The organism is Ancylobacter polymorphus (assembly GCF_022836935.1).
Classification (GTDB): domain Bacteria; phylum Pseudomonadota; class Alphaproteobacteria; order Rhizobiales; family Xanthobacteraceae; genus Ancylobacter; species Ancylobacter polymorphus_A.
The window spans coordinates 3,268,709-3,324,696 of record NZ_CP083239.1 but is presented as its reverse complement, the minus strand read 5'-3'; the positions used below and the strand labels follow the sequence as shown (position 1 = coordinate 3,324,696).

At 68.5% G+C, this 55,988-nt stretch carries 50 protein-coding genes and 1 tRNA gene (1 of these 51 cut by a window edge); 8 read left to right on the top strand and 43 right to left on the bottom strand.

What is annotated here, in order from left to right:
- Nucleotides 1–75: 75 nt before the first annotated feature.
- Nucleotides 76–187 (top strand) — tRNA-Ser (locus K9D25_RS15650).
- Between the two features lie 189 nt (nt 188–376).
- Here the strand turns inward: K9D25_RS15650 and minE are convergent.
- From minE to minC, 3 genes are read right to left on the bottom strand one after another with little or no spacing between them, the layout of a single operon-like run.
- Complete coding sequence (minE, locus tag K9D25_RS15645; protein ID WP_244376554.1) at nt 377–649, bottom strand: cell division topological specificity factor MinE; 273 nt, start codon at nt 647–649, stop codon at nt 377–379.
- Entirely contained in the window at nt 646–1,458 is an 813-nt protein-coding gene (gene minD / locus K9D25_RS15640) for a septum site-determining protein MinD (protein ID WP_244376553.1), read from the bottom strand. Before minD ends, minE begins: the two co-directional genes overlap by 4 nt.
- A 14-nt stretch (nt 1,459–1,472) precedes the next feature.
- Nucleotides 1,473–2,177, bottom strand: a complete 705-nt coding sequence (gene minC, locus K9D25_RS15635; RefSeq protein ID WP_244376552.1) for a septum site-determining protein MinC — start codon at nt 2,175–2,177, stop codon at nt 1,473–1,475.
- Between the two features lie 646 nt (nt 2,178–2,823).
- Here minC and arsN2 point away from each other — a divergent pair.
- Nucleotides 2,824–3,651 (top strand): arsenic resistance N-acetyltransferase ArsN2, encoded by an 828-nt coding sequence (arsN2, locus tag K9D25_RS15630; protein ID WP_244376550.1) that lies wholly within the window; start codon nt 2,824–2,826, stop codon nt 3,649–3,651.
- Between the two features lie 35 nt (nt 3,652–3,686).
- On the opposite strand, the gene rbsK is transcribed toward arsN2, so the two are convergent.
- The 7 genes from rbsK to deoC all read right to left on the bottom strand — a co-directional run bounded on the left by rbsK (nt 3,687) and on the right by deoC (nt 11,204).
- Nucleotides 3,687–4,610 carry a ribokinase gene (rbsK, locus tag K9D25_RS15625; protein ID WP_244376549.1) on the bottom strand — a complete coding sequence of 308 codons (924 nt, stop codon included), beginning with the start codon at nt 4,608–4,610 and terminating at the stop codon, nt 3,687–3,689.
- Nucleotides 4,611–4,653: 43 nt separating this feature from the next.
- Nucleotides 4,654–5,730, bottom strand: a complete 1,077-nt coding sequence (locus K9D25_RS15620) for an aldose 1-epimerase family protein (protein ID WP_244376547.1) — start codon at nt 5,728–5,730, stop codon at nt 4,654–4,656.
- Nucleotides 5,727–6,722, bottom strand: coding sequence for an ABC transporter permease (locus K9D25_RS15615; protein ID WP_244376546.1), 996 nt, complete (start codon nt 6,720–6,722; stop codon nt 5,727–5,729). Before K9D25_RS15615 ends, K9D25_RS15620 begins: the two co-directional genes overlap by 4 nt.
- A 14-nt stretch (nt 6,723–6,736) precedes the next feature.
- Complete coding sequence (locus K9D25_RS15610) at nt 6,737–7,708, bottom strand: ABC transporter permease (protein WP_244376545.1); 972 nt, start codon at nt 7,706–7,708, stop codon at nt 6,737–6,739.
- Nucleotides 7,708–9,204, bottom strand: coding sequence for a sugar ABC transporter ATP-binding protein (locus K9D25_RS15605; RefSeq protein ID WP_244376544.1), 1,497 nt, complete (start codon nt 9,202–9,204; stop codon nt 7,708–7,710). The genes K9D25_RS15610 and K9D25_RS15605 overlap by 1 nt, the downstream gene beginning before the upstream one ends.
- 166 nt (nt 9,205–9,370) lie before the next feature.
- Nucleotides 9,371–10,417, bottom strand: a complete 1,047-nt coding sequence (locus tag K9D25_RS15600) for an autoinducer 2 ABC transporter substrate-binding protein (protein WP_244376542.1) — start codon at nt 10,415–10,417, stop codon at nt 9,371–9,373.
- Between the two features lie 85 nt (nt 10,418–10,502).
- A complete protein-coding gene (gene deoC / locus K9D25_RS15595) occupies nt 10,503–11,204 on the bottom strand; it encodes a deoxyribose-phosphate aldolase (RefSeq protein ID WP_244376541.1) in 702 nt (233 codons plus the stop codon).
- Between the two features lie 118 nt (nt 11,205–11,322).
- On the opposite strand from deoC, the gene K9D25_RS15590 reads away from it, so the two are divergent.
- Nucleotides 11,323–12,033: a DeoR/GlpR family DNA-binding transcription regulator gene (locus K9D25_RS15590; RefSeq protein ID WP_244376540.1), complete on the top strand. Its 711-nt coding sequence runs from the start codon at nt 11,323–11,325 to the stop codon at nt 12,031–12,033.
- An 8-nt stretch (nt 12,034–12,041) separates the two neighbouring features.
- Here K9D25_RS15590 and K9D25_RS15585 read toward each other — a convergent pair whose 3' ends face one another.
- The 13 genes from K9D25_RS15585 to K9D25_RS15525 all read right to left on the bottom strand — a co-directional run bounded on the left by K9D25_RS15585 (nt 12,042) and on the right by K9D25_RS15525 (nt 26,106).
- A complete protein-coding gene (locus tag K9D25_RS15585) occupies nt 12,042–12,878 on the bottom strand; it encodes a hypothetical protein (RefSeq protein ID WP_244376538.1) in 837 nt (278 codons plus the stop codon).
- Complete coding sequence (locus K9D25_RS15580) at nt 12,878–14,353, bottom strand: arylsulfatase B (protein ID WP_244376537.1); 1,476 nt, start codon at nt 14,351–14,353, stop codon at nt 12,878–12,880. Before K9D25_RS15580 ends, K9D25_RS15585 begins: the two co-directional genes overlap by 1 nt.
- A 23-nt stretch (nt 14,354–14,376) precedes the next feature.
- Nucleotides 14,377–15,375 (bottom strand): formylglycine-generating enzyme family protein, encoded by a 999-nt coding sequence (locus K9D25_RS15575; RefSeq protein WP_244376536.1) that lies wholly within the window; start codon nt 15,373–15,375, stop codon nt 14,377–14,379.
- Between the two features lie 75 nt (nt 15,376–15,450).
- A complete protein-coding gene (locus K9D25_RS15570; protein ID WP_244376535.1) occupies nt 15,451–16,503 on the bottom strand; it encodes an AraC family transcriptional regulator in 1,053 nt (350 codons plus the stop codon).
- Nucleotides 16,504–16,840: 337 nt separating this feature from the next.
- Nucleotides 16,841–17,920, bottom strand: coding sequence for an ABC transporter ATP-binding protein (locus K9D25_RS15565; protein ID WP_244376533.1), 1,080 nt, complete (start codon nt 17,918–17,920; stop codon nt 16,841–16,843).
- Entirely contained in the window at nt 17,917–18,717 is an 801-nt protein-coding gene (locus K9D25_RS15560) for an ABC transporter permease (RefSeq protein WP_244376532.1), read from the bottom strand. The genes K9D25_RS15565 and K9D25_RS15560 overlap by 4 nt, the downstream gene beginning before the upstream one ends.
- A gap of 5 nt (nt 18,718–18,722) precedes the next feature.
- The gene (locus tag K9D25_RS15555; RefSeq protein ID WP_432207886.1) at nt 18,723–19,589 is read right to left on the bottom strand and encodes an ABC transporter permease; all 867 of its coding nucleotides are present in this window, start codon (nt 19,587–19,589) and stop codon (nt 18,723–18,725) included.
- A gap of 147 nt (nt 19,590–19,736) precedes the next feature.
- Complete coding sequence (locus K9D25_RS15550; RefSeq protein ID WP_244376529.1) at nt 19,737–20,765, bottom strand: ABC transporter substrate-binding protein; 1,029 nt, start codon at nt 20,763–20,765, stop codon at nt 19,737–19,739.
- A gap of 86 nt (nt 20,766–20,851) precedes the next feature.
- Nucleotides 20,852–21,166: an NIPSNAP family protein gene (locus K9D25_RS15545; protein ID WP_244376528.1), complete on the bottom strand. Its 315-nt coding sequence runs from the start codon at nt 21,164–21,166 to the stop codon at nt 20,852–20,854.
- Nucleotides 21,167–21,175: 9 nt separating this feature from the next.
- Nucleotides 21,176–22,657, bottom strand: coding sequence for an aldehyde dehydrogenase (locus tag K9D25_RS15540; RefSeq protein WP_244376527.1), 1,482 nt, complete (start codon nt 22,655–22,657; stop codon nt 21,176–21,178).
- A gap of 10 nt (nt 22,658–22,667) precedes the next feature.
- Nucleotides 22,668–23,705 (bottom strand): LLM class flavin-dependent oxidoreductase, encoded by a 1,038-nt coding sequence (locus K9D25_RS15535; protein WP_244376526.1) that lies wholly within the window; start codon nt 23,703–23,705, stop codon nt 22,668–22,670.
- Nucleotides 23,706–23,723: 18 nt separating this feature from the next.
- Nucleotides 23,724–25,493 carry an alpha/beta fold hydrolase gene (locus K9D25_RS15530; RefSeq protein ID WP_244376524.1) on the bottom strand — a complete coding sequence of 590 codons (1,770 nt, stop codon included), beginning with the start codon at nt 25,491–25,493 and terminating at the stop codon, nt 23,724–23,726.
- A complete protein-coding gene (locus K9D25_RS15525) occupies nt 25,486–26,106 on the bottom strand; it encodes an amino acid synthesis family protein (protein WP_244376522.1) in 621 nt (206 codons plus the stop codon). Before K9D25_RS15525 ends, K9D25_RS15530 begins: the two co-directional genes overlap by 8 nt.
- A gap of 154 nt (nt 26,107–26,260) precedes the next feature.
- Between K9D25_RS15525 and K9D25_RS15520 the strand changes: the two genes are divergently transcribed.
- Nucleotides 26,261–26,956, top strand: coding sequence for a GntR family transcriptional regulator (locus tag K9D25_RS15520; protein WP_244376520.1), 696 nt, complete (start codon nt 26,261–26,263; stop codon nt 26,954–26,956).
- 94 nt (nt 26,957–27,050) lie between these two features.
- Nucleotides 27,051–28,463: an FAD-binding oxidoreductase gene (locus K9D25_RS15515; RefSeq protein ID WP_244376519.1), complete on the top strand. Its 1,413-nt coding sequence runs from the start codon at nt 27,051–27,053 to the stop codon at nt 28,461–28,463.
- Here the strand turns inward: K9D25_RS15515 and K9D25_RS15510 are convergent.
- The 18 genes from K9D25_RS15510 to ytfQ form a co-directional block, all read right to left on the bottom strand.
- Entirely contained in the window at nt 28,460–31,099 is a 2,640-nt protein-coding gene (locus K9D25_RS15510; protein WP_244376518.1) for an AAA family ATPase, read from the bottom strand. The two genes, K9D25_RS15515 and K9D25_RS15510, sit on opposite strands and share 4 nt — an antisense overlap.
- Entirely contained in the window at nt 31,096–32,220 is a 1,125-nt protein-coding gene (locus tag K9D25_RS15505; RefSeq protein ID WP_244376517.1) for a metallophosphoesterase family protein, read from the bottom strand. Before K9D25_RS15505 ends, K9D25_RS15510 begins: the two co-directional genes overlap by 4 nt.
- 114 nt (nt 32,221–32,334) lie before the next feature.
- The gene (gene mmsB / locus K9D25_RS15500; RefSeq protein ID WP_244376516.1) at nt 32,335–33,522 is read right to left on the bottom strand and encodes a multiple monosaccharide ABC transporter permease; all 1,188 of its coding nucleotides are present in this window, start codon (nt 33,520–33,522) and stop codon (nt 32,335–32,337) included.
- Complete coding sequence (mmsA, locus tag K9D25_RS15495) at nt 33,519–35,069, bottom strand: multiple monosaccharide ABC transporter ATP-binding protein (RefSeq protein WP_244376514.1); 1,551 nt, start codon at nt 35,067–35,069, stop codon at nt 33,519–33,521. Before mmsA ends, mmsB begins: the two co-directional genes overlap by 4 nt.
- A 65-nt stretch (nt 35,070–35,134) precedes the next feature.
- Nucleotides 35,135–36,205 (bottom strand): multiple monosaccharide ABC transporter substrate-binding protein, encoded by a 1,071-nt coding sequence (chvE, locus tag K9D25_RS15490; protein ID WP_244376512.1) that lies wholly within the window; start codon nt 36,203–36,205, stop codon nt 35,135–35,137.
- A 95-nt stretch (nt 36,206–36,300) separates the two neighbouring features.
- A complete protein-coding gene (locus K9D25_RS15485) occupies nt 36,301–36,966 on the bottom strand; it encodes a 2-dehydro-3-deoxy-6-phosphogalactonate aldolase (protein ID WP_244376511.1) in 666 nt (221 codons plus the stop codon).
- Nucleotides 36,963–37,889, bottom strand: a complete 927-nt coding sequence (locus tag K9D25_RS15480; protein ID WP_244376510.1) for a 2-dehydro-3-deoxygalactonokinase — start codon at nt 37,887–37,889, stop codon at nt 36,963–36,965. Before K9D25_RS15480 ends, K9D25_RS15485 begins: the two co-directional genes overlap by 4 nt.
- The gene (locus K9D25_RS15475) at nt 37,889–38,797 is read right to left on the bottom strand and encodes an SMP-30/gluconolactonase/LRE family protein (protein ID WP_244376508.1); all 909 of its coding nucleotides are present in this window, start codon (nt 38,795–38,797) and stop codon (nt 37,889–37,891) included. Before K9D25_RS15475 ends, K9D25_RS15480 begins: the two co-directional genes overlap by 1 nt.
- Nucleotides 38,784–40,586: an IlvD/Edd family dehydratase gene (locus tag K9D25_RS15470; RefSeq protein ID WP_244376506.1), complete on the bottom strand. Its 1,803-nt coding sequence runs from the start codon at nt 40,584–40,586 to the stop codon at nt 38,784–38,786. The genes K9D25_RS15475 and K9D25_RS15470 overlap by 14 nt, the downstream gene beginning before the upstream one ends.
- Nucleotides 40,587–40,603: 17 nt before the next feature.
- Nucleotides 40,604–41,530, bottom strand: a complete 927-nt coding sequence (locus tag K9D25_RS15465; protein WP_244376505.1) for a Gfo/Idh/MocA family protein — start codon at nt 41,528–41,530, stop codon at nt 40,604–40,606.
- Nucleotides 41,527–43,125, bottom strand: coding sequence for an aldehyde dehydrogenase (NADP(+)) (locus K9D25_RS15460; protein WP_432207952.1), 1,599 nt, complete (start codon nt 43,123–43,125; stop codon nt 41,527–41,529). The genes K9D25_RS15465 and K9D25_RS15460 overlap by 4 nt, the downstream gene beginning before the upstream one ends.
- A 5-nt stretch (nt 43,126–43,130) precedes the next feature.
- Nucleotides 43,131–44,063, bottom strand: a complete 933-nt coding sequence (locus K9D25_RS15455) for a dihydrodipicolinate synthase family protein (RefSeq protein ID WP_244376504.1) — start codon at nt 44,061–44,063, stop codon at nt 43,131–43,133.
- A gap of 8 nt (nt 44,064–44,071) precedes the next feature.
- Nucleotides 44,072–45,820 (bottom strand): IlvD/Edd family dehydratase, encoded by a 1,749-nt coding sequence (locus K9D25_RS15450; protein WP_244376502.1) that lies wholly within the window; start codon nt 45,818–45,820, stop codon nt 44,072–44,074.
- A gap of 12 nt (nt 45,821–45,832) precedes the next feature.
- Nucleotides 45,833–46,579 carry a FadR/GntR family transcriptional regulator gene (locus tag K9D25_RS15445; RefSeq protein WP_244376500.1) on the bottom strand — a complete coding sequence of 249 codons (747 nt, stop codon included), beginning with the start codon at nt 46,577–46,579 and terminating at the stop codon, nt 45,833–45,835.
- The gene (gene yjfF, locus K9D25_RS15440) at nt 46,576–47,568 is read right to left on the bottom strand and encodes a galactofuranose ABC transporter, permease protein YjfF (RefSeq protein ID WP_244376499.1); all 993 of its coding nucleotides are present in this window, start codon (nt 47,566–47,568) and stop codon (nt 46,576–46,578) included. The genes K9D25_RS15445 and yjfF overlap by 4 nt, the downstream gene beginning before the upstream one ends.
- Nucleotides 47,565–48,575: an ABC transporter permease gene (locus K9D25_RS15435; protein ID WP_244376497.1), complete on the bottom strand. Its 1,011-nt coding sequence runs from the start codon at nt 48,573–48,575 to the stop codon at nt 47,565–47,567. Before K9D25_RS15435 ends, yjfF begins: the two co-directional genes overlap by 4 nt.
- Before the next feature lie 10 nt (nt 48,576–48,585).
- Entirely contained in the window at nt 48,586–50,124 is a 1,539-nt protein-coding gene (locus tag K9D25_RS15430) for a sugar ABC transporter ATP-binding protein (RefSeq protein ID WP_244376496.1), read from the bottom strand.
- Nucleotides 50,125–50,224: 100 nt separating this feature from the next.
- A complete protein-coding gene (gene ytfQ / locus K9D25_RS15425; protein ID WP_244376495.1) occupies nt 50,225–51,190 on the bottom strand; it encodes a galactofuranose ABC transporter, galactofuranose-binding protein YtfQ in 966 nt (321 codons plus the stop codon).
- A gap of 289 nt (nt 51,191–51,479) precedes the next feature.
- Between ytfQ and K9D25_RS15420 the strand changes: the two genes are divergently transcribed.
- Together K9D25_RS15420 and K9D25_RS15415 are read left to right on the top strand one after the other, a co-directional pair.
- Nucleotides 51,480–53,675 (top strand): methyl-accepting chemotaxis protein, encoded by a 2,196-nt coding sequence (locus K9D25_RS15420; protein ID WP_244376493.1) that lies wholly within the window; start codon nt 51,480–51,482, stop codon nt 53,673–53,675.
- A gap of 101 nt (nt 53,676–53,776) precedes the next feature.
- Nucleotides 53,777–54,214 carry a hypothetical protein gene (locus K9D25_RS15415; RefSeq protein ID WP_244376492.1) on the top strand — a complete coding sequence of 146 codons (438 nt, stop codon included), beginning with the start codon at nt 53,777–53,779 and terminating at the stop codon, nt 54,212–54,214.
- Between the two features lie 63 nt (nt 54,215–54,277).
- Here the strand turns inward: K9D25_RS15415 and K9D25_RS15410 are convergent, their stop codons facing one another.
- Nucleotides 54,278–54,562, bottom strand: a complete 285-nt coding sequence (locus K9D25_RS15410) for a DUF1488 family protein (protein ID WP_244376491.1) — start codon at nt 54,560–54,562, stop codon at nt 54,278–54,280.
- 162 nt (nt 54,563–54,724) lie between these two features.
- Here K9D25_RS15410 and K9D25_RS15405 point away from each other — a divergent pair, with 162 nt between their 5' ends.
- On the top strand, nt 54,725–55,000 hold the full coding sequence (locus tag K9D25_RS15405) for a hypothetical protein (protein ID WP_244376490.1): 276 nt from the start codon (nt 54,725–54,727) through the stop codon (nt 54,998–55,000).
- Nucleotides 55,001–55,451: 451 nt separating this feature from the next.
- Here K9D25_RS15405 and K9D25_RS15400 read toward each other — a convergent pair whose 3' ends face one another.
- Nucleotides 55,452–55,988 carry the 3' portion of a YncE family protein gene (locus K9D25_RS15400; protein WP_244376489.1) on the bottom strand. It continues 438 nt past the right edge of the window, so only the last 537 of its 975 coding nucleotides appear in the window; its start codon lies beyond the right edge, outside the window — the gene reads right to left on this strand; its stop codon occupies nt 55,452–55,454.

The window sequence follows — 55,988 nt, the reverse complement described above, 5'->3', positions numbered from 1 at the left end:
ACTACATGCTGGACGAGCTGCGGGACGCGATGGCCGCTGCACATTCTCCCGAAGAAAATCCCGAAATCGCCGGAGGGAAGGACGATAAGCAATTGGGCGGACACAAGAAACCGGTTTCCGCCTCCCGGTCTTGAAAACCGCCGTGGGTGCAAGCCCACCGTGGGTTCGAATCCCACCCCTTCCGCCAATTTAATCGGCCCCTATCGACCCTGGCACAACCTTACGCCACTTCTGTCGGGCCGATCACTCCCCGGCTGTCGCAAACAGAAAGCCCGGAACCGTTTCCGGTGCCGGGCTCTGTCTCGGACTTTGCCTCTACCTGGCAGACCGGGTTGAGCGCCAAAATGCGCTCCCCGCTCTTTGCAGCCCTGCCGCGTCAGGCGGCGCGGCTGATCGCGAGATTGAGCTCGCCGCGCACCTCGACCTCGATTTCGAGGATCGACATCGGCGTCCCGCGCTCGAGGCGGACCTTCACATTGTCCTGCTCGCAGGGCACATGCCGGGCCACGACGGCGAGGATGTCCTCGCGCAGGCGAGAGAGAAGATCGTCCCCGCCCACCACCTGGCGCTCATGGGACAGCAGAATCTGCAGCCGTTCCCGCGCCTGAGGGGCGGTACCCTGCGAGAAAAGGCGCTTCCACAAGGTCATGCCGCCCTCCGCAGGAGCTTGCTGAACAGGCCGCCACGCGCACGCGGCGTTTCCATGGCGATGTTCTCGCCCTTCAGCCGCAGCGCCGCATCGTGATAGGCGCGGGCAGGGGCGCTGTTGGGATCATGGATGGAAACCGGCACGCCCATATTCGACGCCTTCAGCACGTCCGGGCTCTCCGGCACGATGCCGAGCAGCGGCAGGGACAGGATTTCCAGCACGTCCTCGGTCTTCAGCATGTCGCCACGCGCCGCGCGGACGGGGTCGTAGCGGGTGAGAAGCAGGCGCTTGTCCACCGTCTCGCCGCGCTCGGCCCGCAGCGTCTTGGCGTCGAGAATGCCGACGATGCGGTCGCTGTCACGCACCGAGGAGACTTCCGGGTTGGTGACGACGATGGCGATCTCGGCGTGACGCATGGCCAGCGTCGCGCCGCGCTCGATGCCGGCGGGGCTGTCGCAGATCACCCAGTCGAAATGCTGCGACAGCATGCCAATGACGCGGTCGACGCCTTCCTCGGTCAGCGCGTCCTTGTCGCGGGTCTGCGAGGCCGGCAGCAGGAACAGCGATTCCAGCCGCTTGTCCTTGATCAGCGCCTGCGGCAGGCGGGCATCGCCCTGGATGACGTTGACGAAATCGTACACGACCCGCCGCTCCGCCCCCATGATGAGGTCGAGATTGCGCAGCCCCACGTCGAAATCGACGACGACGACCTTATCGCCGGTGCGGGCCAGGGCCGCGCCGATGGCGGCGGTCGTCGTCGTCTTGCCGACCCCGCCCTTTCCCGACGTGACGGTGATGATCTTGGCCATGACTTGCTTCGCTCCTAAAGCGCGGTAATTCGCAGGGTCTCGTCTTCGGTCGACACGCGCACCGCCGTGCCGCGAAAGGCGTCGTCAATGTCTTCAGCCGTGCGGTAGATGCCGTCCACGGCGAGGAGTTCGGCTTCCAGCTTGCTGCAGAAGATCTGCGCCGAAGCGCCGAAGGTCGCGCCGGCAATCGCCCGGCCGGCCAGCGTGCCATAGACATGGATCGAGCCGCCGGCGATGATTTCCGCGCCGGCCCCGACGGAGCCGATGATGGTCACGTCGCCTTCGAGGCAGACGATGGACTGGCCGGAGCGCACGCGCCGCTCGACGATCAGATTCACCGGCTCGACCGGCTTGCGCGGCTCGGGCGCCGGCTCCGGCGCGGCAACATCGTTGATGGCGAGCGTGGCGTCGCGCCCGCCGCGCAGGATGGGCGGCATGGAGGCGTCGACGAGGCTGGGGCGCACGCCCTCCAACCCGACCAGACGGACGCCGCGCGTCGCGAGTTCGCTGATCCAGCCTTCGACCTCGGCCTTGCTCTGCGCCGTGCCGGCGAGATCGAGCACGACGGTGCGGCCGGTAAAAAAGCCGGGGGAACGCTGCAGCCAGACATCGAAATCGGCCAGCCAGGCCGACAGCGGCACGTCGGCCACCAGCGTCATCGCCATGAACGAGCGTCCACGGAAACGGATGGAGGGGCCTGTCTGACTGACTGCGTTCACCGGTCGAATCTCCCTAAGTGATGGATAGATTCAGTTAATTTTGGTTAACGAGTGGTTAATTCCGGCGTGTTTGGCGTGGAGGGCAGGCGCCTTGTCCCCGGGGACGCACGCGCGCCTGTGGCCCGCGCCGAACGGGCGTGCGTGCGGTGTTCGCAGCATCGCGTGCTCGCGGTATCAGGGGCTGGTGATGTTCAGCTTGTCGTAGATGCGCAGCGTGTGATTCTCCACCACGCCGTCGCCCGCCAGGCTCGACGTGCGCATGATCGGCCGTTCCACGGTGAGGCTCACTTGCTGGCGCCCGTGTGGCCGGGCTGTCTCCACCCAGGCACATCGATGATGTCCTTGATGGCGAGGCGAATGCCGTGCAGTGGCCCCTTGTCCTCGCCCGCGCCAGCGCGAGGGTGGCCTCGTCGGCCTGCCGTATCACCGCGTCTGTCATGGCGCGCACTCCGGCTGAGGGACGCCACTGCTAGGACCGGCCCCACTGGTGCGCAATGAGGACCGCAGTCACCAGGACCGGCGCCGGTCTGGGCCGGGCGGGGGGCATCGGCAACGCCGGCAAGCGGTGCGCCGACATTGCTTAATGTCGCCATGTCCGCCAGCATCGACACATGGATCAAGATCAGGCCCTGCGGGCTAGGCCGCCATGGATGTCATAGTCTATCACAACCGGGAATGCGGCACGTCGCGTAACACGCTGGCGCTGATCCGCCATGCCGGCATCGAGCCGCATGTGATCGAGTACCTGAAATCGCCGCCGGCCTCCGCCCTGCTGGTGCAACTGGCGGAGCGCATGGGCGGGAAGCTGCAGGCGCTGCTCCGCGAGCGGGGGACACCCTTCAGCGACCTCGGGCTGGACGCGCCTGACGTGGATGACGCCCGGCGGCTCGCGGCCATCGCCGCGCATCCGATCCTGCTCAACCGGCCGATCGTGGTGACGCCGCTTGGCGTGAAGCTGTGCCGCCCGTCGGAGACCGTGCTGGACCTGCTGCCCATCGTCCCGCGTGCCGATCTCGACAAGGACGATGGCCGTCCCTTCCTGCGCGACGAGCAGGTCGCCGCCGCCGAGCCACGCCTCGCCAAGGCGTTGCGGCAAGCCGGCCTGCCGACCGATGACCTGCGAACCTCCCCCGGCCGCTTCTTCAGCTACCGGACCCTTGGCGGCACGCTGGTCGGCTATGCCGGCTTCGAGTTGTACGGTGACGACGTGCTGCTGCGCTCGCTGCTGGTCACGCCCGCCGCGCGCGGCAGAGGGATAGGCAGCACCATCGCCCAGTTGCTGATGAGCCGCGCGTTCAACATGGGCGCACGGCGGGCGTGGCTGCTGACCGAGGGTGCCTCCGCCTTTTTCGAGCGCATCGGCTTCGCCGCCACGCCGCGCGAACAGGCGCCGGACGCCATCCGTCAGTCGCCGCAGGCGACTGCGCTTTGCCCCGCCTCAGCGCCGCTTCTCACACGTCGCATCGAGCTCTGAGGCTCATGCCGACGTTCGAAAGGGCCGGCAGCGCCTTACGCCTTGCGCGGAAAGCGGGTGCGGAAATCGGCGGCGGTGGCGTAGGAGCGCTGCGTGCCGCGCCGGGTGATCGAATCCGCCGCATAGGTCGCCGCCTCGCCCAGTGCCTCGAACACAGGCAGACCCTGGGTGTGAAAATGGGCGAAGGCACCGATGAATGCGTCCCCCGCGCCGGTCGTGTCGACCGGCTCCACCTTGACCGGCGCGACGCGGCGCACCTCGTCGCCCGACACCAGCAGCGCGCCGCGCCCGCCCATCGTCACCACCACCGTGCCGATGCCGCGCGCGGTGAGGGACTTCGCCGCCGCCTCCACCTGCGCCTCGCTCTCGACCGGCAGGCCGGTGAGGGTGGCAAGTTCGGTCTCGTTCGGGGTCAGGAAGGCGAGATCCGCCAGCCGGGCGACATCAAGGTCCGGCAGGGCCGGGGCCGGGACCAGCAGGGTCGGCACGCCCCACTCCTTCGCCCGTTTCACCGTGTGGTAGACCGTCTCGACCGGGATTTCGAGCTGCATCAGGATCAGCGCGCAGCCCTTGAGGAGATCAGCGGCGGAATCGACATCCGCCGGGGCGAGGTGGGCATTGGCGCCCTTGACGATGAGGATCGAGTTCTCGCCCGACGGCTCGACGAAGATCGGCGCCACGCCGGAGGGCGCGCCGGGCGTGCGCAGCACATGGGTGGTGTCGATGGCGTTGCGGGCGAAATTGGCGAGGGTGGCGTCGGCGAAGGCGTCTTCGCCGACCCTTGTCACCATCACCACGGGCGAGCCGAGCCGCGCGGCCGCAATGGCCTGGTTCGCGCCCTTGCCGCCATGGCCCATCTCGAAGCTCGGCGCCTCGACCGTCTCGCCACGCAGCGGCATGTGGTCGACATAGGTGATGAGGTCCATCATGTTGGACCCCACGACGGCGATCTTCGACATTTCAACCTCTCCCGCCGTCCCGCCGGGACGGCCCTTCATTCGTTCAGTCGCGAAAGCCCAGCGCGAGCGCGGCGCATTCGGCCGCGTCGAGATGACCAAGCTCGACGCTGTAGCGCGCCGTGCTCCCGGCCGGCAGGCGGATGACATTGCCCTTGGCCTTCTCCGCTGTGTAACCCTCCGGCTCGCAGGTCGCGGGGAGGGCGAAGGCGCAGACCGACTGGTCGTGTCCCGCCAGAATCCAGCGCACGGTCTTGGGAAAATCCGCCGGGCGATAGCGGGCGAGGAAGGCGTCGCCCTGCGGGCGGCGCAGCAGCATCGTCGTCGCGCCCTGCGCATCGGTGGCGAGACCGGTGAGATAGAACACCTGCTCCGGGTCGAAGCCGTCCGCCTGGCGGATAACACGGCTGCCGGAGGGGTCCGACGCCAGCGCCTCTATGCGGGCGAGATAGGTGCGGTTCGGCGCCACATGCGCCGGCACGGCGCGGCGCACCGCCGTATGGGTTGCATCGTAAGGCGCCTGCTGCAGAATCTCGCCGCCTTCGACGAAGGCGTAGTTCACATGCGCCATATACATGAGGTCCATGGCGTCGCCGGCGGAGAGGTTGGTCACCTCCATCGCCATGTCGAAACGGGCGTCAGCGGCGTGCAGCGTCACGCTCGGCCGGGCCATGTAATGGGCGCCGAAGCCCATCGCGTACTCATAGGCGCCGAACAGCCGCATCCACGGCCCGCGCGCATCCGTGCCTAACTCAATACCGGCGCTGTCCATCGGCGCGCAGGGCATCTCGCCATGGGCGGGATGCGTGTCGGTCGGGCCGGGCACGCCATTGCGCAGCAGGCCCGAATGAAAGGCGAAGCAGCCATAGGTTTCGGCGATGGTCCGCACCGGGCGCGGCGCCTTGAACATGCTGCGCATGGTCAGGTCGACACCGTCGAAGGCGGCTGACCAGATCATCTGCCCGAGATAGGGCAGCACGACCAGCGCGCCGCGTGCATTGGCGAGGCGGACGGCCTCCACACCAGTGGGGTAGCGGAACAGGCTGGCGGTGAGGCCATCATGCTCGACAGCGAGCCGTTCCGTGTCGCCGAAGCTGCGGCGGTCGAGATGGATGCGGGTCATGCGCGGTTCCTGAAAGCGTTCAACACCATGACGAGCAGCAGGAAGCCGCCCCAGATGAAGTCGATCAGATGGTTGGAAAAGCGCATCATCTGGAAGCCCGAGGCCAGCAGCATCAGCGCGATCACCGCGATGGAAATGCCGAGCACCGTGCCCTTGCCGCCGGCGGGATTGGTGCCGCCGAGCACGCAGATGAGCACCGCCTGCAAGAGGTAGGAGGTGCCGTAATCCGACTTCGCCGCATTGGTGCGGCCCGACAGCATGATGCCCGCCAGCGCCGCCAGCGTGCCGCTCAGCATGTAGGAGGCCAGCACCATGCGGTCGCTCTTCAGCCCCGCGAACACCGCCGCCCGCGGGTTGGTGCCGATGAGGAACAGGTTGAGGCCGAAGGAGGTGCGCGTCAGCATCACCGCGATCACCATAGCGACGGCCACGAAGATCAGCAGCGGAACCGCGACGCCGAACAGCTTGCCATTGCCGATCAGCCCCCAATAGGCGGGAAAGCCGACAATGGCCGGCCCGCCGGTGAGCACCATGCACAGGCCGGTGAACACCTGTCCGGTGCCGAGCGTGGCGAGGATGGGGGTGATCTTCGCCCGGGTGATCAGCAGCCCGTTCAGCGCGCCGGCGATCAGCCCGACGCCGAGCGCGAGCATCACCCCGGCCGCGACACGGGCGATCTCGCCGGCCGCGCCGGCCGTGGGATCGCCAGGGAACAGCTTGGTGAAGAACACGCCGGCGAGGATGCCGGCGAGATTGGCAATGCCGATCACCGACAGGTCGATGCCGCCGGTGAGCATGGCCAGCATCATGGCGATGGCGACAATGCCGAGTTCGGGGAAAATGAAGCTGATCGACTCGAAATTGTAGTAGCGCAGGAACTTTGTGGGTTCGAGCCAGCTCATCACTGCGAAGATGACGACCGTGATCAGAACGAGTTGCAGGATGTTGTTGTCGCGGTTGATGAAGCGCGAAAGGTCGAGACGCTTTTCCATGGTGCCCATTCCCCTCACGCCAGCGTCTTGCGGTCGCGCCAGGCGGTGAGCGCGGTGGCGATCACGATGACGCCGCCGACGACCACGCCCTGCCAGGTATTGTCCACCCGCATGATGATGAGGCTGTTCTTGATCAGGACCAGCAGGAACACGCCGAGCAGCGTGCCGAGCACCGAGCCGCGCCCGCCGAAGATGGAGGCGCCGCCCAGCACGACGGCGGCGATCACGTCGAGCTCATAGCCGACGAAATCGCGCGGATTGGCCAGCCAGATCATCGAGGCGTGCAGCAGGCCGGCGAAACCCGCCAGCGCGCCGGCGAGGCCATAGGCGACATAGACCGTGCGTCGGGTGTTGAAGCCGACGCGCTTGGCCGATTCCGCATCGTCGCCATAGGCGAAGATGGAGCGGCCGGTCATGGTGCGGCTGAGGAACCACCAGACCGCGCCGGCGATGGCGAGATAGACGAACACCATCACCGAGAGCTTGGCGCCGCCAATATCGAGGCTGGACCGGCCGAAGGCGATCAGCGCCGGCGGCATGCGGTCGATGTTGACGATCGAGGTGCCGACCAGCCCCAGCAGCAGACCACGCACCACCGAGGCCGATCCCAGCGTGACGATCAGCGGGATCATGCGGAAAGCGTGGATGAAGAAGGCGTTGGCGAGGCCGCAGATGAGCCCGATCAGCGTCGCGCCGATGAAGGGCAGCAGCACGCCCTCATGGCCATAGGCGTTCATCGCCAGCACGGTGAGATACATGGCGGCGGCGGCGAAGGCTGGGAACGACACGTCGATGCCGCCGGAGATCATCACCACCAGCACGCTGAGCGCCATGATGCCGATGATGACATTGGCGCGCAGCAGGTTGAACAGATTGTCCGCCTGCCAGAAAGCGGGATTGATCAGCCCGATCACCACCATGATCGCGGCGACGATGAGGAAAACCGCCGTTTCGGAGCGGCGCATCAGCTTGGCGAGGGTCATCATCAGCGCAGCGTCTTCAAGCGGGAATGGATGTCGTCCTCCTCAAGGCCGCGCGGGTCGAGATCGTCGAGGATCGCGCCGCGGTGCATGAGGAGGATGCGGTTGCAATTGTGCAGAAGCTCCGGCACGTCGTCCGAAATCATCAGCACCGCCAGCCCGTCCTTGACCGCGAGTTCGCGGATGCGCCGGTGGATTTCAGCCTTGGAGCCGACATCGACGCCGACGGTGGGGCCGTTCAGGATCAGCACACGCGGCCCGGTGAGCAGCCAGCGCCCGATGATGACGCGCTGCTGATTGCCGCCGGAGAGCTTGCCGACCTCCTTCTCCACATCGGTGGTGGCGATCTTCATGTCGGCGACGGTGCGCTCGGCCAGCGCGGTCATGGCGTCGTCGGAGAGGAACGGCCCGCGCGTCGCCCGCTCGATGGCGCTGGCCACCACATTGCGGGCGATGGACTGGCTCATGAACAGCCCTTCGGACAGGCGGTCCTCCGGCACATAGGCGATGCCGGCCTCCACCGCCTCCGGCACGCTGGCAAGGCGGAGTGGCGTGCCGTCGAGCAGCACCGTGCCGCGATGCTCCGGCTCCATGCCGAACAGAGCGAGGGCGAGTTCGGTGCGGCCCGAACCGAGCAGACCGGAGAGGCCGACAATCTCGCCGGCGCGCAGATCGAACGACACGTCACGCACCGCCTCGCCGACGCTGAGGTCGCGCACGCGCAGGCGCGGCTCGGCCGACGCATCGCCCGTCCAGCCATAGCGCTCATGGCCGAGATCCTGCCCCGTCATGGCGCGGGTGATGCGTGCCTCGGTGAAATCGGTCGTCGGGCCTTCCTCGACCTTGCGGCCATTGCGGAAGACGCAGATGCGGTCGGAAATTTCCAGCATCTCCCGCATCTTGTGGCTGACGAACAGCACGGCGATGCCCTTGGCGCGGATTTCACGCACCAGGGTGAAGAGCCGCTCCACCTCGCGCCCGGTGAGCGCCGTGGTCGGCTCGTCCATGATCAGCAGGCGCGTTTCGCTCATCAGCGCCCGGGCGATGGCGACGATCTGCCGGTCGGCGGTGGAGAGATCGCCCACCCGCGCGTCGAGGTCGATGGCGACATCGAGCCGGGCGAGCGCCTGCGCGCCGAGGCGGCGGCATTCGGCGGGGCTGACGAGCCGCCGCCCCTCGCTCAGCAGCCGGCCCATGGCGAGGTTCTCCGCCACGGTCAGGCTCGGGAACAGCGAGAAATCCTGATAGATGACCTGGACGCCGGCGGCGATGGCCGCGCGCGGCGAGAAGCCGGACACCGGCGCGCCGCCGATCAGCAGCGTGCCTTCGTCAAAGTCATAGACGCCGGAGACGATCTTGATCAGCGTCGACTTGCCCGAACCGTTCTCGCCGGCGAGGCAGAGGATTTCCGCCGGGGCGATGGCGAAGTCGATGCCGTCCAGCGCCTTCATGCCGGGAAAGCGCTTGGTGACGCCGCGCAGTTCGATCAGGGGTACGGCCATGGGATGCGCCCGTCGGGAAGGGAGGGCCGGCACAAAGTGCCGCCCGCCCATGCCTTTGTCAGCGAAATGAGGGGACCTTCGCAAGCCGGGGAGGGGCGCCCTTGCCCCGCCACGGCTCGCCCTGCGGGAGCGGCGCGGGACCTCAAAGCCCCCGCGCCAACCGCCGTCAGAACTTGTACTGGTCCATGTTTTCCTTGGTCACGCCGACCCAGCCCTGCCCGTAGAGCAGGTTCGGCGCGGCGCCGGCCGGGGTGGTGAGGTTCTCATAGCCCTTGAGGCCGAGATTGAGGCCAGCCTTGATCTGGTCCTTCTTACCCGAGAGCGCCATCACGGCGAGCTCGTTCATGGCGTAGCCAGCGACCGCCGGGTCCCAGAACTGGATGTACTGAATGTCGCCATCGGCGAGGTACTTGCCGGCGACGGAGGGCAGGCCGGTGCCGGAGAAGAACACCTTGCCCTTCAGCCCGCGCTCGGCGATCAGACGGCCGGCGCCGGCCGAGGTCGGCATCGGGCCGCCAATGATGCCGTTCACGTCGGGATAGGTGGTGAGGGCTTCCGACAGCCGGTTATAGTCGGTGTTGGCGTCGTCATAGGTCTCAAGACGCTGGGTGGCGAGCGCCATGTCCGGGAAGTGCTTCTTCTGGTACTCGATCGCGCCGTCGATCCACTCATTCTGCGACTGCGAGGTGAGGCTGCCCACGGTGGCGAGGTACTTGCCCTTGCCGCCCGTGTATTTGCCGAGCACTTCCATCAGCTGCGCGCCATAGGCCTTGTTGTCGAAGGCCTCCAGAATGTAGTCGGCGTTCTTGAGGTTCGAGGCCTCATGGGCGATGACCACGATGCCGCGGTCACGCGCCTTCTTCAGCACCGGCTCCACCGCTTCGACCGAGAAGGGAACGATGCAGATCGCATCGACGCCCTGGGCGATGAGGTTCTCGATGAGCTGTACCTGGGCGGCGGCGTCCGCCTGGCTCGGTCCGACCTGCCACACATCCATGCCGGTGTCGGTGCCGAACTGCTTCACCCCGTCGCGCATCCGGTCGAACCAGGCAATGCCGTCGACCTTCACCACGGTGGCGATGGAGAACTTCTTGCCGGTGGCAGCGGAAGTGATGTCCTTCGGCACCTGGCTGGTGTCCACCACGCCATCCGCAAAGGCGGGGGCAGCCAGCAGCGACAGGCTCGCCGCGAGGGTCAGTAGCGTCTTTCTCATGGATGTCCTCCCAGACATTCGTTGATTCTGATGGCGTTGGCGAAGGGCAGAGATGCCGCCCCGGTGGCAAATCGGCCGGAACGGCTCAGTAGCCGGCATTCGCGACAGGCGTGGCGCCCGCGACAATGGCGATGCTGGCGCTGGCGCCGATGCGGGTGGCGCCGGCGTCGACCATCGCCCAGGCGGTGGCGGCGTCCCGCACCCCACCCGACGCCTTCACGCCCATGTGCGGCCCGACGACCCGGCGCATCAGCCCGATGTCGGCGACGGTCGCGCCGCCGGTCGAAAAGCCGGTCGAGGTCTTGACGAAATCGGCGCCCACCTCCTGCGCGAGGCGGCAGGCCTCTTCCTTCTGGGCGTCGGTGAGCAGGCAGGTCTCCAGGATCACCTTGAGCACCGCGCCGCGGGTGGCTTCGCGGACACTGGCGAGATCGGCGCGGCAGCGCGCGAGATCGCCTTCGATCAGCGCGCCGATGTCGATCACCATGTCGATTTCCTGCGCCCCGGCGGCGATGGCCAACCGTGCCTCGGCCGCCTTGGCCTCGGCCCCGCCGGCTCCCAGCGGGAAGCCGACCACCACGCAGGTCTTCACCGGCGTGCCGGCGAGTTCATCGGCGACGAAGCCGGCATGCACCGCGTTCACGCACACCGAGGCGAAGCCATGGTCGCGCGCTTCCGCGCAATAGCGCGCAACTTCAGCGCGCGAGGCTTCCGCCTTGAGAAGGGTGTGGTCGATGATCCCGGCCAGGGCGCGGGAATCGCGCAGGGCTGGTGCGTTTGCTGCCATGTGACGTCTTCACCCGGTCAATTTTGTTATGATTATCACAAGATTTGTTGCGAACATTTCACGGCACACTTGACGAGTCAAGGCGGACCGCCAATGAAGGTGGGGGATGGGGAGCGACGTGAAGAAACCCGAGCGAATCCGGCGGTTGGACGAGCGGTTGCGCGCCGTGGGCGTGCTGCATCTGCGCGACGCCGCCCAGCATCTCGACGTGTCGGAGATGACGGTGCGCCGCGATCTCGCGAGCGCGCCGGAACTGTTCAGCTATCTCGGCGGCTATATCCTGCCCGCAGGCAGCGAGCGCGCCTCGACCTACCGGCTTGATGCGGAATTCGACGCCCATGCCGAGGCCAAGGAGGCGGCCGGCCGCGCGGCGGCGCGCCTTGTCGAGCCGGACGACACCATCTTCATCGATTGCGGCACGACCACGCCGCGCATGATCGACCATCTACCGATGACGGGCCGGCTCACCGTCATCACCTATGCCATGAACATCGCCACCCGGCTCGCCGGGCGGCCGAACACGAGCCTGATCCTGCTGGGCGGGCTGTTTCACGCCTCGTCGCAGAGCTTTTCCGGCGAGGAGGCCCTGCGCAGTCTGGAACGGCTCGGCATCAGCAAGGCGTTCATTTCCGCCGGCGGCGTCCATGCCCAGCATGGCGTCACCTGTTCCAACTTCCACGAGGTGCCCGTGAAGCAGGCGGCGCTGGCGCGGGCGGCGGTGGCCTATCTCGTCGTCGACTCCAGCAAGATCGACAAGATCAAGCCCGCCTTCTTCGCCCGGCGCGACCAGTTCGCCCGCCTCATCACCGAGGCGGACGCGCCGACCTGAAGCAGCCGCTAGAAGCGGTAGGTCACACCCATGATGGGTCCCTGCATCAGCACGTCATAGAGAAACGCGCCGTTCTGGTAGTCGACCGACAGCGCGCGATAGCCGGCGCGCAGGGCGAGATTCTCGTTCCACTGGTAGTTCACCGTGGCAATGGCCTGCCAGGTGAGCTTGGAGCCGACATCGAACCCACCGATATCGCCGACCAGCGTCAGGCTCCACGGCCCGCCAAGCTGGGCGAGCACGCGGGCGGCGATGACCGGATCGACCCAACTCTCGGCCTGGCTGTACTCAAGCCCCGAGGGCAACAGGCCGGGATCGACGGTGAGCCGGTTGTTGAGGTGCCAGTAGCGCAGGCCCGCGCCGGCATCGACATCCAGCGTGTCCGATTCGTAGAGGCGATAGAGCACGTCGCCCTGCAACGTCAGGCTGCGCGATCGGATTTCGAAGCCGGCGTTATAGGGGCCGGGCAGGGTGCCGGACGGCGTCACCTGCGTGAACATCAGATCGGCGAGAAAGCCCCAGCGCCCCACCCGCATTTCGCCCGAGCCCATGACCGCGCCATTGAGGTCCTGCAACACGTCGCGGAAGCTGAGGTCGATATTGGCGGCGGGCAAAGGCGGCAGGGTGGAACTGGTGCCGTGCAGCGCGCTGGCCCAGAGATACATGGTGGCGGAGAAGGTCGGCGCATCCGCGTCGACGACCGGCGCGGGCAGGCTCACCGCCGGCGAGGACGGTTCAAGATCGGCGGCACCGGCTGGCGCGCCGCCGACAAGGGCCAGCAACGCCGCGCCGAAGAACGGTGCGGCGGCGGAAGGGCCAAGGGCCCGCAGGCGGGGCTCGCGCATCAATCGTTCTCCAGACCCATCTCGTAGAGCGCCTCGCCGGGCTGCGCCAGCGGTGCGGAAAGCGTAGCCTTCAGCGCCGCGCTGTAGAAGAGCGGCGGTGCCATGGTGCGGGCGAAATCCACCACACGCTGCTGCAACTGAGCAACCTTATCCGGGTGAGCGGCGGCAAGATCGTTGCTCTCCGACGGGTCTTTGGCCAGGTCGAACAATTCGACCTTGGGCGGCAGCGCGACGTGCCATACCAGCTTCCAGTCGCCCTCGCGCACCGCGCCCTGGGTCGGATCGACATTGTAAAGCAGTTCCGCGCGTCCGGGCTGACCGGCGGCCAGCACCTGCCAGACATCGCCGCCATCGAGCGGCTTCGCCTTGCCGAGGCTGGCGCCGGCGAGCTTGGCGAGGGTGGGGAGCATGTCCACCACATGCATCACCCCTTCCGCCGCGCCCGGCGCGATCCGTCCGGGCCAGTTGGCGAGGGCGACGACACGGGTGCCGCCCTCATAGAGCGTGCCCTTGCCCGCGCGCAGCGGCGCGTTGCTGGGCGGAAGGTCGCCCGCAACCGCGCCCTCGCCGGCGAACATCTTGTCGCGCGTGCCGCCATTGTCGCTGTGGAACACGATCAGCGTGTTCTCGCGCATTCCCTGCGCGTCGAGTGCCGCCACCACCTTGCCGATCTGCTCGTCCATGGCGGTGATCATCGCCGCATAGGCCCGGCGCTGGGGGTCCGCGATGTCCGCATAGGCATCGAGATAGCGCTGCGGTGCTTGATAGGGCGTGTGCGGCGCGGTGAAGGCGAGATAGAGGAACAGCGGCGTCTTCGGATCATGGCCGGCGATCTGCCGGATCGCATCGGCGCCGAACAGCTCAGTGTCGTAGCCCTCTTCCTTCAGCAGCGTGTTGTCACGGTACCAGTCGGTGACGCCGTGCGCCTCGTGCTTGAAGTGGTCGATCTCGCCGACCAGCGGCCCGTAGAAGTAATCGAAACCGCGCTGGCGCGGCCAGTATTTGCGGTCGGCATGGCCGAGATGCCACTTGCCGACCAGCGCGGTGCGATAGCCCACCTCCTTCAGCGCCTGCGGCAGCAGGAACTCATCGGTGGCGAGGCCGTAGCTTGCTCCGGAGGGGATGACGCCCACCTGCAGCCCGTAGCGCAAGGGATAGCGCCCGGTCAGCAACGCCGCACGGGTCGGCGTGCACATGGGCTGGGTGTAGAACTGGCTCAGCGTCGCCCCCGTCGCGGCCAGCGCGTCGAGATTCGGGGTGCGGATATCGGAGCCCCGGAAGCCGACATCGGCGAAACCGAGATCGTCGGCGACGATGTAGAGAATATGCGGGCGCGGCGCCGCCTCCGCCCGCGCACCGGAGGAGAGCAGCGACAGGCCGGAAACGGCGGCGAGGAAGCCGGCGCTGCCGGCCAGCACATCGCGGCGGCTGGGCGCACCGGCCGGCGCGGCGGGGGGGAGGTCACGATCAGTCACGGCAGTTCCTCGGCTTCGGCGCGTCACAGGGGGCGGGCATCAGGGGCGACACGGCGGATGCAGCGGAAACCGATATGCACCGAGGCCGTATCAAGGGTCTGGGGTTGGCGGGCGGCCGGGCGGTAGCGCCGGCAATAGCTGGGCGCACACAGATGCGAACCGCCCTTGAGCACCTTGCGCGGCGCCAGCGCCCCCGCCTCGAGCGGATCGACGCTGTCCTCGCGCCGCGCGCCGCGCGGGTTGCGCGAGACGCAGCACGCCTTGGCGGAGGGGAGGGACGCGGCATGGCTGGAGGCGTACCAGTCGTCGGTCCACTCCCAGACATTGCCGATCATGTCGAAGACGCCAAAGCCATTGGCGGGATAGGCGCGGACCGGCGAGGTACCGGCATAGCCGTCCTCGGCACTGTTTTCCCGAGGGAACGCGCCCTGCCAGGTATTGGCGCGGTGGACGCCTCCCGGCACCAAGGTTTCGCCCCAGGCAAATTCCGCTCCCTCAAGCCCGCCGCGCGCGGCGAACTCCCATTCCGCCTCGCTCGGCAATTGCTTGCCGCACCAGCGCGCATAGGCGAGGGCGTCCTCATGCGCGACATGGACGACGGGATGATCCTCAAGGCCGTCGAGGGTGCTGCCAGGCCCTTGCGGGTGGCGCCAGTCCGCGCCGGGCACGAAGCGCCACCACTGCGTCCAGTCCTCATATGGCACCGTATGCTCAGGCGCGGTGAAGACGAGCGAGCCGGGCACGAGCAGGCGCGGATCGGCGTCGGGATAATCCGCCGGGCAGGGGTCCCTCTCCGCCAGCGTCCGGTAGCCGGTGGCGGCGACGAAGGCGGCGAACGCACGGTTGGTGACCGGGGTCGCGTCGATGAAGAAGCCGTCGACGCTGACTCGGTGGGCCGGCTCTTCCTCGGGATAATGCCGATCCGAGCCCATGGTGAACGTACCGGCGGGGATCCACACCATGCCGGGTGCCCTCAGCGCCCCGGCATCGGCAGGCCCCTCGGCCAGAACTGTCAGCTGCATCGCGGCTCCGCTGTCTTCCCGCCGGCACCTTCCTCGCGGGGCCAAGCCGGCGTCGCGATCCGGAAAGACCGCGGATCAGGAACCTAGCACCGCCCCGTCGGCCCCCTCAATTGCCATTTCGCGCCAGACGGACCGGCGCCAATGGAGCGGCGCGGTGCCTTCCCAGCGATGGAAGGCGCGGATGAAATGGGCGGGATCGCTGTAGCCCAGCTGCCGGGCGATGGACGCGACGGGGAGCCGACTCCCGGCGAGGCACTGCCGCGCCTGCGCCTGCCGCCACTGATCGACCAGAACCTCGAAACGCAGGCCGAGCGAGGCGAGACGCCGCTGCAGCGTGCGCGGCGACAGACCGAGGCTACGGGCGGCATCGATCAGCGACAGCGTGCCGGCAAGCGCCGAGGCGGTGATGATCCGTTCCAGCGCCGCGACCAGCGCGGCATCGTCGTGCCGCCGATACAGCACGACCGGCGTCGCGGCGCCGTCGAATTGCGTCCATGCGGCCCCGAACAGCGGGTTCGGGCGGTCGAGCCATGCCGCGTCGAAACCGATGACGAGCCCCTGGCCGTTGCCGAAGGAGACATCTGCGGCCAGTGCGTCCTCATAGGCGCGGACCGGCGCGCGCGCCTGGTGCGGCAGGCTCACGCGCAGCGGGCCGGCCTCGGCACCGGCCAGGGCGCGCAAGGCCCGGACCATGAAACCGGCGACCCCGTCATTGAGCACGGCGCTGTGGCCTGGATCGCTGTCTTCGAAACTGTGACGCCAGAACGCCCGTCCGCCGTCTTCATCAAGCTGGAGACGCACCCCGCCCTGAAGGGTCGGCATATGCCGGGCATGGGCGGCGAGGCTTTCGCGCAGCGTACGGCCGGAGAACAGCGCCCGCCCGGAGAGGCCCAATCGCGCCGGCTGCGCGCTGGCGGCGAGGGCGAGACCCAGCGTCGGTTCGCCCGCCCGCCGCGCGGCCTCGTGCAAAACGGTCGCGATCTGGCCGCGCGCGACGATATCCTCGCCATCAAGGGCGCCCGATATGCCGGCCCGGTCCAGCAGCGGCGCAAGTTCCAGGCCTTGCGCCTGCGCGGCCTGCGGCAGCATGTGCAGCAAAGACAGACGGATCGGGTGCCGGTCCCACATCAGCTCGGTTCCAACGCCCGTCTTTTACCGAAGATGGGCTCCAGTTCCGCCCCCCTCAGCGGCCGAAACTACCATCCCCCTTAGCCGCTTGCCTAGCGCCGCCGGAGGGAGGGCGCCGCACCGTCAGCGCACCGACAACCGCACGAGCCAGAGCTTGGTCTCGCGTGTCAACGGCGGCGCCTGGTAGGTATGAATCAATGGCTGGTGATGCAGATCGCACCCATAATAGACCCGGCCGAGCCCCTACTGCCGCAGAACATCACCTTGCCACCGCTCGACAAGGATCAGATGGTGGGCACCGGGAAGGTCAGCCCGCCACTGTCCACCCGACCAACGGTCATTGGCCGAACAGGCTGGCGTCCGACGCCTCCCAGTGCAGCCGCAGGTTGGTGCCATTCGTCACATCGTCGGCACGTGCCAGGCGCGCGGGCATGCGCATGTTGACGCTCGCGCCCCAACCCGTTGTCAGCACGAAGTGGTAGGTTTCGCCAATGAAGGTGGCATCGGACACAACCACGTCGATGCCGGGCCCATTCCCACCTCCGAGCGGCGACAGACGCAGCCGATCGGGCCGGATCATCAGGCCGCCGCGCTCCCCTGCCTTGACGGCCCCGTGCACCGCGACGCTCTCCAGCGCGCTGCCATCCGGCAGCGTGATGTCCGCGAACCCACCTTGGCTGCGGGTGATGGTACAGTCGAGAAAATTGGAATGGCCGATGAAATCGGCGACGAAGCGGGTTCGGGGCGTCTCATAAAGCTCACGGCCCTTGCCGAGTTGCTCGATTTTTCCGTGGTTGAACAGGGCGATGCGGTCGGAGAGGCTCAGCGCCTCCTCCTGGTCATGGGTGACATAGAGGATGGTCACCCCCGTCTGCCGGTGGATGCGGCGGATCTCGTCCTGGATTTCCTCGCGCAGCTTCTTGTCCAGTGCCGAGAGCGGCTCGTCCATCAGCAGCAGCGGCGGGTCGTAGGCCAGCGCCCGCGCCAGCGCCACGCGCTGCTGCTGGCCGCCGGAGAGCTGGGCGGGCATGCGGCCGGCGAAACTCTCCAGCCGCACCAGCGCCAGCATCTCCTCGACCTTGCGGGCGATTTCCGCCGCCGGGCGCCGGCGCACGCGCAGCGGAAAGGCGACGTTCTCCGCGACGGAGAGATGCGGGAACAGCGTGTAGCGCTGGAACACCATGCCGATATTGCGCTTGTTCGACGGCTCGGAAAGGATGCTGCGCCCCTCCAGCCGCACATCGCCGCGCGTCGGCTCGAAGAAGCCGGCGATCATGTAGAGCGTCGTGCTCTTGCCCGAGCCCGAGGGCCCAAGGAAGGTGACGAACTCGCCCCGCGCGATCTCCAGCGACACGTCGCTGACGGCGGTGACATTGCCGAATGTCTTGGAAATATTGGCTATTTCCAGAAAGCTCATGAGCGGTCGTCCTTGCGAAGGAGGGCGGCGGCCGCCATGAGGGCGGCGGTCAGGGCGATCAGCAGCGTCGAGACGGCGGCGATGACCGGGGAGAGGTCCTGCCGCAGCGTGCCGTAAATGCGCACCGGCAGCGTCTGCAGATCGGGGCTCGCCATGAAGATGGCGATCACTACCTCGTCCCAGGAGGCGAGGAAGGAGAAGATCGCCGCGCTGATCAGCCCGAGGCGGATGCCGGGGAGGGTGACACGGATCTTGGCTTCCAGCGGGCTGGCGCCGCAGACGATGGCGGCGGTTTCAATATCGCGGTCAAACCGTTCCAGCGCATTGGAAATAGCGATGATGGAGAAGGGCAGGGCGATGACGAGATGCGCGAGAACGAAACCCAGAAACGTGCCGTTCAGGTGCAGCCGCAGGAAGAAGGCGTAGAGGGCCACCGCCAGCACCACCACCGGCAGGATCATCGGGGTGAGAAACAGCGCCCGCAACGCCTGCCGGCCGCGAAACGTGCCGCGTGTCAGGCCGAAGGAGGCCATCAGGCCGATGCCGACCGACAGCACCGTCACCACGGCGGCGATCTTGAAGCTGGTGAGGAAGGAGGCGATCCATTCGGGATCGTCGAACAGCTCCTCATACCAGCGCAGCGTCCAGCCGGGGGGCGGGAATTGCAACCATTGCGAGGAGCCGAAGGACAGCGCGACGATCAGCAGGATCGGCAGCAGCAGATAGGCGCCGACCAGCAGGGCGATGAGGCTGAGGGCGACCCGCCAGGGGCCGAGACGGGCGAAATCCAGCAGCATGGCGCCTAGCCCCTCGCCTGGCCGAAGCCGAAAAAGCGCAGCTGCACCATATAGATGGCGAGCGTGATAACGAGGAGCACCAATGCCGCCGCCCCTGCCAGCCCCCAGTCGAGCAGCGACTGCACCAGTTGCGCGATCAGTTCCGCCAGCATCATGTTGGCGGTGCCGCCGAGCAGGGCCGGGGTGATGAAATAGCCAAGCGACATGACGAACACCATCAGCGCGCCGGCGGCGATGCCGGAGGCGGTGAGGGGGAGCATGACGCGGGTGAAAGCCTGAAAACGGCTGGCGCCGCAAAGGGATGCGGCCTGGAAGATGGCGGGGTCGATGGAGCGCAGCGTGGCGTGCAGCGGCAGGATCATGAAGGGCAGCATGATGTAGGTCATGCCGATGGTGACGCCGACAAGGTTGTTGATCAGCGGCAGCGGCTCGGAAATCAGGGCGAGATTCATCAGCGTGCGGTTGATGATGCCGGTGCGCTGGAGCAGCACCATCCAGGCATAGGTGCGGGCGAGCAGGTTGGTCCACATCGACAGGATGACGATGGCGAACAGCAGCCGCGACCAGAAGGACGGCGCGATCGCCAGGAACCAAGCCACTGGAAAACCGAGGAGAACCGTCACCACCGTGACGGTGAAGGCGACAAGGAAAGTGTTGCCGAGCACCTTGAGATAGGTCGTCGAGCCGAAGAAGGTGGCGTAGTTCTGCAGCCCCGGCGCGGGTTCCAGCACGCTGCGCAGCAGCAGGGCCAGCACCGGAATCACGAACACCAACACAACCAGAGCGAGCGCTGGCAGCACGGGCGCGAAGCCCCGTCCGCCCCGCCGGGCGGCTGGGGATTGGGGGGCCATCGGTACGTCGGTCACGGTCATGAGGGCTCGATCACGGCGGTTCGATGAGTGCAGTGAGGTGGACGATGAGGCCGAGGAGGACGGAAGGGTGCGTTCCTCCTCACCCGACGCCTTTCCGCGCTCCCTGTGACGGGGAGCGCGGATCGCATCCGGCGATGATCCGCCGGCTCACTCCGCCTGCCAGGCGTACCAGCGCTTGCCGATCTCGTCGCGATGGGCGGCCCAATAGCCCATGTCGAGATTGATCTGCGAGGCGGTGTGCTTGTCGGGCAGGTTGGCGGCCACGTCCTTCGGCATCAGCGCGGCGGACTTCACATTCACCGGCGCATACCCGCTCTCGGTGGCGAAGCTCGCCTGTCCCTCGGGGCTGGTCGCCTCGGCAATGAACTTCATCGCCGCTTCCTTGTTCTTCGACCCCTTCGGCACGACCAGCATGTCGGCGGCGGTCAGGTTCTGTTCCCAGGAAAGGTCGACCTTCTCCCCGCTCTGCTGCAGCGCGAAGATGCGCCCGTTCCAGAACTGGCCGATCGGCGCCTCGCCGGAGGCGAGCAGCTGCTGCGACTGCGCGCCGGTGCCCCACCAGACGATGTCCTTCTTGATGCTGTCGAGCTTCTTGAAGGCGCGGTCGAGGTCGAGCGGATAGAGCTTGTCGGCCGGCACACCATCCGCCAGCAGGGCAATTTCCAGCACGCCCGGCGCCGACCATTTGTAGAAGGTGCGCTTGCCGGGGAAGGTCTTGGTGTCGAACACATCCGCCCAGCTCTTCGGTGCCTTTCCCTTAAGGCTCGCCGGGTTGAAGCCGAGCACGAAGGAATAATAGAAGCTGCCCACCGCATGGTCGGTAACGAAGCGCGGGTCGATCTCGCCGCGCTTGACGATGGAAAAGTCGATCGGCTCGATCAGCCCGTCCTTGGCGGCGGCGGCGGCGAAATCGGCTTCCACATCCACCACGTCCCAGGAAACGTTGCCGCTCTCGACCATGGCTTTCAGCTTGCCATAATCGGTCGGGCCGTCCTGCTTGACGGTGATGCCGGTTTCCTTGGTGAAGGGCACGGCCCAGCTCTTCTTCTGGGCGTCCTGGGTGGTGCCGCCCCAGCTGGTAAAGACGATGGAACCCGACTGCGCCACCGCCGCACCGGCAAGGCCGGCGGCGAGGGCGAGGGCGGCAATTCCGAGGGCACGGGATGTGCGCGACATGGTGGTCCCCTTTGGTTGGCGTTCGGTGTGGAAGGCGGCGCCTTGGGCGCTCGTGTCGTCTTGCGTCGGGCGGCGGCGAAGCGCCGTCAGTCGAGCGGCGAGAACGCCGTCGGCAGCAGGATCTTGTTTTCCATGGTCTCGATCAGCGCCTGGATCTTCGGCAGGAAGGTGAGCCAGGCGGGATCGGCGTTCAGCCGCGCCCGGCGGGCGGCGCGGTCATCGAGGCTGGCATAGGCCCAGATGTGGACGATCTCGTTCAGCGGGCTGATCTCGCTGGTGAAATAGCCGACCAACTGGCCGAGATGGCTCTTCTGCAAGGCGATGCCTTCTTCCGCCACCAGCTTCACATAGGCGGGGACGGCGCCGGTCTTCAGCCGGTAGGTACGCATCTCGTAGAGCATGGCTTGGCCTCAGCGCATGACGAAGGGGTCGTCGATCGGCGCGTCGGAGGTGCGCAGCCAGACCGATTTGGTGCGGGTGTAGTCGCGGATCGATTCCGCCCCGCCCTCGCGCCCGAGGCCGGAGAGGCCATAGCCGCCGAAGGGCACGATGGGAGAAACGGCGCGGTAGGTGTTGACCCAGACGATGCCGGCGCGCAGACGGCGGATGAGCCGGTGGGCGCGGGTGAGATCGCGGGTGAACACACCGGCGGCGAGGCCGAACGGGCTGTCATTGGCTTTGGCGATGGCGTCCGCCTCGTTCGCGAAGCCGATGACGCTGAGCACCGGGCCGAACAGCTCTTCTGCCGCGCAGGGCAGCTCATTGCCGGCGCAGGCGAGGATGGTGGGAGCGTAGTAATTGCCGGAGGCGAACCCCTCCGCCCGCTGCCCGCCGGTCACCAGCGCGGCACCGGCTTTGAGGCTGGCGGCGACGACCTGTTCGATATGTGCGAGCTGGCGCGCGGTGGCGAGCGGGCCCATCTCGGTCGCCGGGTCCTGCGGGTCGCCGATGCGGATGCGGCGCGCCTTCTCGGTGAGGATGGCGAGCAGCTTGTCGCGCACGCTTTCCTCGACGAAGAGGCGCGAGCCGGCGACGCAGCTCTGGCCGGAGGCGGCGAAGATGCCGGCCACCACGGCATTGGCGGCGCTTTCCAGATCGGCATCGGCGAACACCAGCACCGGCGATTTGCCGCCGAGTTCCAGCGTCGTATAGGCGAGGTTTTCCGCCGTGTTGCGCACCACGTGGCGGGCGGTGGCCGGCCCGCCGGTGAAGGCGACGCGGGAGACGAGCGGATGGGCGGTCAGGGTGCGCCCGCATTCCTCGCCGAAGCCAGTGATTATGTTGACGACGCCGGGGGGAAAGCCGGCCTCGTGCACCAGCCGGGCGAAGGCGAGCAGCGGGGCGGGGCCTTCCTCCGACGCCTTCAGCACCACGGTGCAGCCCGCCGCCAGCGCCGGGCCGAGCTTCACCGCCGAGAGGAAAAGCTGCGAGTTCCACGGCACCACGGCCGCGACGACGCCGATGGGCTCGCGGCGCAGCCAGGCTTCCATATCCGGCTTGTCAACGGGCAGGTGGGCGCCTTCGACCTTGTCAGCGAGGCCGCCAAAATAGCGATAATATTCCGCGACATAACCGATCTGCGCCCGGGTCTCGCGGATGATCTTGCCGGTGTCGCGGGTCTCAAGCTCCGCCAGTTCCTGCGCATGGGCGGCGACGAGATCGCCGAGCTTCATCAAGAGCTTGCCGCGCTGGGTGGCGGTGAGGTTCGCCCATTCCGGCGCGTCGAAAGCGCGGTGGGCGGCTTCCACGGCGCGGTTCACGTCGGCGCTGGTGGCCGCCGGCATCACCGCCCAGGGCTGGCCGGTGGCGGGGTCATCGCTCTCGAAGCTGGCGCCGCCGGTGACGAAGGCGCCGTCGATATAAAGCCGGAAATCGTCGCGCAGCGCGGTCATCGCTTCATCCTCACGCAAAGGCCGGCATCACGTGGCGGATGAAGCGGTCCAGCGTCTTCGCCTTGCGCGCATGGCTGATGCCGGCGTCGATCCACAGCGAGAACTGGTCGAAGCCGAGCGCCTCATAGCCCTTCAGCCGGGCGATCACCTCGTCGGGCTCGCCGATGACGAGATTCTTGCGCACCACCTCCGGGGCGAAGTGCGGGGCGGCGGCGCGCTCCTCCGGGGTGAGCGGCGCCATGATCGCCTGATGGATCGGCCGCTTATTGGCGAACCAGGCGCCGAACAGCCCATACCAGGCGGAGAGATCGTCGGCGAGCTGGTCAGCCTCGGTGGGGGAATCAGCCACGAAGCAGTGCTGCAGCAGCATGATCTTCGGGCGCGGCACCTGCGGGTGATCCGCGACCGCCGTGTTGAACCGCTCCATCAGGCTCGCCACCTCGCCATCGCCCGAGGCGAGCGGCGTCACCTGCACATTGCAGCCATTGGCGACGGCGAAGGCGTGGCTGTTGGGGTCGCGCGCGGCGATCCAGATCGGCGGGCCGCCGTGCTGCACGGGCTTGGGCGACGCGGTGGAGGTGGGGAAGCTCCAGAACTGGCCTTCATGGGCGTAATCGCCCGCCCACAGCTTCTTCACCGCCGGCACCAGCTCGCGCATGCGCAGCCCCGCGCCCATGGCGTCGAGGCCGGGCAGCAGGCGCTCATATTCGAAGACATAGGCGCCGCGCGCGACGCCGAGATCGAGCCGGCCGTCGCAGGCGATATCCATCATCGCCGCCTCGCCGGCGAGCCGGATCGGGTGCCAGAACGGGGCGATGACATTGCCCGTGCCGAGGCGGATGGTCTTCGTCTTGGCCGCGAGATGGGCGAGCTGGATGAAGGGATTGGGGGCGATGGTGAAATCCATCGCGTGGTGCTCGCCGATCCACACCGTCTCGAAGCCCGCGCCCTCGGCGGTGAGCGCCAGTTCCTCCAGCTCGGCGAACAGCCTGGCATGGGGAATGGCGGGATCGGTGCGCTCCATATGGACGAAGAGGGAGAACTTCATGGCGGTGATCCCGGTGTCTCAGCCGTGCGGCGCGGGGGTGGCGAGGGGATGGACGACGCCCTGCGCGGCATCGCCGACATAGATGCCGAACGTGTCCTCGCGGCGCTCGCGCAGATAGCGCGCGAGCATGGAGCGCGTCGCCTCGTCCGGCAGGCGGGCGAGATCGACCGCGTCGAGCGGCACACGCACCGCGCCCGCCGACGCGGAGGGGGTGCCCTCGAAGCTGCCGCGGTAATAGAGCGACACGGTGGGAGGGGCGTCGCCCGTGCCGGGCGTCTCGAACACAGCAAACAGGAAGCCGAGCCGTCCCTCGACGCCGAGCCGGGCGAGCGCGCCGCGCAGGCTGCGCGGGTTGGCGGCCGGCTCCAGGCAGGAGCCGGTGGGCAGCGACAGGCCGCCCTTGCCGTCTTCCACCATCAGCAGCGCGCCGTCCGCTTCCAGAATGGCACCGACGCGAGCCGGCTCGTCGCGCCTGGCCAACGCCTGCAGGCCGAGCGAGACATCGACATAGGCGCCGCGGCAATAGCCGAGCGGGGCGACATCGCGCGCGCCGAAGCCGCGGACATGGCCGATGAGGATCACATGGTCGCCGGCTTCCACCACCTCGTGGCGCGTGCAGTCGAACCATGCCGCCGCGCCAGAAATGACCGGGCTGCCGGCCGGCCCGAGCTGCCAGGGCGCGCCGGCGAACTTGTCCGGCGATTTGGAGGCGAACAGCGCCGACACGTCCTTCTGCTCCACCGCCAGCACGGAGACGGCGAAGTGATCGGCGGCGGAGAACACCGGGAAGCTCGACGCGGTTTTCGCCAGGCAGACGAGGATCAGCGGCGGATCGAGCGAGACGGAGGAGAAGGAATTGGCGGTGAAGCCGCGCATCTCGCCCTCTTCCGTTCGCGTCGTCACCACGGTGACGCCGGTGAGGAAGGCGCCGAGCGCGCGGCGGAACGCTTTGGCGTCGAACGGCGCGGCCGGCGCGGCGAGGAAGGCGAGGAGCCGCGCGTTCACCTCGGCGGGATGGGTCAGCGTCATCATATGGCGCGCGCCAGCCAACACCACGGCGGCGCCGTGCGGGGCGAGCGCCGCCATCGCCCGCGACATGGCGGGGGTGGAATTGGGATCGCCCTCGGCGGTCATGAACAGCGCCGGCATGGCGAGGCCGGCGAGCCGGTCGCGATGGGCGTCGTCCGAGGCGGCGAACAGCGCATAGGTGCGGGCATAGCCGACGGGATCGCCGGACGCGAGCAGAGCGGAGACCTGCGCCGCGCTCGCCTCAAGCTCCAAAGGCACCGGCGCGCCGAACCAGCGCGCCACGGCGGCTTCATGCGAGGCGGCGCGGCCTTCCGCCTCCAGCGAGCCGGCGCGGGCGGTGACGACCGCGCGCTGTTCCGGCGTGCGGCAGAACACGGCGTTGAGCGCGGCGACGGCGCGCACCCGGGCGGGATGCGCCAGCGCCACCTCCAGCGCCACCAGCGCGCCCATGGAATGGCCGACCAGCACGGCGGAGGGCAGGCCCAGCCCGTCCAACAGCGCGACGACCTGATCGGCGTAATCGGAGAGGCGCGCATCCTCCGGCGGCAGGCTGGAGCCGCCATGGCCGGGCATGTCGAGCGCGACCACGTCGTAAAGCGCCGCCAGCGCGTCGATCTGCGGCGCCCACACTTCGCTCGCCATGCCGACGCCATGGATCAGCACGACGGCCGGGGCGCCGGCCACGCCCGCGCGGCGATAGGCGACCTGCGCGGGGGCGCCGTCGCGGCCGGCAGAGGCGAGGAGGCGCCGCTCAGCCATGGGAGCCGCTCGCCGGGGCGGCGTCGAGGCCCTGGGTGGAGCCGAGTTCCTTCAGGTCCTGATAGCGGTCGCCGATGCGGTGATGCGGGCGCCCGCCAATGGAGGCGCCGAGCGCGACGACGATTTCGTCCGGCGCCGGGGCATCATTGATGGCGAACTGGATGGTGAGGTAATGCGAGCGGCGCCCCTCATCCAGCTTGTCCATCAGCGGAATGGCGATGGAAGCGTTCGGCCCGCCGCGCGTATTGGTGAAGGCGAGATAGCTCTTGGCGCCGACCGCCTTGCGGTAGTGATTGCCGAAGCGCAGCGTGTGGATCAGCGCCGAGGCGTGCTCCACCTCGCCGGACGTGCCGACGATCGCCGCCTTGCCATAGGCTTCCACCGCCTCGCCCGAGCCGGCCATGCGCAGGATTTCCTCGGTCAGCAGCGCGCCGAGCTGGGGGGCGATGTCGTGAATCTCCGGCTTCAGGTCTTCGACAAAGCCGCGCCCCGCCCACGGATTGGTGAGCACCGCCGCCGCCGCATAGAGCCGCAGCGGCGAGGCGGCGGCGCGGCCGCCCTCGATGAAGGTGGTCTCGGCATAGGTGACGAGCTTGCGCAGCTGCAACGGCATGATCTGTCTCACGAAAGACGGGCTGAGCGGCGCCGTGCGGGCAGTCGTCCAGCGACGATGGCTTCAAGTTCCGTATGATGGTATACCATAAGACAATCGAGTCAATTGTCATCCCGCGCCGCTCGGGCGACAAGAGGCGGGAACGGAGACAGAGATGGTCGCGACAACCGAATCCACCGCTGCCGGCGAAGAGATGAAGGTCGAGCGCAGCGTGCCGACGCTGCGCAGCCTGACGCTGGAAAAGATGCGCGACGCCATTCTCGATTTCCGCTTCAAGCCCGGTGAGCGGCTGGTGGAGCGCCAGCTGTGCGAAAGGCTGGGGGTGAGCCGCAGCGTGGTGCGCGAGGTGCTGCGCCATCTCGAAGCCGAGGGGCTGGTGGAAACCATTCCGCATCAGGGCCCGGCCGTGACCAAGCCCGACCCGGCGCAGGCGGCGCAGATCTATGAAATCCGCGCGCTGCTGGAGAGCGAGGCGGCGCGGGCCTGCGCGCTCAACGCCCCGGAGGCGGCGATTGCCGAGCTTGGCGGAGTGATCGACGAGATCGACGCCGCCTTTCGCACCGGCAGCCCGCGCGAGGTGCTGCGGCGGACCACGGAATTCTACGAGAAGCTGTTTGTGGCCGCCGGCAAGGAAGTGGCGTGGGAGGTGGTGCGCTCGCTCAATGCCCGCATCAACCATCTGCGCTCCATGACCATCGCCCAGCAGGGCCGCCATGCCGACGCCATCGCCGAGATGCGGCGCCTCCATGGCGCGCTTATGCAGCGGGACGGGGAGGGCGCCTATGAGGCGAGCCGCGCCCATGTCGCCACGGTCGCCCGCCTCGCCGGCGCCATCCTCGCCCGCATCTGAGCGCGCCTCCCCCAACGCGACGGCTTGCCAGCCGTGCCGCGCGCCGGCTATCTCCCCCGGCCCGCGCGAGGGCAGGGGAAGAAGGGCGGCACGCATGGACCCGATCAACCGCGTACTCGGCAGCCTGCCGGCGGACCTCATCGTCACCGACCCGGATGTGGTCGCGCGCTATCTCACCGATTTCCGCCGCTTCCGCACCGGCGCCGCCCGCGCCGTGCTGCGCCCGCGCTCCACAGTGGAGGTGCAGGCCATCGTTGCGCTGTGCGCCGAACACCGGGTGCCGCTGGTGCCGCAGGGCGGCAACACCTCCTATTGCGCCGCCGCCACGCCCTCGTCCGACGGCGGGGAACTGGTGCTGAGCCTGGAGCGGCTGAACGCCGTGCGCGCGATTGACGCCGCCAATCTCTCGCTCACCGCCGAGGCCGGCTGCGTGCTGAGCGTGCTGCAGGAGGCCGCCGACGACGCCGGGCTGATGCTGCCGCTCGATCTCGGCTCGCGCCAGTCCTGCCAGCTCGGCGGCACGCTCTCCACCAATGCCGGCGGCATTTCCGTGCTGAAATACGGCATGGCCCGCGACCTCGTTCTGGGGCTGGAAGCGGTGCTGCCGGACGGGCAGATTCTCGACGTGCTGCAACCGCTCCGCAAGAACAACACCGGCTATGACGTGAAGCAGGTGCTGCTCGGCGCCGAGGGCACGCTCGGCATCATCACCGCCGCCTCGCTGAAGCTGGCGCGCAAGCCGGCGCAGACGGTGACCGCCTTCCTCGCCGTCGAGGAGATTGGCGCGCTGACCACGCTGCTGGCCCGGGCGCAGACGCTCACCGGCGAGAACATCACCTCGTTCGAATATGTCTCGCATCATTCGCTCGGCCTTCTGCTCACCGCCCAGCCGGGGCTGCGGCATCCGCTGGAGACGGCGGCGCCGCATTATGTGCTGATGGAGGCGCAGAGCTGTTCGCCGCTGCTGGGGCTTGAGGAGGCGATGGCCGCCTTTCTCGAAGAGGCAATGGGCGAGGGCTGGGTGAGCGACGGCACGCTGGCCAATGGCGGGCAGCAGCGCGACCAGCTCTGGTACTTACGCGAGCATATTCCCGAGGCGGAAGTCGCCAATGGCGGCTCGCTCAAGCACGATATTTCCGTGCCGACCTCGGCGCTGCCGGACTTTATCACGCGGGCCAGCGCGCTGGTGGAGGAACAGGGCGCCGGTGGGCGGCTGTCCATCTACGGCCATGTCGGCGACGGCAATGTGCATTTCAACGTCGTCGCCCCGGTGGGGGCGGAGCCGTCCGTTTACAAGCCGTGGTTCGAGCGCGAGGTGTCGCCGCGCCTCTACGACCTCGCCGTGGCGATGGGCGGGTCCTTCGGGGCGGAATACGGCATCGGCACCGTCAAGCTCGACCTGCTCGACCGCTATGGCGACAAGGCCAAGCTGAGCCTGATGCGGGCGCTGAAAGCCGCGCTCGACCCCGCCAACATCATGAACCCCGGCAAGGTGGTGCGGGGCTAGCTGGCGGTGCCCGCGCCGGGCTGCCAGTCGGTCATGGCAAGCACATGGCCGCCGAGCTTCTGGAAGGCGCGCTGGCGGCAGGAGAAGACGATGATCTGCTGGTCGCGCGACTGGCGGTGCAGCGCGTCGAACATGCGCTCGATGCGGTCATCGTCGGAATAGACCAGCGCGTCGTCGAGAATGACCGGCGCCGGCCGCCCGTCGCGGGCGAGCAGACGGGCGAAGGCGAGGCGGGTGAGCACGGAGAGCTGCTCGCGCATGCCCCCGCTCAGCCGTTCCACCTCCTCCTCATGCCCGTTGCGGCGCAGCGTCTGCGGGAGCAGCGTCCTGTCGTCGAAGGTGATGGCGGCATCGTCGAACAACAGCCCGAGCAGCGGCGAGAGTTCGGCCATGACCGGCCTCAGATAGAGATCGCGCGCCTGCGCCCGCGCCGCCTCCAGCGCGGTGGCGAGGCGCTGCAGCACCCGCACCTCGGCCTTGAAGCCTTCCGCGCGGGCGGTGGCGGCGGCGAGCGCCTCTTTCGCCTCGCCCCACATTTCCTCCACCGCCTCGTCCGCGCGGGTGCCGATCTGCGCATTGAGCCCGGCAAGGGTCTCGCGCAGCGTCGCCGCTTCCTTCGTCGCGGCTTCCTCCACCGAGCGGGCACGGCGCAGCGCCGCCTCGGCCGTGGCGAGATCGAACGCGCCGGCGCGGTGGCGCTGCATCTGCGCTTCGGCATCCGTGAACAGGCGTTGCAGCTCGTCGCGCCGGCGCGCCAGTGCGTCCGCGCGGGCCGGGCGCGCGTCCTCCGGGCCGAGCAGGGCCGCGATCTGCGCGTGCTCGGCCTTCAGTCCGGCAAGCGCCGTTTCCGCCTCGACGAACGCCTCGTCGGCGCGGGCGCGCAGCGGCTCGGCCGCCCGCAGCGCCTGCCGGGCGAGGGCGCGCCGCTCCTCCGCCGCCGCGAGGGCGGCGCGCAGCGCGGCGGGCTCGTCCTCGGTTTCGGGCAGCTCCGCGCCGAGCCCGGCGCCCGCGGCCACCTCCTCGCGCAGCCGTGCCAGCCCTTCCGGGGCGAGCAGGGCGAGGCGGGCCGGCCCCTCGCGCCGCTCGGTTTCGATCTGCTGCGCCCGCATCTGCCGGGCGCGGGCGGCGGCGAGGTCCTCGACCCCCAGAGCGGAAAGCAAGGCGCGGTGGCGCGCCTGCGCCTCTTTGAGCCGGCTATCGGTCGGCGCAGCGCGGTTGGAACGCAAAGTGAGCGTACCGAGGCCGGGCAGGGTGAGCCGCGCCTGCCCGTCATAGCCACGCTCCTCGCCCTCGCCCAGCGGCGTGCCGTCCATGAGCAGGGGGGCGGCGTCGGGCGCGTATTCGATGGTCACCGAGGGGCGTGCCGCCTCTTCCACCGCGCGGCGTTTGGCGATGTCAATCTCCAGCGCCTGCAACTCGTCGAGGCTGCCGGGCGGCAGCTTGGCGAGGGCTAGCGCGGCATCGGCGGCTTCCAGCGCCTGCCGTGCCGCTTCGGCGGCGGCGAGCCGCTCGGCCAATGCCGCCTGCCGCGCCCGTGCCTCGCGCGCCGTCGACGCCGCCTCGGCACGGGTGAGACGCTGGCGCGCCGCATCCTCCGCCGCTTCGGCTGCGACAAGCTCAGCCTGCACCCGTTGCAGCTCCGCCCCGGCGGACTGGCGCCGCGCCACCGCCGCCGCGCGCCGCTGCTCGGCCTCGGCCATCGCCGCCGCATGCGCCTGCGCCGTGGCGAGCACGTTGCGATAGGCGGTGAGTTCGCGCTCGGCGGCATCGCGGCGCTCGCGCGCCAGCCCGGCCTCGGCCTCGGCGGCGCGCAGCGCCTCGCCCTGCGCCTTGGCGGCGTCGAAGGCGGCCTGCGCGCTCTCCACCGCGCGGTGCCGCGCCTGCCGCTCCTCCTGCTGGTCCAGCTCGGCGAGCCGCTTGAGCGCCTGCGCGCGCCGGTCCAGCGCCTCACGCAGCGCCCGCACATCGGCGGCCAGCCGCTGCTCCTGCTCGATCAGGCCGTCGCGCGCGTCGAGCGCGGCGGCGTAGCGCCCACCGGCCTTGGGCCGGCCGGTGGCGGTGACGAGATCGGCCAGCGCCGCCTGCGTCGCCGCCATGATCTCCGCCATGCGCCGCCCGCCGGTGACGGCTTCGACCTCGCCCTGCACCGATTCCAGCAGGCTGGCGCGCACCTGCTTCTCGCTGTCCTCTTCCGATTTGCTGCGCTTCTCGATGCCGGTGAGGCCCTGCCGCACCCAGAGCAGCCCGGCCGGCCCGGCAGTGCCGCCCCGGATCAGCCCGGCGATGAAGGCCTCCGCCTCGTCCGCCTGCGCCAGCAACCGGCCGGAGGCGAGATCGGTGACGCGGGCGAAGCGGCCGCCATAATATTGCTTGGTGAGACGGAAGCGGCCCGCCTCGGTGGCGATGTCGGCCTCCACCAGCGGGCTGCCGCCGCTATAGGGCCGCAGCCGCTGCACATCGCCCGGCGTGCCGGAATGCGGCTGGAAGAACAGCGCGTGCAGCGCCTCGAAGCTGGTGGACTTGCCGAATTCGTTCACCGCGCACAGCACGTTGACGCCGTCGCCAATGTTCTCGATGGCGACTCCACGCTGGGCGAAGCGCTTCACATTGAACAGCCGCAGCGCGGAAATCTTCATGGTGCGCTCGCCTGTGCCAGGGAATAGAGCCGTGCCAGCGCGGCACGGGCCACGTCGCGTTCCTCGGCCGAGCGGGCGAGGTCGCCCGCTTCCGCCAGCAGCGCATCGGCCGCCGCGCGCAGCGCGCCGCCCCGGTCGATGCGGTCGAGGTCATCAGGCGCGCAGGCGGTGGCAAGGCCGGCGGCGTCGAGGTCTAGAAAGGCGAAGTCCGGCGCGGCGGCGGCGACCGCGCGCTGCAGCGCCGCCTGCCCTTCCAGCCCGGTGCGGCCGGTGGCGACGAGCCGGGCCAGCGTCTGCCGGCGCGCGCGTTCTTCCGGCAGCAGCGCTGCCAGCGCCGCTAGGGGGTCGTCGCCCTCCAGCAGATGCAGGTCGAGTTCGCGCCAGGCGAAGCTCGCGGTCGGGAGGGCCTGCACCTCCGGCAGCGCGTCGACACCGGCGAGACCGACCGCCAAGGCCGTGCCCGGCGCCGCGTGCTTGAAGCGGTCCGGCTCCGGCGTGCCGCTGTAGCGCGTGCGCGGGTCGACCTCCACCGCCCCGTGCCAGTCGCCGAGCGCGAGATAGGCGAGGCCGGCGCGGCGGGCACGGTCTGGGGCGATCACGTCGCCCGCCACCGCGTCCTCCGAAAACGAGCGGATGGCGCCATGGGCGAGACCGAGGCGCAGCGTGCCCTCCGGGGTCGGTTGGGCGTCCATCCACTCCGTGAGGTCGCGGCCGGGCCGGCGGGTGGTGCAGGGGGCGGGCAGCAGCACCACGCCCGGGGCGAGTTCGAGCGGCCGGGGCTCGGTGGCGAGGATCACATTATCAGGCGCTTCCGCCTTCAGCGCCGCCCAGAGCGGCGCCGCCTGCAGCGAATCATGATTGCCCGGCAGCAGCACCCACCGGAGCGGCGCGTGGTGGCGCATTTCCGCCAGCGCCTGCCGCCGCACCTCCGGCGCGGGGGTCTCGGTGTCGAAGCTGTCGCCGGCGAGCAGGATGGTGCCGGCGCCCTGTTCGCGCGCGTGCTGCGCCAGCCGGGCGATGACGCCATGGCGCGCCTCGCGCAGCCGGCCGGGCAGATCGCCGGCGAAATTGCCGAAGCGCTTGCCCAGATGCAGGTCGCTGGAATGCAGGAAGCGGAACATGGCGCGCCGGGTGTGACGAGGGATGCGGACAACCGGGGTCCCCCAGCGCGCCGCCCTTGTCAAGCGGCGGGACGGCGGCCCGGCCGCCCCTAAAGGCGACCGGGCGGTCTCCGCTCAGGCGCGGCGCTGGTTGTACACGTCGAGGCAGACGGCGCCGAGCAGCACCAGCCCCTTGATCACCTGCTGGTAGTCGATGCCGATGCCCAGAATCGACATGCCGTTGTTCATCACGCCCATGATCAGCGCGCCGATGACCGCCCCGCCGACACGGCCGACGCCGCCATAGGCCGAGGCGCCACCGATGAAGCAGGCGGCGATGACGTCGAGTTCGAAGCCGAGGCCGGCTTTCGGCGTCGCGGTGTTGAGCCGGGCGGCGAAGACGAGGCCGGCCAACGCCGCCAGCACGCCCATATTGACGAAGGTGAGGAAGGTCAGCCGCTCGGTCTTGATGCCGGAGAGCTTCGCCGCCTTCTCGTTGCCGCCGACGGCATAGATCTGCCGGCCAATGGTGGTGCGGGTGGTCACGAAGGCATAGAGCGCGATCAGCGCCGTCATGATGACCAGCACATTGGGCAGGCCGCGATGCGAGGCGATGAGATAGGCGAAATAGAGAATGACCGCGAACAGCAGCGCGTTCTTGGCCAGGAAGAAGCCATAGGGCTCGGTGTGGATGTGGTGGGCTTCCTGCCGGGCGCGGCCGCGGAAGTTCAGCCACACCATCGCCAGCGCCAGCATGGCGCCGATGGCGAGCGAGGTGGGGTAGAGGTTGCCGGCATCGGGGATGAGTTCCGGGATGAAGCCGGAGGACAGCTTCTGGAAGGTGGGCGGGAAGGGCCCGACCGACTGCCCCGCCAGGATCGCCAGCGCCAGCCCCTTGAACACCAGCATGCCGGCCAGGGTGACGATGAAGGACGGGATTTTGAAATAGGCCACCCAATAGCCCTGCGCCGCGCCGATCAGCCCGCCCAAAGCGAGGCAGATCAGCGTCGCCGGGATGAAATGCAGGTCGAACTTCACCATCAGCACCGCCGCCACCGCGCCGATGAAGCCCGCCACCGAGCCGACCGAGAGGTCGATATGGCCGGTGACGATGACCAGCAGCATGCCCAGCGCCATGATGACGATGTAGCTGTTCTGCAGCACGAGATTGGTGAGGTTGAGCGGGCGCAGCAGCGTGCCGTTCGTCACCACCTCGAAAAAGATCATGATGGCGAAGAGCGAGATCAGCATCCCGTATTCGCGCAGATTGTTTTTCAGGAAGCCGGCGTGGCTCGCCTTGTCCTTGAGAGCGGTGTCGCTCATGCCAATGCCTCCATGGGGCGTTGCTCTCCCTTGCGCATGATGGCGCGCATGATCTTCTCCTGCGAGGCCTCCGCGCCGGGGAACTCGCCGACAAAGGCGCCCTCGTTCATCACGCAGATGCGGTCGCAGATGCCGAGCAGTTCCGGCATCTCGGAGGAGATCACCACCACGCCCTTGCCGGCATCCGCCAGCTCGTTGATGATGCAATAGATTTCATACTTGGCGCCGACATCGATGCCGCGCGTCGGCTCGTCGAGGATCAGCACCTTGGGGTCGGTGAACAGCCATTTCGACAGCACCACCTTCTGCTGGTTGCCGCCGGAGAGCTTGCCGGTTTCCTGGAACACGCTGTGGCAGCGTATGCGCATGCGGGCGCGGTAGTCGGAGGCGACGCGCAATTCCCGCATGTCGTCGATCACCCGGCCCGGCGCGACGGCCGGCAGATTGGCGAGGGTGACGTTCTTGCGGATATCCTCGGCCAGCAGCAGGCCGAGCTGCTTGCGGTCCTCGGTGACATAGGCGAGGCCGGCATCGATGGCGCGGCGCACGGTAGAGAGGTCCACCTCGCGCCCCTCCATCTCCGCCCTTCCGCTGATCTTCTGCCCCCAGGAGCGGCCGAAAATGCTCATGGCGAATTCGGTGCGGCCGGCGCCCATCAGCCCGGCAATGCCGACGATCTCGCCGCGCCGCACCTCAAAATCGACGTTGCGGATCACCTGCCGCTCGGAATGCAGCGGGTGATAGGCCGACCAGTCCGTCACCTTGAAGATCGGCCCGCCAATGTTCGGCTCGCGCTTGGGGTAGCGGTGTTCGAGATCGCGATCGACCATCTTGGAGATGATGCGGTCCTCCTCCACCGCGCCCTCATGGCAGTCCAGCGTGTCGACGGTGCGCCCGTCGCGCAGCACGGTGATGCGGTCGGCGACCTTGGAGACTTCGTTCAGCTTGTGCGAGATGAGGATGGAGGCGATGCCCTGCGCCTTGAACTCCAGAAGGAGGTCGAGCAGCGCGGCGCTGTCCTTTTCCGACAGGCTGGCGGTGGGCTCGTCGAGGATCAGCAGGCGCACCTTCTTCGACAGCGCCTTGGCGATCTCCACCAGCTGCTGCTTGCCGACCCCGATATTGGTCACCAGCGTGTCCGGGGACTCGTCGAGCCCCACCTTGGCCAGCAGTTCCTGGGTGCGCTTGTGCACCGCGCCGCGGTCGATGACGCCGAAGCGGCCGGGCGGGTTGGCGATGAAGATGTTCTCGGCGATGGAGAGCAGCGGAACCAGCGCCAGTTCCTGGTGGATGATGATGATGCCCAGCGCTTCGGAGTCGGTGATGTCGCTGAAGCGGCGCTCCTCGCCGTCGAAGACGATGGCGCCCTCATAGGAACCGTGCGGGTAGACCCCGCTCAGCACCTTCATCAGCGTCGACTTGCCCGCGCCGTTCTCGCCGACAAGGGCATGGATCTCGCCGGGCCGGACGGCGAAGGTGACATCGCTCAGCGCCCGCACACCCGCGAAGTGCTTGCTGATGCCCTGCATTTCCAGAAGAGCGTTCATGGATCGGTCCAAAGGCCGGGGCCGCGCCGGCGGGGTGCCGGCGCGGCGTTCGGCAGGTAGGGGGATCAGTTGATCTGGCCGGGCTTGTAGTAGCCGGAGCCGATCAGCACGGCTTCCCAGTTGCTCTTGTCGACGACGACCGGCTTGAGCAGGTAGGACGGCACGACCTTGACGCCGTTATTGTAGGTCTTGGTGTCGTTGACCGTCGGCTCCTTGCCGGACAGGGTGGCGTCGACCATGTCGGCCGTCACCTTGGCGAGTTCGCGCGTGTCCTTGAAGATGGTGGAATACTGCTCGCCGGCGAGGATCGACTTCATCGACGGGACTTCCGCGTCCTGGCCGGTGACGACGGGCATCTTCATCTTGCCGGAGCCATAGCCCACGCCCTTGAGCGAGGACAGGATGCCGATGGACAGGCCGTCATAAGGCGAGAGCACGCCGTTGAGCGTCTTGTCGGAGTAGTAGGCGCTGAGCAGATTATCCATGCGGGCCTGGGCGGTGGCGCCGTCCCAGCGCAGGGTCGAGACCTTGTCCATGCCCATCTGGCCGGAAGCGACCTTGAGCGTGCCGTTGTCGATCAGCGGCTTCAGCACGGACATGGCGCCGTCATAGAAGAAATAGGCGTTGTTGTCGTCCGGCGAGCCGCCGAACAGCTCGATGTTGAACGGGCCCTTGTTCTCGGGATAGCCGAGGCCCTTGAGCAGCGACTGCGCCTGCAGCACGCCGACCTGGAAATTGTCGAAGGTCGCGTAATAGTCGACATTCGGCGTCTCGCGGATCAGGCGGTCATAGGCGATGACCTTGATGCCCTTGTCATGCGCCTGCTTCAGCACGTCCGACAGGGTGGTGCCGTCGATGGAGGCGATCACCAGCACCTTAGCGCCCTTGGTCACCATGTTCTCGATCTGCGAGAGCTGGTTGGGGATGTCGTCCTCGGCATATTGCAGATCGGTGTTGTAGCCGCGCTCCTTGAGCACCTTCACCATGTTGTCGCCATCGGCGATCCAGCGGGCGGAGGATTTGGTGGGCATGGCGATGCCGACCGTGCCCTTGTCCGCCGCCGAGGCGGGGAGGGCGAGGGCCAGCGCGCCCAGCGCGAAGGCGGTTGCGGAGAAAAGCGTCGTCAGGCGTTTCATCGTCAGCTCCTTGAGCGTTTCAGCTTGGGTGTTTTCAACGGCCGCCTTGGGCGGTCCGGATTGTTGGCGGGGAAGCCCGCAGGAAGGCGCGCGGGTCATCCGCCGCCTCGTGTCTCGATCGGAAAGGCCGCGTCATAGGCCGCGACCATGGCCCGCGCCTTCGCCCGCACCTCGGCGGCGGTGGCGCCGGGCCGGTACAGGCTGGAGCCAAGGCCGAAGGTGCGGATGCCGGCCGCCGCATAGGCAGCGAACTCGTTCTCGCCGACCCCGCCCACCGCGCCCACCACCGTGCCCGGCGGCAGCACCACCGAGATCGCCTGGATGATCGACGGCCCAAGCAGATTGGCGGGGAAGAATTTGAGCCCCGACGCCCCGGCCTTCAGCGCGGCGAACGCCTCCGTCGGGGTCAGCACGCCGGGCATGGTCACCATGCCGTGGCGGGCGGCGCGGGCGATCACCTGCGGATCGACATTCGGGCTCACCATCAGCCGGCCGCCGGCATAGTTGAGCAGGTCGACCTCCTCGATGGTGAGCACCGTGCCGGCGCCGATGAGCACGCCCTTTGGCGCGAGGCGGGCAGCGGTCTCGATGGAGGCGAAGGGGTCCGGCGAGTTGAGCGGGATTTCGATCGCCTCCAGCCCTTCCTCGATCAGCGCGCCGACAATGGCTTCCGCCTCCTCCGGGCGCAGGCCGCGCAGAATGGCCACCAGCCCGCGCCGCAGCTGCGGCCAGGGCACGCGGGGAGCGAAGGGGGCGTTCATTCGGTGGTCCTTTCCGGCCGGAACGCCTTGAGGGCGGCGGCGTGCAGACCGGCGCGCACGCAGTCCTCGGCGTCGTGGAGGGTGACGGCGGCGAAGCCGGCGCGTGTCAGCGCGGTGCGGTAGAGCGCCGCCGCCGCGCCGGAGGCGATGAGCGCGACCGGGCAAGCGCCGGCAAAGTGCCGCGCACCCGCCAGTTCCGCGCCGATGAGCAGGCCGGACAGCCGCGCCAGTGTCGCCTCCGGCGACGTGCCCTCCAGCAACCAGCCGGCCCGCAGGCGAAACAGGTCGCGACCGAGCAGCTCCGGCGCGGCGAGGCCGTCATCGACGCCGCGCACGAAATACGTCGAGGCGGGGTCGACGGGCGGCGCTACCTCCACCGCCGGCGCGACGACGGAGCCGCTGCGCAGCAAATGGAACAGTTCGCCGGTGAGAAAGGTGGCGAAGCCGGTGACCGTGCCGCCTTCCACCCTCACCCATTTGCAATGGGTGCCGGGCAGGCAGGCGACGCCTTCGAACCCGTCGCGGATCAGCGGCAGAAGCTGGGTTTCCTCCCCGCGCATGACATCGGCCCCCGCCGCGCCACGCTGGGCAATGCCGGGCAGGATGCGGATGAGCCGCCGCGTGGAGGGCACATGCGCCGCCTTCTCGGTCAGCCCGTCGAGCCCGGCGGGGGTGGCGACATAGGCCGCCTCCACCCAGCCGGCGCGCGAGCCGACCATGCCACACATCATGACCGGCACGCCCTCGGCGATGCCGAGCGCGTCGAGATGGGCTTCCAGCACGCGCTCGAACCCCTCGGCACCCGACGCCGCGAGCCCCTGCGCGCTGCGCCGCTCGGCCCGCACCACGCCGTCGAGGTCCAGCGCCCACAGGCGGAAGCTCGACGTGCCCCAGTCCACCACAATGTGCGAGACGCCGCCCATCACCGCGCTCCCAGCCGGACGTGCGGCTCGGCGCGGCCTTTGGCGCCGATGTCGAGAAGGAAGGTGCGGCCATGCTCCGGGTCGCCGGCGCGGGCGACCTCATTCATGTCCTGCCAGGCGGAGGTGACGAGCACACGGTCGAAACCCGGCCCGACAAAGACCGGGCAGCTGGTCTGGTGCGCCGGGGTGGGCACGCTGCGGACGAGATCGCCCGCCGGGGAATAGGCGTTGAGCCGCCCCCCGCCCCAGATGGCGCACCAGATCAGCCCCTCGGCATCGGTAACGGCGCCGTCCAGCCCGCCTTCGCCGGCATGGCGGTGCAGCAGGGTGGGCGCTTCCAGCGGCAGGCCGGAACCGGGATCGAGCCGCACGCGGTAGAGTTCGCCGATCGCCGTGTCGGCGAAATAGCCAATGGCCCCATCGGGCGAGAAGCAGATGGCGTTGGGAATGGTGACGGCGGGGAACAGCGGGATCACCGCGCCGGCATGGAAGGCATAGACGGTGCCGGCGCCGGTCTCCGCCTTCCGGCCCATGGTGCTGAACCAGAAGGTGCCGGAGGGGTGGACGCGGGCGTCGTTGGAGCGGGTGCCGGGCTTGTCGGCCTCCACAGCGGCGAGCGTTTCCAGCCGGCCGCTCGCGACATCGCGCAGCATTAGCCCGGCCTCGGTGGCGAGCAACTGGCGCTCGGCATCGACAACAGCCAGCGCGCTCGCCATGACAGGCAGCGTGTGCACGGCGATATCGCCGGTCGCGAGCCGCGCCTCATAGAGCCGCTTCTCCACGATGTCGAACCACCAGGCGGTGTCGCGCGCGGCGTCATAAGCCGGTCCCTCGCCGAGATGGCAGCGCTCGGCGCAGATAAGGGTGAGGGACGCGGTCTCAGGAGCGGGCGCGCTAATGGTTGTCACGCGGCATCCCCTTGGTCTGGGCGATGCGCTGGTAGCGCACGGCGTTTTCCAGCACGGCGCCGGTTTCCAGCTGGCCGACCAGCCCGCGCTGGATTTCCTGCCACGGCGTCTGGCTGGCGGGGTAGGCATAGCCGCCGGCCGCTTCCAGCTCGGCGCGGCGGCAGGCGAGTTCCTCCTCCGGCACCAGCATGTTGGCGCTGTTGCGCTTCAGATCGATGCGCACGCGGTCGCCGGTGCGCAGCAAAGCGAGGCCGCCGCCGACCGCCGCCTCGGGCGAGGCATTGAGGATGGAGGGCGAGCCCGACGTGCCGGACTGGCGCCCGTCGCCGATGCAGGGCAGGGCATGGACGCCGGCCTTGATGAGGTAATCCGGCGCGCGCATGTTCACCACTTCCGCCGCGCCGGGATAGCCGATGGGGCCGGCGCCGCGCATGAACAGGATGCAACCATCGTCGATGGCGAGCGCGGGGTCGTCGATGCGGGCGTGGTAGTCCTCCGGCCCGTCGAACACGATGGCCCGCCCCTCGAAGGCGTCCGGGTCGTCGGGGTTGGAGAGGTAGCGCACGCGGAATTCCGCGCTGATGACGCTGGTCTTCATGATGGCGGAAGAGAACAGATTGCCGCGCAGCACGCGGAAGCCGGCCTTTTCCTTCAGCGGCTGGTCATAGGGGCGGATCACCGCCTCGTCCTGAATGCCGGCGTCGGCGCAGTTGGCGCCGAGGCTGCGCCCGTTCACCGTGAGCGCGTCCTCGGCGATGAGGCCCTGGCCCATGAGCTGGTTGACCACCGCCGGCACGCCGCCGGCATGGTAATAATCCTCGCCGAGATATTCGCCGGCGGGCTGGAGATTGACCAGCAGCGGCACTTCCTCGCCATAGGTCTGCCAGTCGTCAATGGAGAGTTCTACGCCGACATGGCGGGCCAGCGCGTTGAGATGGATCGGCGCGTTGGTCGAGCCGCCGATGGCCGAGTTCACCCGGATGGCGTTGAGGAAGGCGTCGCGGGTGAGGATGTCGGAGGGTTTCAGGTCCTCATGCACCATCTCGACGATGCGCAGGCCGGTGCGGTAGGCGATTTCCTGCCGGTCGCGATAGGGCGCGGGGATGGCGGCGGAACCTGGCAGCTGCATGCCCAACGCCTCGGCGAGCGAGTTCATCGTCGTCGCAGTACCCATGGTGTTGCAATAGCCGGTGGAGGGCGCGGAGGACGCCACCAGCTTGACGAAGCCGGCATGGTCGATCTCGCCCGCCGCCAGCAATTCGCGCGCCTTCCAGACGATGGTGCCGGAGCCGGTGCGCGCGCCCTTGTACCAGCCGTTCAGCATCGGGCCGACGGAGAGCGCGATGGCGGGAATGTTCACGGTGGCCGCCGCCATCAGCAGCGCCGGGGTGGTCTTGTCGCAGCCGATGGTCAGCACCACGCCGTCGAGCGGATAGCCATAGAGCACCTCGACCAGGCCGAGATAGGCGAGGTTGCGGTCCAGCCCGGCGGTGGGGCGCTTGCCGGTTTCCTGGATCGGGTGGACCGGAAACTCGATGGCGATGCCGCCGGCCTCGCGAATGCCGTCGCGCACCCGCTTGGCGAGTTCCAGATGATGGCGGTTGCAGGGGGAAAGGTCCGAGCCGGTCTGGGCGATGCCGATGATCGGGCGACCGCTCTGCAACTCCTCCTGGCTGAGGCCGAAATTGAGGTAGCGCTCGAGATAGAGCGCGGTCATGTCGATATTGTCGGGGTTGTCGAACCAGGCGCGGGAGCGCAGGGGCCGGTTGTTCTTGCTGGCTTTGTCCATGCGTCTCTCCTTAAGGCTCAGTCATGGAACGGCGCGACTTCCAGGCGCCGGCCCAGCAGGAAGGCGTCGGCGACCAGTTGCAGCGGGGCGAGGTCGACATCCGATCCCCCCGTCTCAACCAGCTCGACGAAGCGTTTGTAGATGTTGCGATATTCCGCCTCGGGCTGCGCGCTCAGCACCTGCCCGTCGAGCGAGAGTTCGGCTCCACCCTTGGCAAGCAGCAGTGTGCCCCGGTCAGTGTCGACCTCGATGTCCCAGCTTTGCGGCCCGGTCTGCAGGAAGTCGAGATCGGCCTCTACCTTCAGCCCGTCCGCATCCGCGAAAGCGACGGTGGCGGCGATGGGCGCGGCGCAGTTGGAGGGGAAGGACAGGTCCCCCCCGGTGACGAACACCGGACGCGGCAGGATGGTGGTGAGGATCGACAGCGCGTTGATGGCGGGGTCGAACACGCCGAGCCCGCCCGGCTCCCAGATCCAGCGCTGGCCGGGATGCCAGACGCGCACATCCTCCTTCCACGTCACCCGCACCGCGCGCGGCGCCACCTCGGCGAGGAAGGCGCGGGCCGGTTCCACCGCCGGGGCGAAGCGCGAATGCCAGGTGGCGAACAAAGTGCGCTCCGAGGCCTGCGCCGCGCTGACAAGCGGGCCGAGCTCGCTCACCGTGGCGCCGGGCGGCTTTTCCAGCAGCACATGCTTGCCCGCCGCAAGCGCCTGCGCCGCGAACGCGTGCCGGCCCTGCGGCGGGGTGCACAGCGCCACCGCGTCGATTGCTTCCCCGCTCGCCAGCAGCTCAGTGAGCGTGGCGAAATGGGCGACGCCGTCGAGCGAGGCGTTGCGGCTGGCGACCGCCACCAGCTCGATGCCCTCCGTCGCGGCGATGGCGGGGAGGTGCTGGTCGCGGGCGATCTTGCCGAGGCCGACAAGGGCGAGGCGGATCGGGCTCATGGGCGGGCCTCCCCGGCGGTTTCCGGCGCGCCGTCGACGAGGCGCGGCAGGCCGAGCGGATTGCCCGTCTGAACGGCGGCGGGCAGCAGTGCGTCCGGCAGGTCCTGGTAGCAGACCGGGCGCAGGAAGCGGCGGATGGCGAACGTGCCGACCGAGGTGGAGCGCGGGTCGGAGGTGGCGGGGAACGGCCCGCCATGCACCATGGCGTGGCAGACCTCCACGCCCGTCGGCCAGCCATTGGCGAGAATGCGCCCGGCCTTTTCTTCCAGCACCGGCAGCAGCCGGGCGGCGAGGGCGTGGTCGGCGGCGTCCAGTTGCAGCGTCGCGGTGAGCTGGCCTTCAAGAGCGGCGGCCACCGCCGCCATGTCAGCCTCATCGGCGCAGCGGATCATCAGTGAGGAGGCGCCGAACACTTCGTGCGACAGCACCGGCTCGCGCAGGAAGGCGGCGGCGTCGGTCACGAACAGCGCCGGGCGGCAGGCATTGACGCCGCCCTCGCCGCCATGGGCGAGCGCGCTGACATCAGGCTGCTCCGCCAGCGCCGCGACGCCCTTAGCATAGGCGCCGGCAATGCCCGGGGTGAGCATGGTCGCGGCCGGAGCGGCGGAAACCGCCGTGGCGGCGGCCGCGATGAAGCGGTCCAGCGCCGGGCCGGCCATCGCGATGACGAGGCCGGGATTGGTGCAGAACTGGCCGGCGCCCATGGTGAGCGAGCCGACGAAGCCGGTGGCCAGCGCCTCAGCGCGCGCGTCCAGCGCGGCGGGCAGCAGGAACACCGGGTTGATGCTGCTCATCTCGGCGAAGACCGGGATCGGCTCGGGCCGGTTGGCGGCGATGCGGCACAGAGCGAGCCCGCCGCCGCGCGAGCCGGTGAAGCCCACCGCCTTAACGCGCGGATCGGCCACCAGCGCGGAGCCGAGTTCATGCGACGTGCCGGTGAGCAGCGAGAACACGCCTTCCGGCAGGCCGGCTTCGGCAACCGCCGCGCGGATGGCGCGGCCGACCAGTTCCGACGTGCCGGGATGGGCGGGATGACCCTTGACGATGACCGGGCAGCCCGCCGCCAGCGCCGAGGCGGTGTCGCCGCCGGCGACCGAGAAGGCCAGCGGAAAATTCGAGGCGCCGAACACCGCCACCGGCCCGAGGCCGATATGGCGCAGGCGCAGATCCGCGCGCGGCAGCGGCGTGCGCGCGGGCAGGGCGCTGTCGAGGCGCGGCTCGTCGGCTCCGCCCGCCCTCACCCAGCTGGCGAACAGCCGGAGCTGGCCGGTGGTGCGGGCGCGCTCGCCGGTGAGCCGGGCGACGGGCAGGCCGGTCTCGCGCGCCGCACGGGCGATCAGCGTGTCGCCGAGCGCCTCGATATGGGCGGCGATGGCGTCGAGAAAGGCCGCGCGCACCTCCGGCGTCGTGGCGCGGTAGAGCGGATAGGCCGCGGCAGCCAGCGCCGCCGCTTCCGCCACCTCGGCCGGGCCGGCCTCAAAAAAGGCCGGTTCCAGCGCGGTGCCGGTGGCGGGATCGATCGCCTCGAACGTCGCCGCGCCGGTGAGGTCGCGGGACCCGAGAAGAGCGGCTCCGGTAAGGTCGGTCATGTCCATCGCGCTCACTTACCCCACCTCAATACCAGCGGATCGAGCCGGCGGGCAAGTTCGAGCAGGCCGGCCCGCGTCGCCGGATGCACCGGCGGCAGCGGCGCGCGCAGCGTGTCATGCTTGATGACCCCGCCTTCCTGCATCAGGATCTTGGCGGTCGCAAAGCCCGCCTGCCGGTTCTCGTAATTGATCAGCGGCAGCCAGCGCTGATAGGCGTCGAGCGCGGCCTCGCGGTGCCCGGCGAAATAGGGGTCGATGATCTGACGGATGCCATCGGGGAAGCCGCCGCCGGTCATGGCGCCGGTGGCCCCGGCATCGAGATCGGCCATCAGCGTGATCGCCTCCTCGCCATCCCACGGCCCGACGATGGACTCCCCGCCGGCCTCGATCAGCGCCCGCAGCTTGTTCGCCGCCTGCGGCACCTCGATCTTGAAATAGGCGAGGTTCTCGATCTCCTGCGCCATCTTCGCGAGGAACGGCACGGAAAGCGGCGTGCCGGCGACGGGCGCGTCCTGCACCATGATCGGAATGTCGATGGCGTCGGACACCGCCTTGTAGAAAGCGTAGATCGAGGCTTCCGGCACACGGAAGGTCGCGCCGTGATAGGGCGGCATCACCATCACCATCGCCGCGCCCGCCTCCTGCGCCCGGCGCGAACGCTCGGCGCAGATATGGGTGGCGAAATGGGTGGTGGTGACGATGACCGGCACCCGGCCCGCCACATGATCCAGCACCGTGGTCATGACAAGATCACGCTCGTCATCGGCCAGCACGAACTGCTCGGAGAAATTGGCGAGGATGCACAGGCCGTGCGAGCCCGCATCGATCATGAAGTCGATGCAGCGCTTCTGGCCGTCGAGATCGAGCCGGCCCTCGGCGTCGAACACGGTCGGCGCGACCGGGAACACGCCCTTATACGGGCCGGCGGCGGAAAGGCGGGTCATCCTGCACCTCAGTGATTGTCGCGGGGAACGGGCGAACCCGAACCCCCGACCAGAAAGTCGAAATCCGCGCCGCGGTCGGCCTGCAGCACGTGGTCGATGTAAAGCCGTTGATAGCCGCGCGCGGCGTGCGGCTCCGGCGGCACCCAGGCGGCGCGGCGGGCGGCCATCTCCTCCGCGCTCACATGCAGGTGCAGCGAGCGGGCGGGCACGTCGAGGGTGATGAGATCACCGTTGCGGACCAGCGCCAGCGGCCCGCCGGCGGTGGCCTCCGGCGCGACATGCAGCACCACGGTGCCATAGGCAGTGCCGGACATGCGGGCATCGGAAATGCGGATCATGTCGCGCACGCCCTCACGCAGTAGCTTCGCGGGAAGGGGCATGTTGCCGACCTCGGCCATGCCCGGATAGCCCTTCGGGCCGCAATGCTTGAGCACCATGATGCAGGAGGCGTCGATGTCCAGCGCCTCGTCATTCACCGCGTGGTGCATTTCCTCGACGCTTTCGAACACCACGGCACGGCCGGTGTGCTGCATCAGTTCCGGCGAGGCGGCGGAGGGCTTGATGACCGCGCCGTCCGGGGCGAGGTTGCCGGTGAGGATGGCGATGCCGGCTTCCGGCTTGAACGGCGCCTCGAAGGGGGTGATGACCTCGGGGTTCCAGTTCGGCGCCTTCTCGACATTCTCCCACAGGGTGCGGCCATTCACCGTGCGGGCGTCCTTGTTCAGCAGGCCGCGCTCGCCCAGCGCCCGCAGCACCGCCGGCAGGCCGCCGGCATAGTAGAAATCCTCCATCAGGAAGCGGCCCGACGGCATCAGGTCGACGAGGCAGTGAATGTCGCGGCCGAGCCGGTCGAAATCCGCTAGCGTGAGATCGACACCGACGCGCCCGGCGAGCGCGAGCAGATGCACCACCGCATTGGTCGAGCCGCCAATGGCGGCCAGCGCCCGGATGGCGTTCTCGAACGCTTCCCGCGTCAGGATGTCGGAGGGTTTCAGGTCCTCGTGCACCATGTCGACGATGCGCCGTCCGGCCATGCGGGCCAGCAAATTGCGGCGGGCGTCGACGGCGGGAATGGCGGCGTTCTCGGGCAGGCCGATGCCGAGTGCTTCCACCATCGAGGCCATGGTGGAAGCGGTGCCCATGGTCATGCAGGAGCCCGACGAGCGGTTCATGCCCGCTTCCGCCTCATGAAACTCCGCCATGGTGATCTCGCCGGCACGCAGCTGCTCGCTCATCGAGATGATGTTGGTGCCGGAGCCGATGATCTGGCCGCGGTAATTGCCGCGCAGCTGCGGCCCGCCGGAGACGCCGATGGCCGGCAAATCGGCGGAGGCCGCTCCCATCAGCAGCGCCGGCGTGGTCTTGTCGCAGCCCATCAAGAGCACCACGCCATCGAGCGGGTGCGCGCGGATCGCCTCTTCCACATCCATCGAGGCGAGGTTGCGAAAGAGCATGGCGGTGGGGCGCATCGTCACCTCGCCGAGCGAGGAGACGGGGAACTCCAGGGGATAGCCGCCCGCATCCAGCACGCCGCGCCGCACATGCTCGGCGAGGTCGCGGAAATGGATGTTGCAGGGGGTGAGTTCCGACCAGGTATTGCAGATGCCGATCACCGGGCGGCCGTCGAAACGGTCCTGCGGCTGGCCGGAATTCTTCAGGAAGGAGCGGTAATAGAACCCCATCTTGTCCTGCCGGCCAAACCAGGCCTGACTACGCAAAGGCTTCTTGTTGTCGTTGGTTGATCCGTCATCGCTCATTTCGGCACCCGGTCAGCCCGCCGCGCCGTGGCGGCGCAGGCCGTTGAAAATCACATTGGTCATGGCGGCGGCGGCGGCCTCCGCATCGGCATCGGCGATCGCCTCGACGATGCGCTCATGCGCGGCCACGGCGATGTCGTGCTCGCGCGCGTCGGCAGGGGCGGAGAGCACGAAGGAGGCGCGCAGCGCCGCCTCGATCACCGCGCCGACCGAGCGCATGAACGGGTTGCCCGAGGCGGTGGCCACTTCCACATGCAGCGTCAGGTCGGCCTCGGCGAAGCCTTCGGAGGCGCCGGGCTCGTCCTTCATCTGCGCGACGGCGCGGCGCATCACCGCGAGCTGTTCCGCGCTGCGGCGCTCGGCGGCCAGCGCGGCGGCGCGCGGCTCCACCGCGAGGCGGATTTCCGAGAGATCGCGCAGGAAACGCTTGTCGATGCCGGCATCGAGATGCCAGGCCAGTACGTCGGCGTCGAACATGTTCCAGGCGGCGCGCTCCCGCACCACCGTGCCGACGCGCGCTTTGGTGGAGAGCAGGCCCTTGGCCACCAGCGTCTTCACGCTTTCCCGCAGCACCGGCCGCGACACGCCGAAGAGCAGCGTCAGCTCGGCATCGCCCGGCAGCTTGGCGCCCTCGCCATAGCGGCCGGCGATGATGTCGATGCCGATGGTCCGCGCCACTTCCGCATGGTTGGAATGCGAGCGGCGCGTGGGGATGACGATGATCTGCGAGGTGTTGGGCGAGGTTTTGGGCGCGCTCATGGATGGGCTCCGGCCGGGGCGCGCCGCGAACGACGGGCCAGATGCAGGGTGAGCTGCTGGAAGGCGATGAATGCGAACAGCAGCAGGCCGGTGGCGATCTTGGCCCACCAGCTCGACAGCATGCCGTCGAAGCTGATGTAGGTCTGGATCAGGCCCTGGATCATCACGCCCAGGAAGGAGCCGAAGATGAAGCCGTACCCGCCCGAGAGCAGCGTGCCGCCGATCACCACCGCCGCGATGGCGTCGAGTTCGACACCGACGGCGGAGAGCGAATAGCCCGAGGAGGTGTAGAGCGAGAACACGATTCCCGCGAGCCCGGCGAGCACGCTGGAGAGGGTGTAGATCAGCACCGTGGTGCGCGCGACATTGATGCCCATCAGCCCCGTCGCAGTGCGCGAGCCACCCAGCGCATAGACATTGGCACCGAAGCGGGTGAGGTGCAGCAGCACCATGCCGGCGAGCACGACGGCGATCATGATCATCGCCGGCACGGTGAGGCGCGCGCCGCCCTCGAAGCGGAAGGCATGGTCGGAGAGGTGGGCGTAGAGATCGGCGGTGATGGGGAGCGATTCCGTCGACAGGAGGAAGCTCGCCCCCCGCGCCAGGAACATGCCGGCCAGGGTGACGATGAAGGCCGGCAGTTCGAAATACTGGATGATCGCCCCCATACAGGCGCCGAACAGCGCGCAGAGCACGAGGATGAGCGCGAAGGCGGCGAGCGGCGGCACGCCCCAGCGCTCGATGGCCAGCGCGAGGAACACGGTGGTGAAGCCGATGACCGAGCCGACCGAGAGGTCGATGCCGCCGGAGATGATGACGAAGGTCATGCCCACGGCGACGATGACGAGGAAGGCGTTGTCGGTGAGCAGGTTCATCACCACCCGCAGCGAGGCGAAGTTGGGGTAGATGAGCGAGCAGACGACAAATCCGGCAAGGAATACCGCAGCGGTGGCGAGCACCGGCGTCAGCCGGCCAAGGGAGCGGATCATCGGCGCGGGCCTCCGGATTTCGCGCGGCTGAACAGCACGCCGAGCCCGGCCAGCGCACCGCCGAGCCGGGGCGACTGGGCGAGCAGCACGGCGAGCACCACCACCGCCTTCACCACCAGATTGGTCTCCGGCGGAAAGCCGGACAGCAAGATGCCCGTGTTCATCGCCTGGATGATGAGCGCGCCGACCACGGCGAGCAGGATGGAGAAGCGCCCGCCGAACAGCGAGGTGCCGCCGATCACCACGGCGAGGATCGCGTCGAGTTCCAGCCACAGCCCGGCATTGTTGGCGTCGGCGCCGAGAATGTCGGCGCTGGCGACGATGCCGGCCAGCGCGGCGCACAGGCCGCTCCACACATAGACCGCGACAGTGATGAGGCGGGTGCCGATGCCGGCCAGCGCGCTGGCGCGGGGATTGCCGCCCGTGGCCTCGATCATCAGCCCGAGCGCGGTGCCGCGCACCACCAGCAGCGTCAGCGCCATCATGCCGAGCGTCAGCACGACCGGCGTCGGCAGGCCGAGCACCGACCCGCCGCCGAGAAAGGCGAGCTGCGGCGAGGTGAATGTGACGATGCGTCCCTCGGTGATGAGCTGGGCGATGCCGCGCCCCGCCACCATGAGGATCAGCGTCGCGACAATGGGCTGGATGCCGAGCACGGCGACGAGAAAGCCGTTCCACAGCCCGCAGAGCAGCCCGGCGCCGAGCGCGGCGGCGATCACGACGGGGAGGGCGTGACTGTCGGCGAGGCTGGCGGCGATGGCGCCGCAAATCGCCATGACCGCGCCGACCGAGAGATCGATGCCGCGCATGGCGATGACCAGCACCATGCCGATGGACAGCAGCGCCACCGGCGCGCCGCGGTTGAGCACGTCGATCAGGCTGCCGAACAGCCGCCCGTCCTGCACGCGGATGTCGAAGAATTGCGGCGAGACCATCCAGTTGGCGAGCAGGATCACGCCGAGCGCGAGGAGCTGAGAGGTGCCGAGACGGGGAAAGCGCATGGCCATGGTCCGCCCCTCACGCTGCCGCCGGCGGGGCGGCGGGCGCCTCGGCAATGGCGGCGAGGATGGAGGCCACGTCGATCTGCTCTCCGCCGAGCCGGGCGACATGGGCGCGGTCGCGCAGCACGATCACCTCGTCGGCATAGGTGACGAGCTCTTCCAGCTCGGAGGAAACGACCAGCAGCGCCATCCCCTCCGCGCACAATTCGCGGATCAGCCGGATGATCTCGGCATGGGCGCCGACATCGATGCCGCGCGTCGGCTCGTCGAGGATCAGCAGGCGCGGGGCGGTGGCGAGCCAGCGGGCGAGCAGCGCCTTCTGCTGATTGCCGCCCGAGAGCAGGCCGATGGGCCGTTCCGGGTCCGGCGGGCGGATGTCGAGCAGGCGGATGAACTTCGCCGCAATGGCGTCCTGCTCGCGCCGCGACAGCGGGGCGAGCGCGCCGCGCCGGGCCTGCAGCGCCAGCACGATGTTCTCGCGCACGGTGAGATCGGCGACGATGCCCTCGGTCTTGCGCTCCTCCGGGCAATAGCCGAAGCCGAGCGCCATGGCCTCGCGCGGCGAGCCGATGGACACGGCGTGGCCGCCGACTTCCGCCGTGCCGCAATCGGCACGGTCGGCGCCGAAGACGAGCCGCACCGTCTCCGTCCGCCCCGAGCCCAGAAGCCCGGCGAGGCCGACGACATGGCCGGCGCGCAAGGTGAGGTCGAAGGGGGCGACCATGCCCTCCTTGCCGAAGCCGCGAAAGGCCGCGACCGCGTCGGCGGGGGCGTCCTCCGTGCGCGGCGGGCGCTCGGTCGTCGCCTCGCTCAGCTCGCGCCCCAGCATCAGCCGCACCAGATCGAGCCGCGGCATCTCCGCGATGGGGGCGCTGCCGGCGAGGCGGCCATTGCGCAGCACGGTGATGCGGTCGCAGATGGCGTAGACCTGATCGAGGAAATGGGTGACGAAGACGATGCCGATGCCGCGCGCCTTGAGCTGGCGCATCACCGCGAACAGCACCTCGACCTCATGCGCGTCGAGGCTGGCGGTCGGTTCGTCGAGAATGAGCACGCGGGCCGACTGGTCGACCGCGCGGGCGATGGCGACGATGTGCTGCACGGCGACGGAATAGCTCTCCAGCGGCGCGGCGACGTCGATGGACAGGCCGAACTCGGCGAGCAGGGCGCGGGCGCGCCGGCGCATCTCGCCCTCGCGCACCAGGCCGAAGCGGGTCGGCTGGCGGCCGAGAAACAGGTTCTGCGCCACGGAAAGGTTGGGCGCGAGATTGACCTCCTGATAGACGGTGGCGAGCCCCATGCGCACCGCCTCTTCGGCCGAGCGCGGGGCAATCTCGACGCCGTCGAGCGCCATGGTCCCGGCATCGCGCGCCACCACGCCGGTCATGGTCTTGATCAGGGTGGACTTGCCGGCGCCGTTCTCGCCCAGCAGCGCGTGAATCTCGCCCGGACGCAGGGTGAAGTCGACGCGGTCGAGCGCCACGAAGCCGGCAAAGGACTTTGAGAAGCCGGTCACGGTCAGCAGCGGGCGCGGGGACGTTTCGGTGGCGTGCATGACGGCCTCGGAAGCGGCGGGAAAGCGGCGCGAGCCGGCCGGAGGAAAAGCCGGCCCGCGCAGGGCAGGGGCTGCGGGCGAGGACCGCAGCGGCACCTGCTCAGTAGCCGAGGTCCTTCTTGGATTCGTAGACCGCCATCGGGTTGTCGGCCTGGGTGTAGAGCTTGGATTCGGTCTGGATCCACTTCGGCGGCACGGTGCCCTTTTCCTTATAGGCGATCACCGCGTCGAAGGCGGGGCCGGCCATGTTGGGGGTCAGTTCCACCGTGGCATTGGCCTCACCCGCCGCCATGGCCTTGAAGATATCCGGCACGGCGTCGATGGAGACGGTGAGGATTTCCGTGCCCGGCTTCAGCCCGGCTTCCTTCATCGCCTGGATGGCGCCGACCATCATGTCGTCATTATGGGCGTAGACGGCGCAGATGTTCTTGCCGCCGCCTTCCGCCTTGATGAAGCTCTCCATCACTTCCTTGCCCTTGGCACGGGTGAAGTCGCCGGTCTGGCTGCGGACGATCTTGACGTTGGAGGCGCCGGCGATGCCGTCCTCAAAGCCCTTCTTGCGGTTGGTGGCGACGGAGGCGCCGACCGTGCCCTGAAGCTCCACCACATTGCACGGCTTGCCGGCGACGGTCTTCACCAGCCATTCGCCGGCAACCTTGCCTTCATGCACGCTGTCGGAGGTGACGGCGGTGAGATAGAGCTCCTTGCCGGAGGGGTCGATGTCGCGGTCGAGCAGCACGACCGGGATCTTCGCCTCCTTGGCCTCCTTCAGCACCGAATCCCAGCCGGTGGCGACCACGGGCGCGAGGAAGATGGCGTCCACGCCCTGGGCGACGAAGGCGCGGATCGCCTTGATCTGGTTTTCCTGCTTCTGCTGGGCGTCGGCGATCTTGAAATTGATGTTCCGCTTCTTGGCCTTGGCCTTGGAAACGGTGGTCTCGGCCGCGCGCCAGCCCGATTCCGAGCCGATCTGCGAGAAGCCGATGGTCATGTCGGCGGCCTGCGCGCCGACCGAGAACAGCGCGCCGGACACGGCGGACGCGAGCAGCAAGGCCCTGAAATTCATTGGCGTTTCTCCCGTGAGGTAACACCGTCGCGCCACTTGCGGGCGCTTGCCGGCCGGGAATCTATGCCACAGTCTTTCGAGACTGAATAGTCATACTGTTTGACTTTTTAACACGCGCGCGGACCGGCTCCGCGCGCCGGTGACGGCGCCTCTCCCAGCCCGCAAAGACGAAGCGATAACGAGCCGCACCGCTTGTCCGTAGAACTGCTTAGGCGCCGGCAAAACCAGCCTGGCGCAAGCCCCGGCCCGAACCTTGCGCGCTTCCTGGACGCAAAGGGGCCTGGTGCCGGTGAACATCCATTCCATTAAATTCAAGATCATTTCGCTGTCCGCCGTCTGTGTGCTGACGGCCACCGGCGCGCTTGTCGGCTATGGCATCTATTCCGCCGCCCAGACCTCGAACTACGTTTCGGGCAGCGTCGAAAATCTTCTCGAACGCCTCAGCCAGGAATCGCTGCAGCGGCTCGCCTCCACCCAGGCCGGCATCGTCCAGACCGAGGTCGATTCCGCCTTCAACGCCGCCCGCAACATGGCGCGCGCGCTGGAAGTGGTGGCGAGCAAGCCGGATGTCGCGGGCTCGCCGCTGGAGCAGCGCCGCGCGCAGCTGAACGCCGTGCTGCTCGGCGTGCTTAAGGACAATCCGCGCTTTAACGGCACCTACAGCGCCTGGATGCCCGGCGCGCTCGACGGCGACGACAGCCGCTTCATCGACCGCAAGGATATCGGCTCCGACGCCACCGGCCGGGCGCTGCCCTATTGGACACGCGATGCCGACGGGCGGATCGCGCTGCAGCCGCTGGTGGAATATGACAGCCGCGACCTGCACCCTAACGGGGTGATGAAGGGCGGCTGGTTCATCGGCCCGCAGACCGACGGCAAGGAAAGCATCCTCGCGCCGCTGCCCTATATCGTTCAGGGCAAGCCGGTGTTCCTCGCCACAATGTCGGTGCCGATCACGCTGGGCGGGGTGTTCGCCGGCGTCGCCGGCGCCGATTTCGACCTCTCCTTCGTCCAGACCCTCGCGGAAAAGGTCGATGCCTCGATCTATGACGGCAAGGGGACGGTCTCCATCGTCACCAATGCCGGGCTGGTGGTCGCCTCCAGCGCCAAGCCGCAGGCGATCGGCGGCGCGTTCGACGCCATCGAGCCGGACGCGGCCAAGGACATGACCATTCTGCGCGAGGGCCAGTCGGCGGTGAAGGTCGACGCGGCGCAGGACGTGCTCAAGGTCTATGCGCCGATCGCGCTCGGGCGGACCGGCGCCAGCTGGTCGCTCATCATCACCGTGCCGCAGGCGCTGGTCATGGCGGAAGCGATCCACCTGCGCGACGCGCTGGACGAGCGCGCCGGCATCGACCTGTTCTGGCAGATCGTGTCGGCCATCGGCGTCACCGTGCTGGCGCTGATCGCCATGGCCTTTGTCGCCAGCGGCGTCTCCGGGCCGATTTCCCGCCTCACCGCCGCGCTGCGTCGCATGGCCTCGGGCGAGCATGTCGCCGAGATCGCCGGCGCCAACCGCAAGGACGAGATCGGCGACATTTCCCGCGCCGTCGACCAGATCCGCCTCGGCATCGAGGAGAAGGCCCGCCAGCAGGCGCTGGATGTCGAAGCCAACCGGCTGCGGCAGGATGAGGAGCGGCGGGCGACCATGCTTCGCCTCGCCGAGGGCTTCGAGAACGCCATGGGCGAGGTGGTGAACGGCGTCGGCTCGGCCTCCACGCAGATCTCGGGCGCGGCGCAGACCATGACCTCCGCCACCGCGCGCGTCGCCGGGGAAACCGGCACGGCGGCAGCGGCCTCCGAGGAAGCCGCGTCCAATGTGCAGACAGTCGCCTCGGCGGCGGAGGAGCTGGCCTCCTCCATCGCCGAGATCAAGCGGCAGACCGACGATTCCGCGCGGGTCGCGGCGATGGCGGCGAGCGAGGCGGACTCCACCGCCACCAAGGTGCGGGCGCTGTCGGTCGCCGCCGGCAAGATCGGGCAGATCATCGACCTGATCCGCAACATCGCCGGCCAGACCAATCTGCTCGCGCTCAACGCCACCATCGAAGCCGCGCGTGCCGGCGATGCCGGCAAGGGCTTCGCGGTGGTGGCCTCCGAGGTGAAGCAGCTGGCCGAACAGACCGCGCAGGCGACGGCGGAGATCGAAACCCAGATCACCGAGATCCAGGCGGCCACCGCCAGTTCTTCCACCGCCATCGTGGTCATCACCGATGTGATCGGGCAGATCAACAACATCGCCGGCACCATCGCCGTCTCGGTCGAACAGCAGGGCGCCGCCACGCGCGAGATCGCCCAGAATGTGAGCCGCGCCTCGCAAGGCACGGAACAGGTGGCGAGCAATATTCTCGGCATCAACAACGCCGCCTCCGACTCCACCCGCGCCGCGACGCAGGTGCAGGACGCCGCCGCCACACTCGCCCAGCAATCCCGCACCTTGCGGTCGGTGATGGACGAGTTCCTGGAGACGGTCCGCGCCGCCTGAGCCCGCGCCGACCCGCCCGGTGTCTCCACGGACCGGGCGGGAACGGGCGGGGGACCGGGAAGTTGTTCCCTCAGCCAAGCTACTTTGGCAGGAGGAACGCCATGAAACTGTTCGCAAATACCGCAATTCTTAGCCTTGCCGGGGTGCTGACCCTCGGTGCCGGCGCCGCCGTCGCCGGCCCCTGCACGGACCGCCTCACCCAGCTGGAGAAGAAGGTCTCCGCCAGCGACGCCGGCTCCGGCCCGACCAATCTGCCGGCGGCCGGCACCACTGCCCCCGATGCGGCCACGCCGCGCGCCGGCGAGGCGCCGGGGACCGGCGGCACCACCGGCATGAACGAGACGCTGGCCGGCAAGGCCGCTTCGCCCGCCGATGTCCGCGCCCAGACCTCGGGCCAGAAGACGGCGGCGGAAGGCGGTGCCACCACCGCCGACCAGCTCGACGGCGCCATGAAGCGGGCGCGCATGGCCGACGCCGCCGGTGACGCGGCTGCCTGCGGCAAGGCGCTCGACGAGGCGGAAAAGCTGATCCCGGGCTAAAAGCGAAACGGCCGCCTCCACGGGAGGCGGCCGAACTGTTTGCGCGCGAGGGGACGGGCAGCGTCAGAGCGCCGGCCCGTCGATCACATCCCCGGCGCCAAGGGTGAGCGGGCGCGGGCTGCCGGCCTCGCCCATCTTGCGCAGCGCCGCCGCCTCGATGCGCGGGCGGTGCTGCTCGAACCGGGCGAGCCGGTCGGCGCGACTGGCGAGCGGGCTGTTCTCCAGCCGCTCCAGCGCGTCCCAGCCGACGAGGCATTCGACGATGTCGTCGTCGCCCCGAAAGAAAAACCGGATCACCTTCTGGTCGGTAACATCTTCCGCTGGCTTGGCCGAATGATGAAGTGTCATGACTACCTCCTTGCTGACAAGGACAACCCGGCAGGACGGTAGAAGTTCGCAGGCACTTCGGCGCGCATGCGGCTTTAGATCACGTTAGCGAATATTGGCCATCATGCCCCCACAATGGCATTTCATATCCAGATGCCTCGGGCACGGAATGAGAACGATGCGATGATTTCGCCAACCGACGTGACGCCAACCGACGTGACGCCAACCGACGTGACACGGCGGATCGCCGAGACGGTGGAGGCCCGCCTTGGCCGCATCGACAGCCGCGATGTCGGCATCTATCCCGTCGAGGCGCTGGGCGACGCGCCAAACTGGGCCGCCCGCATCGCGAAATCCACTGGCGGCGGCCCGGCCTACCGGCAATGGCGGCACGACCAGCTGCGCGCCGCCGTCCATGCGGTGCAGCGCGAGATGCCACGCATCAACTGGGAAGGGTGAGCGGGGCTGCGAGTGCCGAGCTGAAAGCTCGGCTCGAAAGATGAGAGTGCGTTGAGTGCCTCGGAGGGATTTGCTACATGTATCTCAGGCATGTAGCTGGGCACAATTCATGAGGCCTTCGGCCATCAAGGCGCTTGGACTGGCGGACTTTGCCGTCGTGTTGTCACGTTGGCTGATATCCGTCCTTGTCGTTTTTATGATAGTAAGTTTCTACAGATTTTATTTCAAACAAGACCGAACGCTTATTGAAGCCCTACTAATTCCAACAGCTTTTTTTGTTCCTATCGTCACGATCCTTTCGCCGATCCTTACATTGACGACGTTGCTTCAGAGGCCACTCTTGAAAGTAGAGTATCGATCAATAAAGTCATGGAAAGATATGAAAGAATTCAATCGACGCATATTGGATGCCTAGCGCCGGACAGCGACCGGATATTCGGCACGAGAATGGTTATCTCGGAGAGATAGCGCCCATCGGCAGGGCGATCAGATTGCGCGGGCTGGTGCCGACCTTGATGCGGCCGAGCAGGGCGCTGGTGCCGATATCGATCACCACCACCTCGTCCTCCGCCCAGTCGACCGCCGCCGCGCGGGTGGGGGAGGCCACCGCGATGCCCTCGGGAAAGCTGCCGAGCCGGGGCTGCTCCGGTGCTATCGCGCGGGTGCCGGCATCCAGCACGGCCAGCCGGCCGCTCTGCTGGTTGCTCACCAGCACGCGGCTTCCATCCGGCGTCACCGCCACCCCATAGGGCATGAGCCCGATCTTGACCCGAGCGATCTCGCGCGGCGCGGCGCCGGTGTCGAGGATGGAGAGATCGCCGCTCTGCACATTGGCGACATAGAGCCGGTCACTGGACGGCGAAAGCGCCAGAGCGAAGGGCGCGCGTCCCACCGGCACGGTGGCGACACGGCTCATATCGGCGACCCGCACCACGCTGACCTGATTGCTTTCGCGGTCGGCGACATAGGCGAGGGCGCCGGCCGCATC

What these genes read in the sequence shown, in the direction of transcription:
- K9D25_RS15465 (WP_244376505.1), bottom strand. Translation starts at nt 41,530, where the DNA reads ATGAGCCCGATCCGCCTCGCCCTTGTCGGCCTCGGCAAGATCGCCCGC.
- K9D25_RS15435 (WP_244376497.1), bottom strand. Translation starts at nt 48,575, where the DNA reads ATGGCCATGCGCTTTCCCCGTCTCGGCACCTCTCAGCTCCTCGCGCTC.
- ytfQ (WP_244376495.1), bottom strand. Translation starts at nt 51,190, where the DNA reads ATGAATTTCAGGGCCTTGCTGCTCGCGTCCGCCGTGTCCGGCGCGCTG.
- K9D25_RS15430 (WP_244376496.1), bottom strand. Translation starts at nt 50,124, where the DNA reads ATGCACGCCACCGAAACGTCCCCGCGCCCGCTGCTGACCGTGACCGGC.
- arsN2 (WP_244376550.1), top strand. Translation starts at nt 2,824, where the DNA reads ATGGATGTCATAGTCTATCACAACCGGGAATGCGGCACGTCGCGTAAC.
- K9D25_RS15570 (WP_244376535.1), bottom strand. Translation starts at nt 16,503, where the DNA reads ATGTGGGACCGGCACCCGATCCGTCTGTCTTTGCTGCACATGCTGCCG.
- minD (WP_244376553.1), bottom strand. Translation starts at nt 1,458, where the DNA reads ATGGCCAAGATCATCACCGTCACGTCGGGAAAGGGCGGGGTCGGCAAG.
- K9D25_RS15610 (WP_244376545.1), bottom strand. Translation starts at nt 7,708, where the DNA reads ATGATGACCCTCGCCAAGCTGATGCGCCGCTCCGAAACGGCGGTTTTC.
- mmsA (WP_244376514.1), bottom strand. Translation starts at nt 35,069, where the DNA reads ATGAACGCTCTTCTGGAAATGCAGGGCATCAGCAAGCACTTCGCGGGT.
- K9D25_RS15575 (WP_244376536.1), bottom strand. Translation starts at nt 15,375, where the DNA reads ATGCAGCTGACAGTTCTGGCCGAGGGGCCTGCCGATGCCGGGGCGCTG.
- mmsB (WP_244376516.1), bottom strand. Translation starts at nt 33,522, where the DNA reads ATGAGCGACACCGCTCTCAAGGACAAGGCGAGCCACGCCGGCTTCCTG.
- K9D25_RS15470 (WP_244376506.1), bottom strand. Translation starts at nt 40,586, where the DNA reads ATGGACAAAGCCAGCAAGAACAACCGGCCCCTGCGCTCCCGCGCCTGG.
- K9D25_RS15525 (WP_244376522.1), bottom strand. Translation starts at nt 26,106, where the DNA reads ATGCCGTTGCAGCTGCGCAAGCTCGTCACCTATGCCGAGACCACCTTC.
- K9D25_RS15445 (WP_244376500.1), bottom strand. Translation starts at nt 46,579, where the DNA reads ATGAGCGCGCCCAAAACCTCGCCCAACACCTCGCAGATCATCGTCATC.
- K9D25_RS15535 (WP_244376526.1), bottom strand. Translation starts at nt 23,705, where the DNA reads ATGAAGTTCTCCCTCTTCGTCCATATGGAGCGCACCGATCCCGCCATT.
- K9D25_RS15480 (WP_244376510.1), bottom strand. Translation starts at nt 37,889, where the DNA reads ATGGGCGGCGTCTCGCACATTGTGGTGGACTGGGGCACGTCGAGCTTC.
- K9D25_RS15510 (WP_244376518.1), bottom strand. Translation starts at nt 31,099, where the DNA reads ATGAAGATTTCCGCGCTGCGGCTGTTCAATGTGAAGCGCTTCGCCCAG.
- minE (WP_244376554.1), bottom strand. Translation starts at nt 649, where the DNA reads ATGACCTTGTGGAAGCGCCTTTTCTCGCAGGGTACCGCCCCTCAGGCG.
- K9D25_RS15615 (WP_244376546.1), bottom strand. Translation starts at nt 6,722, where the DNA reads ATGGAAAAGCGTCTCGACCTTTCGCGCTTCATCAACCGCGACAACAAC.
- chvE (WP_244376512.1), bottom strand. Translation starts at nt 36,205, where the DNA reads ATGAAACGCCTGACGACGCTTTTCTCCGCAACCGCCTTCGCGCTGGGC.
- yjfF (WP_244376499.1), bottom strand. Translation starts at nt 47,568, where the DNA reads ATGATCCGCTCCCTTGGCCGGCTGACGCCGGTGCTCGCCACCGCTGCG.
- K9D25_RS15605 (WP_244376544.1), bottom strand. Translation starts at nt 9,204, where the DNA reads ATGGCCGTACCCCTGATCGAACTGCGCGGCGTCACCAAGCGCTTTCCC.
- K9D25_RS15415 (WP_244376492.1), top strand. Translation starts at nt 53,777, where the DNA reads ATGAAACTGTTCGCAAATACCGCAATTCTTAGCCTTGCCGGGGTGCTG.
- K9D25_RS15455 (WP_244376504.1), bottom strand. Translation starts at nt 44,063, where the DNA reads ATGACCCGCCTTTCCGCCGCCGGCCCGTATAAGGGCGTGTTCCCGGTC.
- K9D25_RS15600 (WP_244376542.1), bottom strand. Translation starts at nt 10,417, where the DNA reads ATGAGAAAGACGCTACTGACCCTCGCGGCGAGCCTGTCGCTGCTGGCT.
- K9D25_RS15540 (WP_244376527.1), bottom strand. Translation starts at nt 22,657, where the DNA reads ATGACCGCGCTGCGCGACGATTTCCGGCTTTATATCGACGGCGCCTTC.
- K9D25_RS15585 (WP_244376538.1), bottom strand. Translation starts at nt 12,878, where the DNA reads ATGCGCGAGCCCCGCCTGCGGGCCCTTGGCCCTTCCGCCGCCGCACCG.
- K9D25_RS15460 (WP_432207952.1), bottom strand. Translation starts at nt 43,125, where the DNA reads ATGGACATGACCGACCTTACCGGAGCCGCTCTTCTCGGGTCCCGCGAC.
- K9D25_RS15530 (WP_244376524.1), bottom strand. Translation starts at nt 25,493, where the DNA reads ATGGCTGAGCGGCGCCTCCTCGCCTCTGCCGGCCGCGACGGCGCCCCC.
- rbsK (WP_244376549.1), bottom strand. Translation starts at nt 4,610, where the DNA reads ATGTCGAAGATCGCCGTCGTGGGGTCCAACATGATGGACCTCATCACC.
- K9D25_RS15555 (WP_432207886.1), bottom strand. Translation starts at nt 19,589, where the DNA reads ATGACCGTGACCGACGTACCGATGGCCCCCCAATCCCCAGCCGCCCGG.
- K9D25_RS15545 (WP_244376528.1), bottom strand. Translation starts at nt 21,166, where the DNA reads ATGCTCTACGAGATGCGTACCTACCGGCTGAAGACCGGCGCCGTCCCC.
- K9D25_RS15620 (WP_244376547.1), bottom strand. Translation starts at nt 5,730, where the DNA reads ATGACCCGCATCCATCTCGACCGCCGCAGCTTCGGCGACACGGAACGG.
- K9D25_RS15505 (WP_244376517.1), bottom strand. Translation starts at nt 32,220, where the DNA reads ATGTTCCGCTTCCTGCATTCCAGCGACCTGCATCTGGGCAAGCGCTTC.
- K9D25_RS15560 (WP_244376532.1), bottom strand. Translation starts at nt 18,717, where the DNA reads ATGCTGCTGGATTTCGCCCGTCTCGGCCCCTGGCGGGTCGCCCTCAGC.
- K9D25_RS15405 (WP_244376490.1), top strand. Translation starts at nt 54,725, where the DNA reads ATGATTTCGCCAACCGACGTGACGCCAACCGACGTGACGCCAACCGAC.
- K9D25_RS15515 (WP_244376519.1), top strand. Translation starts at nt 27,051, where the DNA reads ATGGACCCGATCAACCGCGTACTCGGCAGCCTGCCGGCGGACCTCATC.
- K9D25_RS15485 (WP_244376511.1), bottom strand. Translation starts at nt 36,966, where the DNA reads ATGAACGCCCCCTTCGCTCCCCGCGTGCCCTGGCCGCAGCTGCGGCGC.
- K9D25_RS15520 (WP_244376520.1), top strand. Translation starts at nt 26,261, where the DNA reads ATGGTCGCGACAACCGAATCCACCGCTGCCGGCGAAGAGATGAAGGTC.
- deoC (WP_244376541.1), bottom strand. Translation starts at nt 11,204, where the DNA reads ATGGCAGCAAACGCACCAGCCCTGCGCGATTCCCGCGCCCTGGCCGGG.
- K9D25_RS15410 (WP_244376491.1), bottom strand. Translation starts at nt 54,562, where the DNA reads ATGACACTTCATCATTCGGCCAAGCCAGCGGAAGATGTTACCGACCAG.
- K9D25_RS15450 (WP_244376502.1), bottom strand. Translation starts at nt 45,820, where the DNA reads ATGAGCGATGACGGATCAACCAACGACAACAAGAAGCCTTTGCGTAGT.
- K9D25_RS15565 (WP_244376533.1), bottom strand. Translation starts at nt 17,920, where the DNA reads ATGAGCTTTCTGGAAATAGCCAATATTTCCAAGACATTCGGCAATGTC.
- K9D25_RS15550 (WP_244376529.1), bottom strand. Translation starts at nt 20,765, where the DNA reads ATGTCGCGCACATCCCGTGCCCTCGGAATTGCCGCCCTCGCCCTCGCC.